The following is a 57,671-nucleotide window of genomic DNA, read 5'->3' as shown; positions in this document are numbered from 1 at the left end:
GGCATCCCCCCCGCAGGGCCTTCGACCAGCTTGCCGGCCGTGGCATTGGCAAAGGTGGCGTCGTACACCGCCTGCGGCGCGGCGGCGCTGCGATGGGTCGGGTACACCTCGACCCGGTAGCTGTCGGGGTATTTCTTGAGCATCGCCTGCACACCGGGGGTCAGTTTGTCGGCGTACTGGGCCATGTTCTGCGCGGTGATGGTCAGGGTCGGCTTGTCGCTGGCGAACGGGTCACCGCGCTTGCCGCCCGCTTTATAGGCCGGGTCGGCCTGGGTGTAGCCGCCGGTCCAGGCCGGAATGCTGCCGCTGGCATTGCCGGCGCGCTCGGCGCCCAGCGGGGTCAGGCTGGTCTTGAGCCGGGCGGCGTCCTCGGCCGACACGGCAGCCATGGCACCGTGGGCGAACAACAGGGCAGCGCTCAGGGCGCTGAGCATCGAGACGATCTTGTAGGTATGTTTCATCGGGCTGTCCTGGGTCAGAAGCTGCGGCTGACGGTGAAGGCGATGAAGTCGCGGTCTTTGAGCGACTGTTCAAAGGTGTAGTTGTTGCTGGCATCCAGAAAGGTGTTACGCGGGCCGTAGTAGTGGGTGTAGGTCAGGCCCAGGTTCCAGACGTTCAGGTAGTTGCCCTTGAGGCCGACGTTGATGTCGCCGCCCTGGTCGGTGCCAAACCCGGTGCCCAGCGCGCGCGAGGCACCGTGGGTGTAACTGGCGCCAAGCGGCACGGACAGGTCCAGGCCCGGGTAGAACTGCCGGTACATCGGCTCGTAGACCAGGCGCAGGCTGGCCGCGTCGCGGTCGGCATTGGGGTCGATGGCATCGCGGTTCTTGCTCACGCTGAGCACGCGGTTCCAGGCGATTTCACCGAGAAAGCTCGATTCGCGGGCAATGAAGCTCGGCTCCAGGCTGGCCAGCCACGACAGGTTGGCGTGCAGGGTCCGGCCGGTGGCGTACACCGGGTTATCGCTGTTGTCGAGCGCCTCGCCAGGGGCCAGCGAATGCTGGTTGGTCGAGGCCAGCGGCTGGTTCCAGCGCGTCGACACTTCACCGGCCACGTTGAAATTGCCCAGCGTGGTGGAGAAGCTGGCGCCCAGGGCCGAGATGTCCTCGGGGTAGACCCAGTAGAACTCACCCGCCTTGCCGGTAACCGGGTTGAGGCTGGCAAAGTCGGGGCGCACGTTGAGCTGCGGCGACTTGTCGTGGAAGCGGATGGCATACAGGCCCCAGTCAACGGTCTCGGTGCGCCAGCGCAGTTGCACCCCGCCTTGCCCCGAGTCTTTGGCGTCCTTGTCCTTGCCGTGGTAGAAGGCCAGCGGCTGGCCACCCGGCATGACCGGTGCGCCGACAAACAAGCGCTCGGCGCCGTCGCCAAAGAAGTCGTCGTTGGAAAAATAGCTGCCGGCGGCCGGCAGGCGGTTGGCTTCCCAACTGAACTGGTAATAGGCGCCGATCGACACGTCCGGGGTCAGTTGCAACTGGCCGGACAGCTGTTGCACCGGGCGGATCAATTCCTTGAACTGGGTGTTGGGCACCGACAGGCCCTTGACCACGTCGATCGGTGCCATGCCACCGGCAATGCCGTTCATGCCGTAGAACAGGCTCTCGCCCCACTGCATGGCGTAGCGGCCCACACGCCCGGACACCGGCAGGCCGCCGATTTCAGTCTTGCCGAACAGAAAGGCATCGAGCAACTCGCCCTTGCGCCCGTGCAAGGTGCGGGTGTCATCAGTGAACTGGTCATAGCGCACCGAGGTGCTGTTACTGCGGCTCGGGTCGTTGTTGTCAGTGCCACGGTTATAGGCGTCGTCGTACCAGGCTGCGCCGCTGACCCGTGCGCCGACGTTGTCATAGGTGATGTCCAGCTCCGAGAGCAGGTCCAGGCGGTTGGAGATCAGGCCCTTGCGGAAATTGCGGTCGCCGTCGTCCAGGTTCAGCGAGGTCTGGCCTTCGGTCAGCCGGCTGTCGGGGTCCTGGGTGCGCCAGGCGGCGCTGTATTTCAGGGTGTTATCCCAGCGCACCCGCAGGTCGGGGATACCCGTGTCGATTTCAAAGGCCTGGCTGTGCCCGGCGGCCAGGGCCAGCAGGGTCATGGCCAGGGGTTTGAGGGGCGGCAGTGTGCGCCTGTGTACAGGGTTGCCAGTCAACATCGGAAACACCTCTTTTATTGTTGTTGTGCGTGTGTACGGTCAGGCAGCGCTCAGGCGCCACCGCAGGATTCAGATGGGGCGAGCGGTGACCTCCAGCATCTGCTTGACCAGGCCGATGCGGTCAAACGACGGGTCGCGCTCGACCTCCTTGGCGCCGGCCAGCAGCGACATTTCACTGATGTACTTGCAGCGCTCGAAACGCCGGGCCATGAAGCGCTGCAATTGCGCCTCCAGCGTGCCGTCGGCGGTCAGCTCTTCGGCCAGCACCACGGCGTCTTCGATGGCCATGCCGGCACCCTGGCCCAGGTGCGGGGTGGTGGCGTGGGCGGCGTCGCCGATCACCAGCACCCGGTCGCGGTACCAGGGCTCGTCGATGAACACCGCTTCCAGCGGCTTGTAGACCACTTCGGCAGAATCGGTGATCTGCTCGCGCAGCTCGCCGATCAGGCCGCCGAAACCGGCCAGCCGCTCGCGCAGTTCAGTGGCCAGGTGGGCTTGTTCTTTCCAGGGATTGCCCGGCTCGTGGGAGGTGGTGAACAGGTACATCAGGTCGTCGGCCAGCGGCACCAGGCCCGCGTTGCCGGCCGGGCCCTGGTAGTTGGCCAGGTGATCGAGCCCGCCGCTGCGCTTGAAGTTGTAGCGCCACACCGACTGGCCGGTGAAATGTGGCTGGTAGGTGTCGCCAAACAGCAGGCTGCGCACTTTGGAGAACAAGCCGTCGGCACCGACCAACAGGTCGAAGCGCCCCTGGCGACCGTCGCTGAACAGCACGTCCACGCCCGCCTCGTCCTGCTGAAAACTGTCGATCGAGGTGCCCAGGTGCACCTGGGTGCCCAGCGCGATGGCGGTTTCGCTGAGCACCTTGTGCAGGGCGCGGCGCGAGATGCCGACATTGGCCGGGTACTCGGGGCCGGCCAGGCGCTGGCCGGGAATGCGCACCAGCTGCTGGCCGGTGGTGGAATAGATGGCGACGTCCTCAAAGGCGAAGGCCGCGTCCAGGTAGGCATCCAGCAGGCCCAGGCGGTGCATTTCGCGCACCACGTTGCTCTGCTGGATGATGCCGACGCCGTAGACCGTCCATTCGGTCTTGAGCTCGACCAGCTCGACGGCAATCCCTTTGCGGCGCAAGGCAATGGCGGCGCAAAGCCCACCGATTCCGCCGCCGACGATCAACACGTTATTCACGGTATTCATGGCATTCCTTATGTCTTGTTCTTGTAGTTGTGCACGGTGTGCGGGCCTTCCTGTGCCTGGGCACAGCTTCCCGGTGCCGTCGGGCTTTGACCAATCGTGTGTAGGGATGCGACCTATCGCCTGGCGCGATACCTCAGTCGTGCAACTGCGCCAGCGGCACTAGCAGCCAGCCGGCCTGCTCGTGGTGTTGCAAGGACACCAACGACTGCCCCCGGCACGGGCCGTAGACACACTCGCCGGTGTCGGGCCGAAAGCGGGCGTTATGGGCGTAACACACCACCCACTGGCCGTCGGCACTGAGAAACCGGTCCTTGCGGTACTCCAGAGGCGTGTGCAAATGCGGGCAGCGATTGCGATACACCCGCACAACGCCGGCATGGCGCAGCACAAACAGGCTGTCGGCACCCTGCCCTTGCGGGTCGAACCCGCGCGCCTGGCCCTCGGTGATTTCGTCGAGCCGGCACAGCGTGGCGCAGGCCATGGCTCAGCCCTTTTTCGGCGGCGGGCCGCTGGGGGCCCATTTTTCCCGGGCACTGAACAGGAACAACTGCGAGTTATCGGCCGACATCGGCGCCTGCCGGGCGGCCCATGCGTCGTCATGACGGTCCATGTCGGCGTCGTACTCGATGTGGCAGCCCAGCGGCGAGTTGAAATACCAGAACCAGTTCGAGCCCAGCATGTGCCGGCCCGGCCCCCAGAAGCTGGTCCAGCCCTGGCTCTGGAAACGCGTACCGGCCAGCAGCACTTCGGTGCCGCTGCCCATGTGGAAGGTGAAATGCTCGCAGCCCTGCATGTGCGGCGGAGTCTGGATCATGAACAGGCAGTGGTGGTCGTCCATGGCGGCGGTGCGCATGAACGGGCCCACGCCAATGAAACTGTCCGTCGTGACAAAGCCCAGCCGGTCACGGTAGAACGCCTCGCCCTTGGTCGCATCGGGGACGAAATACACCACATGCGACAAGGTGCGCGGCAAGGCCGGCATGTCGCCGTAGATGCCCAATTGATTGAGTGGGCGCTGCGGGGCGCTGCCCGGCGCGTTGGTCAGGTCGGCGGCGGCTTCGAAGGCACGCCGGCAGGTGACCTGAAAGGCAATGGCAAAGCCCAGGTCGTCGATGCAGTGCAACGCACCGTCGGCATCACGACGCACCTCGCGGTCACGACCCAGCTCATCGGCAATGGCCGCCAGGTCGGCGGCGCTGGCCACGCCATACACGGTTTCGCGCAGCGACGGGGTCGGGCCCAGGGCCGGCGGCAGGCTTGGGTCATCGCCGCGGCGGATGATGATCGCGGTGCCGTCGAGCGCTTCGAAGCGCCCGCCCTCGGCGTCCAGGTGAGTGGCCGCAAGGCCGTAGTCGCGCAGGCAACTGGCACAGGCCGGGATGTCGTCGACACCGAAGATCAGGGCGTCGAGGCCAAGAATGTTCATGGCGGGCTCTCCATTGGAATTGTTATGGGCGCCGGGCAAGGGCGCAGGTATCGGCCACGACGGCAAGGGGCCGTCCGGTTGCAGCGCAGTTGACGCCAGCACCGGGCGGCTGACCAATCGTGTGTAGGGATGTGAGGCATCGGCAATTGCGATACCTGCGCGGGTACCCATAAGGCCGGGCGTTTACCGCCCACAGCGGCAGAAGCGGGATTGACGCGGGATCGGACGCGGGCGAAGGTATCGCCAAAATAACTACAAGACCCTCGAGGTATCGCCGTGCGCTTCAACCACCTGGACCTGAACCTGCTGGTCGCGCTGGATGTACTGCTGGAAGAGCAGAACATCACCCGCGCCGCCGAACGCCTGCACATGACCCAGTCGGCTACCAGCGGTGTGCTGGGTCGCTTGCGGACCTTTTTTGAAGATGAACTGCTGGTGCAAGTGGGGCGCAAGATGCAGCCGACCCCCTATGCGCTGGAGCTGGCCACCCCGGTGCGCGAGGTGCTGTTGACCATTCGCTCATCCATCACCGCCAAGCCGGTGTTCGAGCCGGCCAGCAGCAAACGGCACTTTCGCCTGGTGACCTCCGACTACCTGATCAGTGTGCTGTTCGCCCGGGTCATCCAGAAGATCCACCAGGTGGCGCCGTCGATCACCTTCGAGATGCTCAGCCCCGGCGACGGCAGCGGCGAGCTGTTGATGCGCGGCGAAGTGGACATGATGATCGTGCCCGAGCGCTATGCCATCGACGGCCACCCTTCGCAGCTGTTGTTCGAAGAAGAGCATGTGTGCGTGGTCTGGCGCGACAACCCCGAGGTCGGCCAGACCCTGACCATGGAGCAGTACATGCAGATGGGCCATATCTCGGTGGGGTTCGGTCGCAACCGGCACCTGAGCATCGAGGACTGGTTCATGAGCCAGTACAACTTCCACCGGCGCCTGGAAGTGATCACCAATGATTTCAATACCCTGCCGCAATTGCTGGTCGGCACTCATCGCGTCGCCACCATGCACCGCCGCCTGGCCGAGCTGTATGCGCGCTACCTGCCGCTGCGCATCCTGCCGGCGCCGGTGAAGATTCCGGTGATGCGCGAATACATGCTCTGGCACCGCAGCATGGAAGGCGACCCCATGCACCGCTGGCTGCGCGAGCGCATCCGCGACTTCATGCACGATGTCGACCAGCCGGCCGAGGCGTTGCAAGCGACGGGCTGACGCGGTGCAGCCATCGCGTTTGGCGATACCTCGCATCCCCCGTCGCGATTGGCCGCACCCTGCCCTGCCTGCGTACCTTTCAGGGGTACGCGCCCAGCCTGTCTTTGGGCGCCGGACCTTTCGCCCGCACAAGGACAATAAAAAATGTTCCGCTATTTCCCTACCAATTACGTCTGGAACCTGTCGGTGGACCTGGCCATCGAAATGGGCGCCCGCATGGGCGAGATCGAGCAGATGTGCGCGCCCTTGCAAGAGGCCGCCAGACAGCCCGACGCCGACGGCACCCGGGCCTTTCGTGAAACCTGGGCACAGATGGCCGACAAACTGTGCGGCCTGGCCGAAGAAGACCAGGCGGCCGGCCGCTTGCTGTCGGCCGGTGAAAAATACAGCCGCGCGGCCACCTATTACCTGACTTGCGAACGCCTGCAGGCCCATGGCGCGCCGGGCCGTGAAGCGCTGTACCAGCGTTTTCTGCAGACCTTCGCACAGGGTATTGCCTTGGCGAGCGAGAATTGCGAGCGGGTCGAGATTCCTTACGAGGGCAAGCACCTGAGCGGTCTGTACGTACGCGCCGAAGGCGTGCAAGGGCCGGCGCCCTTGCTGGTGCAGGTCAACGGCCTGGACTCGACCAAGGAAATGAAATACCGCGTCGGCCTGCCGGCCTGGCTGGCCAGGCGCGGCGTGTCGTCCCTGATCATCGACCAGCCCGGCACCGGCGAAGCCCTGCGCCTGCAAGGCTTGACCGCCCGTTATGACAGCGAGCACTGGGCCAGCCGCGTAGTGGACTGGCTGGAAACCCGCGACGATGTCGATCCCGAGCGCATCGGCATGGAAGGCGTGTCACTGGGCGGCTATTACTGCCCGCGCGCCGTGGCCTTCGAGCCACGCTTTGCCTGTGGTGTGGTCTGGGGCGCCAACCATGACTGGCGCGACGTGCAGAAGCGCCGCCTGGAAAAGGAAGGTGATTTTCCGGTGCCACACTACTGGGCGCATGTGTGCTGGGTCTGGGGCGCCAGGGACGTCGATGAGTTCATGACCATTGCCGAGAATGTCCACCTCGACGGCGTGCTGGAGCGCATCAAGGTGCCGTTTCTGGTGACCCATGGCGAAAAAGACTCGCAGATTCCGCTCAAATGGGCGCACCGCACCTACGAGCAACTGGTCAACAGCCCACGGCGAGAGCTGAAGATCTTTACCGACCGCGAAGGCGGCGTGCAGCATTCGAGCTTCGACAACAGCATCAATGCCGGACACTTCATTGCCGACTGGGTGGCCGAGGCATTGGGCGGGCGCACAAAAGCCTGACCTGCACGGCAACGACCGATCATGGTGGTCGCTTAATCAGGAATTTCATCAAAACAACTTTTTGATGTTAATGGATAGTTGATTTATCTCAGTAGGAGCCCGCTTGCCGGCGACCGGCTGCGCAGCAGTCGTAAAATTGCAGCGTTTCGCAGATTTTTGCGAGCGCTGCGCACTCGGTCGCGGTGGTCCGGCATTCCGGCAGAGCGCGCTCCTACACACCGCCCCCATGTTCACTGCGCTACAGCGTGCCGCCTTGGCGCGCCGCCTTGGCGCGCTGCCCTCCCGCCATGATGCAAATGTCGCGAACAAGCGGCGAACGTCTGGCGTCGTTCTCGGTCACACCCCTTACAGGATGCCTTTATTCAGGCTCATGGCACGCTCAAAAGCGTGTCATCAGCAAGGGATCGTCGCAGTCCTCTTTTTTTACTGATTGAGCGTTCAACATAAATAAAGTAGGCTGTTTTCAGTTATCAGGGTCGATCACGGCCCTGGCCTTGGCGAACAACCCGCGTGCACCGATCACCACGGTGCAATGAACGAACCGCCCTGCGGCCCCACCCGGCCCGGAGGCGGACGCCAGTCAACCTATGCACTTGCGAGAATTTTATGGCCCGTTTTGAAACGCAAAAACTCTACATCCACGGCGGCTATGTCGACGCCAGCAGCACCGAGACCTTTGATGCCATCAACCCGGCCACCGGTGAAGTGCTGGCCAAGGTTCAGCGTGCCACGGCCGCCGATGTCGACCGTGCGGTCAAGAGCGCCGCAGAAGGCCAGAAAGTCTGGGGCGCCATGACCCCTGTCGAACGTTCGCGCATCCTGCGCCGTGCCGTGGACATCCTGCGCGAGCGCAACGATGAACTGGCGCAGCTCGAAACCCTGGACACCGGCAAGGCCTATTCGGAAACCCGTTACGTCGATGTGGTCACCGGCGCCGACGTGCTGGAGTACTACGCCGGCCTGGCGGTGGCCATCGAAGGCGAGCAGATCCCGCTGCGCGACAGCTCGTTCGTCTATACCCGCCGCGAGCCGCTGGGCATCACCGCCGGCATCGGTGCCTGGAACTACCCGATCCAGATCGCCCTGTGGAAGTCGGCCCCGGCCCTGGCCGCTGGTAACGCGATGATCTTCAAGCCCAGCGAAGTCACCTCGCTGACCACCCTCAAGCTGGCCGAGATCTTCACCGCCGCCGGACTGCCCGATGGTGTATTCAACGTCCTGACCGGCAGCGGCCGCGATGTCGGCAGCGCCCTGACCGAGCATCCGCAGATCGAGAAGATCTCGTTCACCGGCGGCACCAGCACCGGCAAGAAGGTCATGGCCAGCGCCTCGGGCTCAAGCCTCAAGGAAGTGACCATGGAGCTGGGCGGCAAGTCGCCGCTGATCATTTTCGAAGACGCCGACCTGGACAAGGCCGCCGACATCGCGATGATGGCCAACTTCTACAGCTCCGGCCAGGTGTGCACCAACGGCACCCGGGTGTTTATCCCCAACAGCCTCAAGGCCGCCTTTGAAGCCAAGGTGCTGGAGCGCGTCAAGCGCATCCGCATCGGCGACCCGACCGACGAAAACACCAACTTCGGGCCGATGGTCAGCTTCGACCATATGGAAAGCGTGCTGGGCTACATCGCCCAGGGCAAGCAACAAGGTGCCCGCCTGCTGTGCGGCGGCGATCGCCTGACCGAAGGCGCACTGGCCAAGGGCGCCTACATCGCCCCGACCGTGTTCACCGACTGCACCGACGACATGACCATCGTGCGCGAAGAAATCTTCGGCCCGGTCATGAGCATTCTTGGCTACGACAGCGAAGAAGAAGTCGTGCGCCGTGCCAACGACACCGACTACGGCCTGGCTGCCGGCATCGTCACCGAGAACCTGACCCGCGCGCACCGCGTGATCCATCAGCTCGAAGCTGGTATCTGCTGGATCAACACCTGGGGCGAATCGGCCGCGGCCATGCCGGTCGGCGGCTACAAGCAGTCGGGCGTGGGCCGTGAGAACGGCATTCTGTCGCTGGCGCAGTACACCCGGGTCAAGTCGATCCAGGTCGAGCTGGGTGACTACGCCTCGGTGTTCTGATAGAGGCGGCGCCTGCGCACATCGCAGGCGCCGCCTGGCGGCATTGCGCCTGAGCCGTGAAAGCGCGGCAACTATTTTTCGCGGCCCAGGCCGCTCCTACGGTCGTTGACGCGACCGTTCAGAGATGAGGACGCATTTCATGTCCCAAGAATTCGATTACATCATCATCGGTGCCGGCTCGGCCGGTAACACCCTGGCCGCCCGCCTGACCGAAGACGCCGGCGTCAGCGTGCTGCTGCTCGAAGCCGGTGGCCCTGACTACCGCCTGGATTTTCGTACCCAGATGCCAGCGGCCCTGGCCTTCCCGCTGCAAGGTCGGCGCTACAACTGGGCATACGAGACCGACCCGGAACCGCACATGAACAACCGCCGCATGGAGTGCGGTCGCGGCAAGGGCCTGGGTGGTTCGTCGCTGATCAATGGCATGTGCTATATCCGCGGCAACGCCATGGATTTCGACGGCTGGGCCAAGCTGCCCGGCCTTGAAGACTGGGCCTACCCGGACTGCCTGCCGTATTTCCGCAAGGCTGAAACCCGCGACATCGGCCCCGATGACTGGCACGGCGGCCAAGGCCCGGTCAGCGTGACCACGCCCAAGCCCAACAACAACCCGTTGTTCGCCGCCATGGTCGAAGCCGGCGTGCAAGCCGGTTACCCGCGCACCGAAGACTTGAACGGCTACCAGCAGGAAGGTTTCGGCCCGATGGACCGCACCGTCACGCCCAACGGACGCCGCGCCAGCACCGCGCGCGGTTATCTGGACACCGCCAAGCAGCGTGACACCCTGACAATCGTCACCCACGCCACTACCGACCGCATCCTGTTCGAGGGCAAGCGCGCCGTGGGTGTCAGCTACCTGGTGGGCAATGCCACCACGCCGACCCAGGCCCGGGCGCGCAAGGAAGTGCTGCTGTGCGCCGGCGCCATCGCCTCACCGCAGATCCTGCAACGTTCAGGCGTAGGTCCTGCCGAGCTGCTGAACAAGCACCATGTGCCGGTGGTGCATGACCTGCCGGGCGTAGGCGAGAACCTGCAGGACCACCTGGAAATGTACATTCAGTACGCCTGCACCCAGCCGGTGTCGCTGTACCCGTCACTGCTGTGGTGGAACCAGCCGGCCATCGGTGCCGAGTGGCTGTTCAACGGCACCGGCATCGGCGCCAGCAATCAGTTCGAGGCCGGCGGTTTCATCCGCTCGCGTCCCGAGTTCGAATGGCCGAACATCCAGTACCATTTCCTGCCGGTGGCCATCAATTACAACGGCACCAAGGGCGTCCAGGAACATGGCTTCCAGGCGCACGTCGGCTCCATGCGCTCGCCCAGCCGTGGCCGGGTGCAGATCAAGTCCAAGGACCCGCACGAGCACCCCAGCATCCTGTTCAACTATATGGCTTCGGAGCAGGACTGGCAGGAGTTTCGCGATGCGATCCGCATCACCCGCGAAATCATCGCGCAACCGGCGCTGGACCCGTACCGCGGCCGTGAAATCAGCCCAGGCCTGGACGTGAAGACCGACGAACAGCTCGATGCCTTCGTGCGCGACCATGCCGAAACCGCTTATCACCCGTCCTGCACCTGCAAGATGGGTACCGATCCGCTGGCGGTGGTCGACGGTCAGGGCCGCGTACACGGGCTGCAAGCGCTGCGCGTAGTCGATGCCTCGATCATGCCGGAGATTATCACCGGCAACCTCAACGCCACCACCATCATGATCGCCGAGAAGATCGCCGACCGTATCCGCAACCGCAGCCCGCTGGCGCGCAGCACGGCCAGGTACTTCAAGGCCAATGGCGCGCCGGTACGTCGCACCGCGATGCGCCCGACCGAGCACACTGAGGGTCTGGATGCACCGCAAGCGGCTCCGCTTCAAGCACCGCTGGAGCCTGTGGCGCACTGATAGTCTGCATTCGCGACCGTCGCTCCTACGGATTTTTCGCAGGAGCGACCCACGGTCGCGAATGGCCCGACCTCATCATGGCCTGGCCTGCCACATTCGCTCGACCGGCCCCTACGTGCATGAACCTGCGTGACCCATCCCCCTCTCCTCGCATCCAATCTCTCAGGCATTGACTCTCCCTGTTACTGGGGGCGGAACTGGACCGTGTCGAAGACCGCCTGTAGAACCTCACCAGCGCACAGCGCAATTGAGCCAGGGTGAAACACGGCTGTTGCTTGACGACATTGCCGGGCTTTCGACACAGATCACCCACTGCACCTTCAGCGACCAACAACGCCTGGCCGCCACCGCAGCCTATGCCAACCTGGTGGACGAGCGCATTGCCGAGCCGCGCGAAACCCATGCCGGCGATTCCAGCGCCTGGGTGTGCTCATCGAACGCCGCTTTCGGCCCTCGGTGCGTTACTGCGCAGTGGTGCGCGAATGCCTGGCGCAACTGGCCCAAGGCGTGGCGCCGATACCCGGATCAGGATTCAGAAAGCCGTCGAGGGCGTGTCGGTGATTGCCATCACCTATTACCTGCTCAGCCTGCTCAAGCTGATCTATCAGGGTGGCGAAGCCTTGGGCATGCAAGTGTCTGCGCAACTGGCCGTGCTGGCCTGCATCCCGGTGACCCTGGCCGTGGTATGGCACAGCCGGCGCAAGATCAGGGACACCGCCTGAACCGCCCCGGCCCAACCACAGGACCGGCAACAGACCCTAAGTCGCATTCGATAGCCGGTTCACGCTGGTGATACGCCCGTTCCAGATCATCTCGTAATGCGCGCTCTGGTGAATGGCGGTCACCGGGCGCGGGGTCATCAGCGCCCAGCACAGGTTGCCTGGCGAGCGCACCGAGCAATAACGCAGGCCCACGCCGCCCTGATGCTTGATGGCTGCACCCAATTGATGAGAGTGACTGTAATCGCCCGGCGCGTGAATCGGATGCGACAGCGACAAGGCGGCGGCATCGCACAGGCCGGCCTCGTTGAAATGACACACCAGGGCACGAAACACAAAGCGCTCGTAACTCAGCTCCGGCACCTTCGACCAATAATTCTGTTGATGATGATGCACTTCGGCCACGGCGGTTTCGACGGTGTCGGCCACGTACAGCACGCCAAAGCGACCATCGCTGAAGCGTGAACCGTCCGGGTTGACGTGGGTAAAGGGTGCGGCGGCATAGGAACAGCCGGGAATGCCGAAGGGAATCTCGCGCAGCGCAATCAGCTCGATACGCCCGACTTCATTGAGCAGGCGCGGGTTGGTCAGCGCCTGGATCTGATACAGCGCCTCGAACTCGGCCGCGTCGGCCACGTCGTTGAACAGGTCGATGGGCGGGAAGCGCGAATTGACCAGCCGGTGCGCCTGCACGGCCTGTTGCGGCCGCTCGGCCAGTTCGGCCGGGCTCACCATTGCGCACCCCGCAGGGCATCGATGCGCCGGAAGGTTTCGTACAACGAAATGAAGTCGCCCTGGGCCATGATCTCCAGCGGTGTACGACCATTGAAGAAATCATTGTGATTGGCCAGCGAGGCGAAGCCGTACACATTTTCAGGGTTATCGAAAATCGTGCGCAGCGCCGCATGGATATTGAGCACAAAGCTGATGCGGTGCATCTGATCCATGTCCAGACTCACCGACCAGCCGGCGTCGTCTTGCCGGGCACGGGTATAGGTGCTGCGCGAGATACGCAGGATGCGGCAGGCCTGGTCTGTCGAGGCCTGCCATTTATCGAGAATGCGCAAGGCGGCGCGCAGGCCGGTAACGCACTGGGTCTTGCTGAGGACGGCGGCTTGAGCCAAAGCGGTCATGATGCACCTCGAATAATCAATCTGTAGATTCAAATCTAGCACAAACAACTCTACAGACCAAAATCTGCAGGACGCGGCAAGCCCAGGTGCTCGCGCAAGGTATGGCCGGTGTAGCATTCGCGAAACAGACCGTGCCGGCGCAGGATCGGCAAGACACCCTCGACAAACGCATCAAGCCCTTCGGGAAAATGTGCCGGCATCAGGTTGAAACCATCGGCGGCCTCACCTTCAAACCAGGCGATGATCTCGTCGGCCACCTGCTGCGCGGTGCCGACCACAATGCGATGACCCCGTGCGCCGGCGGCCAGATGGCAGACCTGGCGCAGGGTCAGACCGTCCTTGTGGCTCATGTCCAGCAACAGTTGCGCCCGGCTTCTCATGTTCTGTGGCAGGGGCAGGTCCGGCAACGGCCGGTCCAGGTCCAGGCCGCGCACGTCATGCCCCAGTCGGTCACTGACCAGCGCCAGCGCCGCGTCCAGGTCATTCCATTGCTGCAAGCGTTCGAAGTGCGCCAGCGCCTCCTCCCGGGTACGGCCGATGATCGGCATGATGCCCGGCATCACCAGGCAATGCGCCGGGTCACGACCGTGCTCGACCACCTGGCGCTTGAGGTCTCGATAGAACTGCTGCGCACTGTGCAAATCCTGCTGGGCGGTGAACACCACCTCGGCAATGCGCGAGGCCAGGGCCATGCCCGGTCCCGATGAACCGGCCTGCACCAGGACCGGATGGCCCTGCGGGCTGCGAGTCAGGTTAAGCGGGCCGGCAATGTTGAAAAACCTGCCCTGATGATCAAGGCGGTGCATCTTCGCCGTGTCCAGGTAGACCCCCGTTTCAGCATCGCGCACATAGGCGTCGTCTTCGAAGCTGTCCCACAACCCGCGCACCACATCGACGAACTCCTCGGCCACGGCATAACGCAGCTTATGATCGGGATGGTTGCCCAAGGTGAAATTGGCCGCACTGTCGTAGCCGGTGGTCACCACATTCCAGCCGGCGCGACCACCGGACAGGTGATCGAGGGTGCCGAACTGACGCGCAATCGTGAAGGGTTCGCCGTAAGTGGTCGATGCCGTGGCAACCAGGCCGATACGCTCAGTGACCATGGCCAGTGCGCCGAGCAGGGTCAAGGGCTCGAAGCGCACAATCATCGACGGCGGTTCCTGGGGACCGGTGACAAGTTTGTCACCGAAGAACACCAGATCGAAACAGGCGCGCTCCGCGCTTTCGGTCAGGCGTCGGATCAAATTGAAATTCTCGCTGCCGCTTTGTGCACCCGGATAACGCCAGCCCGACGCATGATGACCGGCGGCCTGGATAAACAGGCCCAGACGCATGTGCTGTTGGATACGACTCATGACACCCACACTGGATTAAGTAGTTTTGTTACAAGATATAAATATTAGCTTATGAGCTTTATGTATTTTTAACATTTTGTTACCAGTCGTACACTTTCCCTCACCCAATAATGGGATCCAAAACGGGCGCTCCCGGCGCTAAGGACACTGACGATGCACGCATGGATAACGACTGATGAACAACGCTGCCCGAACGTATTTTGCCCCCCTGCCCACCGCTGGGTTATTGATTGCCGCCAGTGCCCTGAGCAGCCTGGTCCAGGCTGAAGACACGCTGGACACCGTGCTGGTGACCGGCCTTCGTGGCAACCAGCAGCGCACCCTCACCGACACCCCTGTCCCGATCGACGTCTACACCAGCGAGCAGCTCACCGCCACCGGCAAGAGCGGCCTCAAGGAAATCCTCGCCCGCCTGATCCCGTCCTTCAACGTGCCGACCTTCAACGGTGGCGGCACCGGGTTTGTGGTGCGCGGCATCAGCATGCGCGGGCTGGGTGGCGATCAAGTGCTGATCCTGGTCAATGGCAAGCGCCGGCACAACACCGCCATGATCAACAACAATGCACGGGTCGGTAATGCCTCTACCCCGGTCGACCTGGACCTGATTCCCACCGCCGCCGTGGAACGCATCGAGGTGTTGCGCGACGGCGCCGCCGCCCAGTACGGCTCGGACGCCATTGCCGGGGTCATCAATATCATCCTCAAGCGCAACGCCCAGGGCCTGACGGCTGAAACCTCGCTGGGCCAGAACTACAACGGCGACGGCACCACCGGTCATGAAGCGGCCAACCTGGGCACGACACTGGGTGATGGCGGTTTTTTCAACCTGTCGTTCGACGCCAAGGCACAGGAACCCTGGATCCGCGACTCGGCCGCCTCCGGCCAGCTCTACTTCAACCAGCCCGACGGCTCACCCGACCCACGCGAAGGCAATCGCCATGGCTGGGGCAACGAATACGGCCTGGGCCGCGACCGTACCACGAGCCTGGCCTACAACCTGGAAGTGCCGCTGCAAAACGATGTGAGCCTGTATTCGTTCTCGACCTTGAGTTATCGCAACAGCAACAAGGACCTGGGCCACCGCAAACCCACCGACATCACCAGTCTGGCCGGCGTGCCAGGGGCGCCGTATGGCGACGGCGGCCAGGCCCGACGCGAGATCGAGGAAGTCGACTACCAGGCCACCGCCGGGATCAAGGGCGAGCTGGCCGGCTGGGACTGGGATGTCAGCAGCAGCTATGGCCGCGACAAGGCGCGCCTGTACACCGACAACAACGTCAACATTTCCAACGGTCCGGACTTCAGCCAGCACCGCTTCCACCTGGCCAACGAAGTCTTCGACCAGTGGACCACCAACCTGGACGTCACCCGCGCCCTGGACATCGGCTGGAGCAGCCCGCTGCAAACCTCGGCCGGGCTCGAATACCGCCGCGAAACCTTCACCCTCGAAGCCGGTGAGCCCAATGCCTACAACCAGGGCAGCTACGTGATTCCCAGCGGGCCGTTCGCCGGCCGGGTACCCGACCCCGGGCTGTTTTCGGTGGCTGGTACCAGTCCGGATGATGCGGGTAGCAGCCAGCGTCAGAACGTCGCCGCTTACTTTGACCTGGGCCTGGACATCACCAACGACTGGTACGTGGGCGCAGCAGTACGCCATGAGAAGTACAACCAGGGCATCGGCGACACGACCAGCGGCAAACTGACCACCCGCTATGAGTTCCTGCCCGGTTATGCCGTGCGTGCCGGAGTCAGCAAGGGTTTTCGCGCGCCGTCGCTGGCGCAGAACCAGTTTTCGGCGACCAGCAGCATCACCCAGTTCGGCGTCGGCGGCGTAACCAGCGTGGCCCGTACCCGCCAGATGCGTCCCGACTCAGCCGAAGCCAAGGCGCTTGGGGCCACCTCGCTGCAACCTGAAACCTCGCTCAGCTACAGCCTGGGCCTGACGGCAGAGCCTGTGGAGCGCCTGCGGCTGACCGCCGACTGGTACCTGATCGACATCGACGACCGCATCCTGCAAACCGGCGTGCTCAGCGGCACGGCAGTGTCGAACATTCTCACCGCCAACGGCCTGCCGCCGAATCTGGCCGGCCAGTACTACGCCAACGCGGCCGACACCCGCACCCAGGGGGTCGACCTGGTAGCCGAGTACAGCCTGGCGTTGCAGCAATACGGGCAGGCGAAGTTCAGCCTGGCCTATAACCACAACCGCAACACCATTCGCGCGCTGGCCGCCAACCCCAGCCAATTGTCCAGCCTGGGCGCCGGCTACGTGTTGTTCGACCGTCAACAGCAGACCGACCTGACCCGCGCCACGCCCAAGGACAAGTGGATTGCCTCGACGCAATATCGGCTCGACCGCTGGAACGTCAACCTGGCCCTGACCCGCTACGGCCAGTACACCGAAGGCTCGAACATCCCGGAAAACGACCGCACCTACAGTGCCAAGTGGATCACCGACCTGGACGTGGCCTACGACGTCACCGACAACCTCACGGTGGCCCTGGGCGCCAATAACCTGTTCGATGTGTACCCGGACAAGAAAGGCATCAAGACCTGGGCCGGCACTTACGAATACGGCATGTTCTCGCCGTATGGATTTGCCGGTGGTTATTACTACGGCCGTGTGAGCGTAGCGTTTTGAACCGCTCGGTCAAAACCCTGCTGGCCGTGCTGGGGCTGGGCTTGACGCTGGCAGGCGCAGTGCAGGCGCAGACCACGCTGCGGGTGGGCAGCCAGAAAGGTGCGCTGAAGGTGCTGCTGGAGGCATCGGGGCAGTTGCAGGACCTGCCCTACGCCATCGACTTCGCCTCATTTGCCTCGGCGCCGCCGGTGGCCGAAGCCCTGCGCGCCGAGGCCATCGATGTCGGCGCGCTCGGCGAGGCGCCATTCATCTTTGCCGTGGCCGCCCAGGCACCGATCAAGACCGTGGCGGTGATCAAGTTGCAGGTAACCGCCACCATGGTGGCGCTGGTGGTCCGCCAGGATTCGCCGCTCAAGACGACAGCGGACCTCAAGGGCCAGCGCATCACGACCACTCGCGGCTCGATTGGCCATTTCCTGGCCCTGGCGGTGTTGCGCCAGGCCGGGCTGCACGGCACGGATGCGCAGTTCATCTTCCTGCAACCAGGCGAATCACGGGTGTTGCTGGCCAATGGCGGGGCCGACGTGTGGGCAACCTGGGACCCCTATACCAGCATGGCCCGCCTGCAGGATCAGACCCGGGTACTGGCCAGTGGCGAGAAACTGTTTGCCGGCAATGTGCTGATCGTCGCCAGCCAGCAGGCCATCGACGAAAAGACCGAGGCCGTGCGCGACCTGCTGGGCCGCATCGACCGCGCCTACCAGTGGGCCAACCACCATGTGGACGCCTACGCCGAACGACTGGCTGCCTCCACCGGTCTGCCCGTCGAGTTTCATCGCGTCTCGACCCTGGAGTCGCGCCCGCAACGCATCGCCATCGATGCGACGGTGATCGATCAACTGCAACACAGCGCCGACCTGTACCGCGATGAAGGAATCATCCGCCAGGGCATCGACGCCAGCGCGCACTACGACACCCGTTTCGATCATTGAACCCGGCACTGTTTCATCTTCAGGGTTCACTTTTACTGCCAGGAGGTACGGTAAATGCTCGCGACCATCGAAGCACGAGCCTTGAGCTCGGTGCATATCCAGCAACTGCTCGATCACGCCATCTATGGCATCCGCATCCCGGGCTTTGTCAGCGAGCAGAGCCTGGAGGCGGCGCGTCGACAGTTGTTCGACCATCCGCAGCGCGGTGCCCTGGGGCATGCGCGCGAGTTTACCCGGCTGGGCATCGCCTATGCCGAAATCAAGGACGACACGGTGCGCCAGGCCTATCACCAGGCGGCGCGAGGCAATATCGACCGGGTGCGGGATGCCTTTCGGCCTTACCTGTCGCCGCTTGACGATTTACGCCTCAGGCTTGACGAGGCGTGGCCGCGGGGTGCGCACCTGCTCGATGTCGACGGCCAGAAGTGCTTCACCGGCGTCACCCGCTACCAGGAGCCGGGCATCGACCTGTGCCCGCACATCGACAAGCTGGAATGGAACCTGCCGCCCCATTTGCAAGTGGCCTTGCAGGCGCAGTTGTCGGCCAACATCTACCTGCAAGTGCCGGCGCAGGGCGGCGAGCTGGAGGTGTGGAACACCCGCCCCAGCGAAGACCAGTACCAGCATCTGAAAAGCGCCCGCCACTACGGCATCGACCGCGACCGGCTGCCGCCGGCCGACTTCACCACCCGTCCCGAAGACGGCGACCTGATCATCATCAACCCGCGGTTCATTCACGCGGTCCGTCCCGTGCACCACACGCCGCGAATCACCCTGTCGAGTTTCATCGGTTATTTCGGCGAGCAATCCCCCCTGATCTACTGGAGTTGAGCATGAGCGCGACCTATAAAGCGGCATTTGAAACGGACCTTCAACAGGACTATCGCGGCAAGCATGCCTTGCTGCTGATCAGCGTCGGCCAGGATTATCACGAAGGCGGCAAGTTCCAGGCCACCATCGACCTGATCAACCGCCAGGGGTTTGCGTTCACCACCATTGCCGTGGCCGATATCCTGCAGCGCCATAACCTCAGCAACTACAGCTATGAAGAGGTGTACCGGGTCAGCAGCGAATCGGGCGACCAATGGCTGGCCCGCAACCAGGCGGCGATCAACTCACTGGCCAGCGTGACGCGCATCCTGCGCTGGGAACAATGCCTGCTCGACAGCGACTACCGGCCGTGGCTGGACCGGGTGCAGTTCGAGTACGAGAACAACCGCGACTACCGCGATGAGGTCAACGGCACCATCGGTCTGTTCCTCGATCGTCTGCACAAGCGCAACCCCGAGGCGGACCTGGAGGAAGCCCGTACCCGCTGCCTCAACTACCTGATCGAGGAATGCCCGATCATCATGCCGCTGTGGGCCTCGCAAGGCATCGACTTTGTGGTCTACCCGCAACCGATGACCCGCGCCATGGCGGCCACGCGCCAGCACTTCGTCGAGCCCCACTACCCCCATCAAGCCCAATGGCTATCGCTCAAATTCAAGAAACGCGCCGCCACGGTCGAGCCGCCGCTGCATGGTAACGCGCATCCGGTCTGGGCCAGGATTGCCTTCGCCATCTGATCACAGGTCCACAGGGGATGCGTCGGTCTTCAATGACCGGCGCATGGCCCAGGGCCGGCGGATCTGGACACAGGAGATTTTCATGACAGCTTCTCGCAAATGGTGGGCCCTGGGCGGTGTCAGCATCGCCAGCTTTCTGGGCTGCGTCGACTTCACCATCGTCAACACGGCCCTGCCGGCACTGCAAGAGCAGTTGCAGGTCCCGGTCGACGCTCTGCAATGGGTGATCAACGCGTTTCTGCTGGCGATGTCCAGCTTCATGGTGCTGGCCGGACGCCTGGCCGATCTGTACGGGCGCAAGCGCGTGCTGTCACTGGGGCTGGTGGTGTTCGGGCTGGCCTCCCTGGCGGCGGGCCTGGTCAGCCACCTTGAAGCGCTGGTGGTCGCCCGCGTGCTGCAAGGGCTGGCCTGCGCGGTGCTGTACACCGCGTCCGGGGCCATCGTGGCCCAGGCCTTCACCCCTGAAGAACAGGGCAAGGCCTTCGGTGTGCTGTTCGGGGTCAACGGTGTCGGTCTGGCGGCAGGCCCGGTCTTGGGTGGTGTGCTGACCCAGGCGTTTGGCTGGCCATGGATCTTTTTGATCAACGTGCCGTTCGTATTGCTGAGCCTGGCGGTGATCGCCTGCAATGTCAGCGAATCGCGCTCCGACGAGGCGCAACCCAGGCTCGACTGGGCCGGCACCCTGCTGTTGCTGATCGGCCTGCCGGCGCTGGTACTGGTGATTGTCCAGGGCAGTCACTGGGGCTGGCAGTCGACCACGACCCTCGGCACGCTAGTGCTGGCGGTGCTGGCACTGGGCGTATTTGTACACGTCGAACGGCGCGTGACCTCGCCCATCATCGACCTGCACCTGTTCGCCAACCGGCGATTCGTGGCGGCGGTGCTGGCCAGCTTTACCCTGGCGGTGTTCTATTGCGTGGCCTTTTTCGTGATGCCGCTGTACCTGGCACAGGTGCGCGGCACCGACAGCCAGGGCACCGGCCTGCTGCTGTTGCCCACCACCCTGGGCGTGGCGCTGCTGTCACCCTGGGTCGGCCGGCTGGTCGATCGCAAGGGGCCGGCCCTGCTGATCCAGACCGGGCTATTGCTGTTTGCCGGCAGCGCCCTGTTGCAGGCCGCGTTTTCGCCGGACACCGCCTGGGCCTATGTGCTGGCCGCATTCGCCCTGATGGGTCTGGGCTGGGCCTGCCTGCTGGGGCCCTCGACGGTGCTGGGCGTAACGGCGGTGCCCGAGCGGTTCGGCTCGGTGGCGGTCGGTTCGCTGATGACCCTGCACAACGTCGGTGGCGGCCTGGGCCTGGCCTTGGGCGTCGGGTTGCTGCGGCATTACACCGGCACGGCACAAAACGTTGGCAGCAGTGCCTTCCTGCAAGGCTACCAGGCCGTGATGATCGCCCTGACGGCCGTGCTGTTCGCCGCCTGGCTGGGGCAGCGCTGGCTGCTGCGTGAAGCACCGAGTGTTGCCAGGGCCTGACAGCCCGGATCATCCTCGTTCGCCGCTCTAAGCTCATTCCAAATAATTATTGGAATGAGCTTTTTTATAACCTCAATATTCGCCTACCGAGTGAACGGCCCAGCCAGACACCTGAAATGACCGCGCCCTCGTCGCGCAAACCTGCCCCCTCTACCAAGAAGAATCGTCATGGCTCATAAAGCGTTTGTTCGTCCTCTGCTCACTGTGCTGGCGGCTTCCCTGCTGACCTTCAATGTCCAGGCTGCGCCCCTGATCATCGGTTACCAGACCGGTATCGATCCCAGCAAGGTCGCACAGGCCGACGGTGCCTACGAAAAGGCCATTGGCGAGACAATCGACTGGCGCCGCTTCAACAGTGGCCCGGAAGTGGTGACCGCGCTGGCCTCGGGCGATGTGCAGATCGGCAACCTGGGCTCCAGCCCGCTGGCCGCTGCGGCCTCGCGCAAGGTGCCGATCGTGGCGTTCATCGTTTCGGCGCAGATCAATTCCGCCGAGGCCCTGGTGGTGCGTAACGGCAGCGGCATCGTCAACCCGCAGGACCTGGTCGGCAAGACCATCGCCACGCCCTTCGTGTCCACGTCGCACTACAGCCTGCTGGGCGCACTCAAGCAATGGGGCCTGGAAGGCAAGGTCAAGGTGGTCAACCTGCAACCGCTACAGATCGCCGCCGCCTGGAAGCGTGGCGACATCGATGGTGCCTTTGTCTGGTCGCCGGCGCTGGGCGAGATCCGCAAGACCGGCAAGGTGCTGACCGACGCCGCCGAAGTCGGCCGCTGGGGCGCGCCGACCTTCGAGGTCTGGGTCGCGCGCAAGGATTATGCCGAGAAGAACCCACAGGTCATCGCGCAATTCACCAAGGTTACCCTGGACGCATTCGCCGACTACGCCGCGCACAAGGCGCAGTGGACAGCCGATTCCGAGCAAGTGAAAAAGATCGCCAGGCTGACCGGCTCCAATGCCGAAGACGTGCCTGAACTGCTGGCCGGCTCGGAATACCCGGACGCCCAGGCACAACGCTCCAGCGCGCTGCTCGACGGCGGCACCGCCACCGCCATCCACAAGACTGCCAGCTTTCTCAAGGAGCAAGGCAAGGTCGAGACCGTGCTGGGCGACTACAGCCCGTACGTCAGCGCCCGGTACATCAAGCACTGAGCCCACAACAGGAGATCACCGCCGCCCTCGCGCGCCGCAAACAAGGGACCGTTGTAGGAGCGCGCTCTGCCCGCGACCGAGTGCGTTAGCGCTCGCAAAATCTCGGAAACGCCACAAATGCATGACTACTACCCCATCAGGGATTTATGAAACGCCACAATTTTACGACTGCTAACCCATCAGGGATTTATGAAACGCCGCAATTTTACGACTGCTACGCAGCCGGTCGCGGGCAGAGCGCGCTCCTACAAGGGGTGAACTTAATATCCAATTAAATCAGCTAGTTATTTTTGATGACAGGTCGCGTACTCAAGGCCGCTGCAGCAACATCATTCTGGAGACAAAGCCCATGGCCCTGTTGCAACTGGAGCGCGTCAGTGCTCATTACCCGGGCGCCGCCGAGCCGGTGCTGGCCGACATTTCATTGACCCTCGGTCCCCGGCAATTGCTGGTAGCCCTGGGGCCGTCGGGCAGTGGCAAGACGTCGCTGTTGAACCTGATCGCCGGCTTCGTCGCCCCTAGCAGCGGCCGCATCACCCTGGACGGCGTACCCGTGCATGGCCCGAGTGCCGAACGCGGCGTGGTGTTTCAGGACGACGCGCTGCTGCCCTGGCTGAACGTGCTCGACAATGCAGGCTTTGGCCTGCAACTGGCCGGCGTCGAACGACGCCTGCGCGAACAGACCGCCCGCGAGATGCTTGCCCTGGTGGACCTGGCCGGCTTCGAAGACCGGCAGATCTGGCAACTGTCCGGTGGCCAGCGCCAGCGTGTGGGCCTGGCCCGCGCCCTGGCCGCCAACCCGCGGGTGCTGCTGATGGACGAGCCGTTCGGTGCACTGGATGCCTTTACCCGCGAGCAGGTTCAGGAGTTGTTGCTGCAGGTCTGGCAACGCACCAGCAAGCCGGTGTTCCTGATCACCCACGACATCGAAGAGGCCGTGTTCCTGGCCACCGACCTGATCCTGCTGGCGCCCTCGCCCGGCCGGATCGACGAGCACCTCAAGCTGGACTTCGGCCAGCGCTACGCCGCCGGCGAATCGGCGCGGGCCATCAAGTCTGACCCTGCCTTCATTGCCACCCGCGAGCATGTGCTGCAGCGGGTGTTCTCGCAACGCAGCGCCGAGGCGCGCAAGGAGCCCGCATGAGCGACGCCCAGATCAGCCAGGCCGGCATTGGTCACCTGGACCGTCAGCCCCCACCGGCAACATGCCGCCCCAGGGTGCTCGGCACACGCACCATCAGCAGCCTGACCTTCATTGTGCTGCTGACGCTGTGGTGGGCCATCACCGCCACCGGGCTGATCGAGCCGCTGTTTCTGCCGCCACCCTCGGCGGTGCTGCAAAAAGCCTGGCTGCTGGTCACCGACGGCTACATGGAGTCGACCCTCTGGCAACACCTGGGCGCCAGCCTGCAACGCATTGGCCTGGCGCTGGTAGCGGCCATCCTGTGTGCCGTACCGGTGGGCATTGCCATCGGTCATAACCGCATTGCCCAAGGCATTCTCGACCCGTTGATCGAGTTCTACCGGCCCATCCCGCCGTTGGCCTACCTGCCGCTGATCGTGATCTGGTGCGGCATCGGCGAGCTGTCCAAGACCTTGCTGATCTACCTGGCGATCTTTGCGCCGATCGCCATTGCCACCGCCACCGGGGTGCGCAATGTCGACCAGGCGAAAATCCGCGCGGCCCAGTCGCTGGGAGCCACACGCCGCCAGTTGATCCGCCATGTCATCGTACCTGGCGCCTTGCCGGACATCCTGATCGGCATCCGCATCGGCCTGGGGGTCGGCTGGTCGACCCTGGTGGCCGCCGAACTGATTGCCGCCACCAGCGGCCTGGGCTTCATGGTCCAATCGGCGGCGCAGTTTCTGGTCACCGACGTGGTGGTGCTGGGCATCCTGGTCATCGCCCTGGTCGCCTTCGCCATGGAACTGGGCCTGCGCGCCCTGCAACGCAAACTGGTGCCCTGGCACGGCCGCTCACACTAAGAGATGACTCAATGAGCCTGCATATCACCCCTGTCAGTCCGGCGCTGGGCGCCCGCATCGAAGGCGTCGACCTCAGCCAGCCTCTGAGTGCTGCGCATCACGCGCAATTGCATCAGGCGCTGCTTGACCATCAGGTGCTGTTCTTTCGCAACCAGCCACTGACACCTGCGCAGCAGGCGCGGCTGGCGGCGCATTTCGGTGACCTGCACATTCATCCGATCTACCCCAACGTGCCCGGGCAGCCCGAAGTGCTGATTCTCGACACGGCGGTGACCGACCTGCGTGACAATGCACTGTGGCATTCGGACGTGAGTTTTCTTGAAACCCCGGCGTTGGGCGCAATACTCAGCGCCAGGCAGGTGCCGCCTTACGGCGGCGATACCCTGTGGGCCAGCAGCAGCGCCGCTTACGAAGCCCTGTCAGAGCCGCTCAAACGCCTGCTCGACGGCCTGAGCGCCACTCATGACCTAAACAAATCGTTCCCGGAATCACGCTTTGCCATTACCGAGCAGGACAAGGCTCGCTTCGAGGACGCCAAACGCCGCCACCCGCCGCGCAGCCATCCGGTGGTGCGCACCCATCCGGTGACCGGGCGCAAGGGCCTGTTTGTCAACGAGGGCTTCACCACACGCATCAACGAACTGCCGGACGCCGAAAGCGACGCCATTCTCAAGCTGCTGTTCAGCCACTCGACCCAACCACAATTCACGGTGCGCTGGCAGTGGCAACAGGACGATGTGGCGTTCTGGGATAACCGCATTACCCAGCATTTTGCCATCGACGACTACCGCCCGCAGCGACGCATCATGCACCGTGCCACTGTTCTGGGTGATGCGCCGTACTGAGCGTTGATCGCGTCCGGTTGCCCACTGTTTGCACAGTGGGCAACCGAATATCGACGGGCAAGCATGGAGCAGGGTTCATGCCTGTTCACGTTCAAACCCGTACTTACCGACCCGGCCAGGCTCTGTACGTAAAGTGGCTGCGCTCGGCCATGCGGCGTTAAAAAGCGACTCGCAATGCTCATTGACACGTGTCAACTGCGCTTGCTCGCCGCTTTTTGCCTTGCCTGACCTTCGCTCACCGACTTTTCGTACAGAGCCTAACCCGCCATGAAAGCTTATCCACATCCCTCTCCCGACATGAACTAAGCCCACTTGATCATCACGCTGGGTCAAAGGGTTTATTAACTCCGTTATTACGGGCATCGCACAAGCGGCCACCCCCTTGCTTATTCAAGCGCGCGCCCACTTCATGGTTATAACTAAAGTAGTAATTCATTAGTCCCTGTTCAAGCCTGACTATTCAAGAATGGCCTCCCATGAGGCAGGCCTTGCCTTTCAAGGATTTGGCAATCGCCTGACAACGTGTCACGCCTGCTGTTCGCCGCGCATGAAGTTACGCCACTCCCAAGGTATTAATGCCTTAATCGATTCATCGAACATCCGTATTTAATTGAATAAAAAAACCGACAAACGGTTGGCGACATGTCGACTTGCCATTAAGCCCCCGTATTTGTGGACCGTTACGCTTACCGCCTCGACCAGCAAACAGCCAATACGCATTCACTTGATTAAACACGCTGTGACGAAACGAAGTGACGTTGCTATACCCAAGCCATCCAGAAGTTATCGAACACCTCTTGTGGTCAGGGAATTCACACAAGCGTTCGCCAGGCTCATGCATGTCCTGCACGGTCGGGAATGCTGGATAAGGTTGCAGCCTGACCACAGGGGTACACGGGGAAAAGGCAGGAGTCGTCATGGACAACATCGTAGTCGCCGATAAAGCCACATCCGAGATTTCCGCCAGGGAATGGGGCAGTTTTCAACTGGCAAAGCCAGGCGTGGTGCAGATGCCCGTCGCGCCGTCGCAGATCGCCTCGGTCAACCGTAACGGCCAGGACCTGATCCTGACCCTCAAGTCCGGTGAAAAAGTCACGATCGGTAATTTTTTCGCCACCACCGCTGAAGGCGTACAGAGCGACATGGTCTTTGTCGGTGAAGACGGTGCCCTGTGGCAAGCCCAGTACAGCGCCGACGCCTTCAACGGCTTTACCTTTGCCGAAGTTGCCTCCATCGACACCCTGATTGCCGACGCCGGCCTTGTCGATGGCGCGACCCAGACCTTCGCCTTTGCCGGCCTTGGCCTGCTGGGGGCCGGTGGCGCGGCGGCAGCCGCTGGCGGCGCAGGCGGTGGTGGGGGCGGCGGTGGTGATGATCCTGTCGCCCCTGACGCACCCGGTAACCTGAGCCTGTCGCCTGACGGCCTGACACTCAATGGCACCGGTACACCCGGCGCCACGGTCAACGTGCGCAACCCCGACGGCACCGTGGTGGGCAGTACCGTAGTAGGCGCCGATGGCAACTTCTCGGTGCCGCTGGACACCGCGCAGAACAATGGCGAGCCGCTGGTGGTCGATCAGACCGATCCCAACGGCAATACCTCCGGTGGCACGCCGATTACCGCTCCGGACACCCGCGCGCCCCTGGCGCCGGCCAACCTGCAGTTGAGTAACGATGGCCTGACCCTGACCGGCATCGGTGAAGCCGGGGCCACCGTCACCGTACGCGATGCCAATGGCAATGTGCTGGGCACCGCCGTGGTCGGGGCCGATGGCACGTTCAGCGTAGCGCTTGGCAGTGCACAGCTTGACGGCCAGGCCCTGAGCGTCGATCAGGCCGATGCCGCCGGCAATGTCTCGCCAGAGGCAACCATCAACGCGGCAGACACCACCGCGCCTGCCGCCCCGGCCAATCTGCAGGTCGGCGCCAATGGCCTGACCCTGACCGGTACCGGCGAAGCCGGCGCCACCGTCACCGTGCGCGCTGCCAATGGCGCGCTGCTTGGCACCGCCATCGTCGCCGCGAACGGCACGTTCAGCGTAGTGCTGGGCAGTGCGCAACTGGACGGCCAGACCCTGAGCGTGGTGCAGACCGATACCGCCGGCAACGTGTCACCCAGCGCCTCGACCACCGCACCGGATGGCAACGACGCGCCGGGTGCGCCCACCAACCTGCAACTGAGCACCGATGGCCTGACCCTGACCGGTCGCGGCGAAGCCGGCGCCACGGTCACTGTGCGCGGTGCCAATGGCACCCTCCTGGGCACCGCCGTCGTGGCGGCCAACGGCACATTCAGCCTGACGCTGGGCAGCGCCCAACTGAACGGCGAAACCCTGAATGTGGTGCAAGGCAACAATGATGGCACCTCACCGGTGGCGTCCCTGACCGCCGCCGACGTCACCGCCCCCGCCGTACCGACCAACCTGCTGGTCAGCGCCGACGGCCTGACCCTGACCGGCCGTGGCGAAGCCGGCGCCACCGTGACCGTCCGCGCCGCCGATGGCAGCGTGCTGGGCAGTACCGTGGTTGCAGCCAATGGCACGTTCAGCCTGACCCTGGGCACCGCGCAGACCGATGGCCAGGTACTGTCCGTCAGCCAGGCCGATGCCGCCGGCAACCTCTCGCCTGCTGCCTCGGCAACCGCGCCCGATGGCGTGAATGCGCCATCGGCACCCGGTGACCTGCAATTGAATGCCGACGGGGTGACCTTGACCGGCACCGGTCAGCCCGGAGCCACCGTCACCGTACGCAACGCCGATGGCACCGTACTGGGCAGCGCCGTGGTCGCCGCCGACGGCACCTTCAGCCTGACCCTGGACAGCGCTCAACTCAACGGCGAAACGCTGTCGGTGGTCCAGACGGACGCATTCGGCAACAGCTCAGCCGCCACATCCCTGACCGCCGCGGACCTCACCGCCCCGTCAGCGCCGGCCAACCTGCTGGTCAGCAGCGATGGCCTGACCCTCACCGGCACCGGCGAAGCCGGCGCCACCGTGACCGTACGCGCCGCCGACGGCAGCGTGCTGGGCAGCGCTGTGGTCGCCGCCGATGGCACATTTACCGTCACTTTGGGCGCCGCGCAAACCGACGGGCAGGCCTTGTCGGTCAACCAGACCGATGCTGCCGGCAACCTCTCCCCCTCGACCTCCACGACAGCGCCTGATGGTGTCAACGCACCTTCTGCCCCCACCGGCCTGCAACTCAGCGCCGACGGCCTGACCCTGACGGGCAGCGGTGAAGCCGGCGCGACCCTTACCGTGCGTACGACCAATGGCGCCATCCTCGGCACCGCAGTAGTGGCCGCTGACGGCACCTTCAGCCTCACCCTGAACAGCGCCCAGTTGAATGGCGAAACCTTAAGTGCCGTGCAGAGCAATGCCGACGGCACCTCGCCTTCCGCCTCCCTGATCGCCGCTGACGTGACCGCCCCGTCAGCCCCGGCCAACCTGCTGGTCAGCAGCGATGGCCTGACCCTCACCGGCACCGGCGAAGCCGGCGCCACCCTGAGCGTACGCGATGCCAACGGTACGCTGCTGGGCAGTACGATAGTCGCGGCTGACGGCAGCTTCAGCCTGACCCTGGCCAGTGCGCAACTCGATGGCCAGACCCTGAGCGTGGTGCAGACCGATGCAGCAGGCAATGTCTCGCCCGTGGGCTCGACCATTGCCCCGGACGGGGTCGACGTTCCGGCGGCTCCCGGCGCCCTGCAACTGAGTGCCGATGGTCTGACCCTGACCGGTACCGGTGAAGCCGGCGCGACGGTCACCGTACGAGGGACCGACGGCGCGATGCTTGGCACGACCACTGTCGCGGCCGATGGCACCTTCAGCGTCACCTTGGGCCGCGCACAATTGAATGGCGAAATCCTGAACGTCGTACAAAGCGATGCCGACGGTACTTCGCCTTCAACCTCGCTGACCGCCGACGATGTCACCGCCCCGGCCGCGCCTGCCAATCTGCAAGTCAGCGTCAGTGGCCTGGCCCTGGATGGCACCGGTGAGGCCGGCGCAACCGTGACCGTACGCGCCGCCGATGGCCGCGTGCTGGGCACTGCCGTGGTGGCCGCCGATGGCACTTTCAGCGTCACCCTGGGCAGTGCACAGACCGATGGCCAGGTACTGTCCGTCAGCCAGGCCGATGCCGCCGGCAACCTCTCGCCTGTTGCCTTGGCAACCGCGCCCGATGGCGTGAATGCGCCATCGGCCCCCGGTGGCCTGCAATTGAGTGCCGATGGCCTGACGCTGAGCGGCACCGGTGAAGCCGGTGCAACAGTGAGCGTGCGCGGCCCGGACGGCGTTCTGCTGGGCACTGCCGTAGTGGCCGCCGATGGCACCTTCAGCGTGCCCCTGGACACTGCGCAACTCGATGGCCAGACCCTGAGCGTGGTGCAGGCCGATGCCGGCGGCACCTCGCCTTCGACTTCGCTGACCGTGGCCGATGTCACCGCACCGGCTGCGCCAGTCAGCCTGCTGCTCAGTGCCGATGGCCTGGCCCTGAGCGGCACCGGTGAGGCGGGTGCGACCGTCACCGTACGCGCCGCCGACGGCGGCATACTGGGCACGGTCGTGGTCGCCGCCGACGGTACGTTCAGCGTGCCCCTGGGCACTGCACAACTCAATGGCCAGACCCTGAGCGTGGTGCAGGCCGACGCCGGCGGCACCTCACCGTCCGTCCCGATCACAGCAGCCGACATCAGTGCGCCGCTGGCACCGGCCAGCCTGCAGGTCAGCGCCAATGGCCTGACCCTGAGCGGCACCGGTGAAGCCGGAGCGACCGTCACCGTGCGCGCCGCCGATGGCCGCGTACTCGGCACTGCCGTGGTGGCCACCAACGGCACTTTCAGTGTCACGCTCGACTCCGCTCAACTGGACGGCCAAGTGCTGTCCGTCAGCCAGACCGATGGGGCCGGAAACCTTTCGCCCGCCGCCTTGGCCAGTGCACCGGATGGCATCGATGTGCCGCTCGCCCCGACCGGCCTGCAACTGAGCACTGACGGCCTGACCCTGAGCGGGCTCGGTGAAGCCGGTGCCACCGTCACCGTACGCGATGCCAACGGCAATGTGCTGGGCAGCGCCATGGTCGCCGGTGACGGCCGCTTCAGTGTCACCCTGGACACTGCGCAACTCGATGGCCAGACCCTGAGCGTGGTGCAGGCCGATGTCGACGGCACCTCGCCATCGACCTCCTTGACCGTGCCCGATGTCAGCGCACCGCAAGCCCCGAGCGGCCTGCTGTTCAATGCCGACGGCAGTCAGCTCAGCGGCCAGGCCGAGGCCGGTTCGACCGTGCTGGTGCGCAGCGCCGACGGAACCTTGCTGGGCAGTGCGATAGCGGCGGCCGACGGCAGCTTCAGGGTGACGCTGGTCCCGGCATTGGCCGACGGTGAAGGGGTAAACGTCTCGGCGCGAGACCCGGCCGGCAATGTTTCGCCCATCAGCAGCCTTGCCGCCCCTGACCTTCCCGGCGACACCACGCCGCCTGCGGCGGCGACCGACCTGGCGCTCAATGCCAATGGCACCGTCTTGACCGGACGCGGTGAAGTCGGCGCCCAAGTGGCGGTCACCAATGCCGCCGGCACTTTGCTCGGCAGCGGCCTGGTCGGCGTCGACGGCACCTTCAGCATCACCCTCGACCCGGCTCAGGATGACGGCCAGACGCTGGGCGTGGTGCTCACCGATGCCGCCGGCAATGCCTCGCCCAATGCGACGGTGACCGCACCGGACCTGGGCCGGATCGACCCACCGGTCGATCTGGCCGTGTCTGCCGACGGCCTGTTCCTGACCGGCCGCGCCTTTGCCGGCCTGCGCATCTTCGTGCGCAGCGCCTCGGGGCTGATGCTGGGGTCTTCCACCGTCGAGGCCGACGGCACCTTCAGCGTGGCCCTGACGCCGGGCCAGGTCAACGGCGAACAACTGGACGTCACCGCAGCCGATGCGGCGGGCAACAGCGCGCCGAATGTGACCGTGATGGCACCGGACATGACCGCACCGGCCGCGGTGACCGCCCTGGTGGTCAGCCCTGACGGCAGTAGCGTGGCCGGCAAGGGCCAGGCCGGCGCCACCGTGACGGTGCGTGACGCCAACGGCAACACCCTGGCCAGCGGCGTGGTCGCGGCCAACGGCAGTTTTGTGCTCACGCTGAACCCGGCCGTGGCCGGGAACAGCATGCTGTCGCTCAGCCAGGTCGATGGCTCGGGCCTGGAGTCGCCGGTCAGCAACGTGACCGTACCGGATGCCAGCGGTCCTGTGCCGCCCGACTCGGCCATCCTTGACCCTACCGGCACGGCGGTCAGCGGTATCGGGGTGGCCGGCACCACCGTCGAAGTGCGTGATGCCAATGGCAACGTGCTGGGCAGCACCGTGGTGGCCGCCAATGGCAGCTTTACCGTGCCGCTGAGCGCGCCACAAGCCAACGGTGAAGTGATCGAGGTGGTGGTCATCGCTGTCGACGGACGCGAATCGATCCCGACCCTGCTCACCGCGCCGGACACCACGGCCCCGGTACAACCGGACAGCCTGGTCATCAATGCCGATGGTCTGGTGATCAGTGGCCGTGGCGAACCGGGGGCCACCGTCACCGTGCGTGATGCCGACGGCAACCTGCTCGGCTCCGGCACCGTGGGGGCCACTGGCAGTTTCTCGGTGCCGCTGGCCAGTGCCCAGAACCAGGGCCAGGTGCTGCAAGTGACCCTGAGCGATGCGCAAGGCAATACCTCCGTACCCGCCAGCCTGACCGCACCGGACCTGCAAGCGCCATTGCAACCGGCCAGTCTCGCCCTGGATGCCACGGGCACCGTGCTCAGCGGGACCGGCCGGGCCGGCTCGACCATTACCGTGACCGACCAAGACAATAACGTGCTGGGCACCGCCGTGGTCGGCGCCAACGGCCTGTTCAGCGTGACCCTGGCCAGCGTGCAGAATAACGGCCAGGTGCTTGAAGTGACGGCGGTATCGGCGACTGGCGAAAGCGCCACGCCCGTGGATTTCGCCGTACCGGACACCCTGGCACCGCAACCGGTCACCGACCTTTCGCTTAATGCCAACCGCACGCAACTGAGCGGTGAAGGTGAAGCCGGCGCACGGGTGACCGTACGCAATGCCAGCGGCACCGTACTGGGCACGGCGCTGGTGGCTGCCGATGGCTCGTTCAACGTCGCCCTGTCGCCGGCGCCGGACGCCAGCGAAGTCCTGCAAGTGGTGCAGGCCGATGCCGCCGGGAATCTATCGGACCCGGTCAATACCGTACCGATGGACACCATCGCGCCCGATCCGCTGAGCAACCTGGCGATTTCTGCCAACGGCAGCGTGGTCAGCGGCAATGGCGAAATTGGCGCCCGGGTGCTGGTCTTCGATCCAGCGGGCATGCAGATCGGCAACGGCCTGGTGGGCCTCAATGGCCGCTTCGAAATCACCCTGACCACCGCACAAGACAATGGTCAGGCCCTGACCCTGACGCAAACCGATGCGGCCAACAATACCTCGCCGGTCGCCAACCTCGATGCGCCGGACATTCAGCCACCGTCAGCGCCGGCCAATCTGTTGCTGGCCGGGAACGGCCTGACCCTGACCGGCAGCGGCGAGGCCGGTGCGACGATCAGCGTACGCGATGCGACCGGCACTGAAATCGGCACGGCCACGGTGGCCGCCAATGGCACCTTCAGCCTGACGCTGACCAGCGCCCAGCTCAATGGCCAGAACCTGAGCGTGCTCCAGACCGACAGCGGCAATAACGCCTCGTCGGCCACCGCACTGATCGCTGCGGACAGCACCGCCCCGCTGGCAGCGACCAACCTGGTGATCAGTGCCAATGGCGCGACCCTGACCGGCACCGGTGAAGCTGGCACCACGGTCAAGGTGACCGGTGTCGGCGGCGTGGCGCTCGGCGCTGCCGTGGTCGCGGCCAATGGCAGTTTCACGGTGACTCTGGTGCCGGCGCAGATTGACGGGCAACAGCTCAGCGTCACGTTGACCGACGGCGGCCCTAATGTGTCACCGGCCCAGACCGTTGCCGCCCCCACCCTGGGCGTACTGCCCCAGCCTGACAACCTGGCCATCGATGCCGACGGCCTGACCCTGACCGGTACGGCGCAAGCCGGCACCACCGTGCAGGTGTATGCCGCCGACGGCAGCTCGCTGGGCAGCAGCGTGGTGCTGCCGGATGGCACCTTCAGCGTGGTGCTGGGCAGCACGCAGCTCAACGGTCAAATCCTGGAGCTGGTGATCCGCGATGACAGCGGTCGCAGCTCGCTGCCTTTGCAATACAACGCGCCGGACAGCACCCCGCCGGCGGCGGTCGCCAACCTGGCGATCAGCCCGGATGGCCTGACCGTATCCGGCACGGGCGAGGCCGGTTCGATGGTCACGGTGACCCGTAACGGCACCCCGCTGGGCACGGTCACGGTCGGCAGTGACGGTGTGTTTACCCTGCCACTGAACAGCGTCGCCCTGACCGGCGACAGCTTGAGCGTGGTGGCCCGCGATGCGGTCGGCAATGCAGCACCCGCCGTGCTGCTGGCCGGCCCGGACGCCAACAGCGTGGCCAGCCCCACCGGCCTGCTGCTGTCGGCCGATGGCCTGACCCTGACCGGCCTGGCAGCCGTCGGCAGCGTGGTCCGGGTCAGCGGCAGCGGTGGCGCCCTGCTCGGCACCTCGACCGTGGTCGGTGCCGACGGCACATTCAGCGTGAGCCTGGCCCAGGCACAGACCAATGGCCAGACCCTGTACGCCACCGCCAGTGCCGGCGGCCAGAATTCGGTGCCAGCCTTGTTGCTGGCGGCCGATACCACCGCGCCCGACGCCCCCACCAACCTGGTGATCAATGCCGATGGCAGTTTCCTGACCGGTCGTGCCGAAGCCGGCGCCAGCCTCACGGTGCGCGGCCCGGATGGCAGCGTGCTGGGCACGGCCACGGCCAGCAGCACCGGCACCTTTATCGTTACCCTCAGCCCGGCACCGTTGAACGCACAATTGCTGTCGGTCACCCAGACCGACGGTGGCACTAACACCTCGCCTTCGGCCACCGTCAATGCCCCTGACCTGCAAGCCCCTGCCGCCCCGACCGAGCTGGCGATCAACGCCGCCGGCACCGTGGTCAGCGGCAAGGGTGAAGCCGGCGCCACCGTGCAGGTTCGCGATGCCAACGGTGCGCTGCTGGCCAGCGGCATGGTCGATGGCAGCGGCCACTTCCAGGTCAGCCTGGCGCAACCGCAACTGACCGGTGCCGCCTTGCAGGTGCAGTTGACCGATGCGGCCAGCCAAAGCTCACCGGCCACCAGCCTGCCGACGGTGGACCGTACCCCGCCAGCGCCGGTCAGCGACCTGAGCCTGAGCGCCGATGCCACCACCCTGGCCGGCAGGGGTGAGGCCGGCGCGACCGTGCAGGTGCGCGACGCCAACGGCACCGTGCTGGGCAGCACGACCGTGGCCGCCAATGGCACCTTCAGTGTCACCCTCGCTCCGGCCCCGACCAATGGCCAGAACCTGGAAGTCGTCCAGGTCGATGCCGCCGGCAATACCTCCTCCGAGGTCAACCTCAACGCCCCGGACATCAGCCCGCCCGCCGCCCTGGCCAATGTCGTCATCAATGCCGACGGCCTGACCGTGACCGGCAACGGCGAACCAGGCGCCACGGTGTTTGTGCGTAACGTCGGCGGCACGGTACTGGGCAGTGCCCTGGTCGGCGCCAATGGCGGGTTCAGCGTGACCCTGAGCGGCGCGCAGTTGAACGCCCAGTTGCTGACCGTCAATCAGGAAGACCCACCCGGCAACGAAGGCCCGTCGGTCAACGTCACGGCACCTGACATCACGCCACCGGCCACCCCGGACCAACTGCTGCTCAACGCCACCGGCCTGCAGGTGACCGGTCGCGGCGAAGCCGGCAGCACGATCACCGTCAGCGACGCCAACGGCCGGCTGCTCGGCACCGGCACGGTGGGCGCCAATGGCCTGTTCCAATTGACCCTGAGCGAAGCGCAACTCAACGCCCAGACCCTGAGCGTCAACGCTCGCGACACCGCCGGCAATACCTCAGGCAGCGCCAGCCTGCTGGCCGCCGACCTGACGCCACCGGCGGCCGTCACGGCGCTGGCCGTGGCCGCCAATGGCGCTACGCTGACCGGGCTGGGCGAAGCCGGCGCCGAGGTCACCGTGACCAACGCCAGCGGCACCGTGCTGGGCACCGCGTTCGTGGCCGCCAATGGCACTTTCAGCGTGACCCTGAGCCCGGCGGCCAGTACTGGCAGCGTGCTAGCCGTGATCCAGAGCGACGAGGCCGGCAATGATTCGCCCGGCGCCAGTGTCACCGCGCCCGGCAACCTGGCACCCGATACCCCGAGCAACCTGAGCCTGAGCGCCGATGGTCTGAGCCTGAGCGGCACCGGCACCGCTGGCTCTACCGTGGTCGTGCTCAGCCTGAACGGCCAGGTGCTGGGCACCACACTGGTGGCCGCCAACGGCAGTTTCAGCGTCGACCTGCTCAACGCGCAGCTCAATGGCGAGACCCTGAGCGTCTCGGCCACCAACAGTGGCGGCTACAGTTCACTGCCGACACAACTGCTGGCGGCAGACGTCAAGGCACCGGATGCACTGACCGATTATCGGTTGTCGACCGATGGCCTGACCGTCACCGGACGCGGCGAAGCCGGGGCCACCGTGACGGTCAGCGCCGCCAATGGCGCCGACCTGGGCACGGCCGTGGTGGCCGCCAACGGCACCTTCAGCGCCACCCTGTCGCAGCCGCAACTCAATGGCCAGGTTCTGAACCTGACCCAGACCGATGTGGCGCAGAACGAGTCAGTGGCGGTCAGCCTGATCGCTGCCGACCGCATCGCACCGCTGATCGCCACCGGCCTGGCGCTGGACAGCACCGGAACCCGGTTGTCCGGCCTGGGTGAGGCCGGCGTCACTGTCACCGTGACCAACAGTGCCGGCACTGTGCTGGGCACCGGCATAGTACGTGTCGACGGTACCTTTCAGGTCACCCTCGATACGCCACAGCTCAACGGCCAGCCCCTGGCCATCAGCCTGGCAGACGCCGCCGGCAACGTATCGCCCGTGGCCGGCCTGGTCGCGGCAGACCGCACCGCCCCCATGACCCTGACTGACCTGGTGTTTGCCGGTGACGGTGTGACCATCACCGGGCGCGGCGAAGCCGGGGCCACCGTGCGGGTCGGCAACAGCCTCGACAGCGTGGTGATCAGCCCGACCGGCGCCTTTACCCTGGTGCTTGGCACCGCGCTGCTCAACGGCCAGACAATCAGCCTGACCCAGGTCGACGGCAGCGGCAATGTCTCGCCTGCCGCCAGTCTGCTCGCACCGGACAGCACCGCCCCGCTGGCCCTGCAAAATGTCCTGGCCGACCCGACCGGCACACGGGTGACCGGCAGCGGTGAGGCCGGCGCTACCGTAATTGTGCGCAATGCCGGTGGTGTCGAACTGGGCCGGGCCATGGTGATGGCCGACGGCTCGTTCAGCGTGGCCTTGAGCCCTGCGCAAATCAATGCCCAGGCCCTGAACGTCCAGCAGATCGACCTGGCCGGCAACCTGAGCCCGACCAGCACCGTACCCGCCCCGGACCTGACGCCACCAGCGCTGGCCACAGGCGCAATCAATGCCGCCGGCAGCCAGATCAGCGGGATCGCCGAAGCCGGCGCGACCGTGCGGGTCAGCCGTGCCGACGGCACCCTGGTGGGCACGGTAACCGCCAATCCTGATGGCACCTTTGCACTGCTGCTCAATCCCCCGTTGGTCAACAAAGAAGCGCTGCACGTGGTGGTGATCGACACGGCGCAAAACCTGTCGCCGGTGCTCAGCCTCACCGCACCGGACCTCACCCCGCCAGCAGCGGTCGCCAACCTGCAGGTCAACGCCCAGGGCAACCAGCTCACCGGCACGGGTGAAGCCGGCGCCACGGTCACGGTCCTCAGTGGCAACATCAGCCTGGGCACGGTGATGGTTGCCAGCGACGGCACATTCACAGTAGCCCTGAACACCCCGCAACTGAACGGCCAGGTCCTGACCGTGCAACAGACCGATGCGGCCGGTAACCCATCGCCGTCGGTCACCACCCCGGCACCCGACACCACCGCGCCCAACGCACCGGGCGCCTTTGCGCTGATCAACGCTGGCCTGACCCTGAACGGCACAGGTGAGGCCGGCGCCAGCGTGACCGTGCGCAATGCCGACCAGACCGTACTGGGCGTCGGTACTGTGGCCAGCAACGGCACGTTCAGCATCGACCTCAGTGCACCGCAGCTCGATGGCGAACGGCTGAGCATTCGCCAGACCGATACGGCGGGTAATGCCTCGGCCAATGCCACCTTCACAGCCCCTGATATCACCGCGCCCGACGCCGTCGCCAACCTGGCGCTGAGCCTCAATGGTCTGGTGCTGACCGGCACCGGTGAAGCCGGCGCCACGGTGCAGGTCTCGGTGGCCGGCACCGCGCTGGGCGCCCCTGTGCTGGTCGGCAGCGAGGGTACGTTCAGCGTCAACCTGGGCACCCCTCAACTCAACGGTGAAGTGCTCAGTGTCGTACAGACGGATATCAGCGGCTCCAACCAGCCTTCACCGGCGGTGACCCTGAACGCGCCAGACATTACCGCGCCAGACCTGGCGATCGTCGGCCTGCCGACCGCCAGCACCCTCAGCGTCAACGCTGAAATCGGCAGTACCGTCACCGTCCGGGCCGCCGATGGCAGCCTGCTGGGCACCGCCGTAATCACCCTGCCCGGCACAACGGTCATCGCCCTCAATACCCCGCAGATCACCGGTGCGCCCTTGACCGTGGTGGCCAGCGATCTCCTCGGCAACGCCACCACCCTGATCGTCGATTCGCTCGACACCACCCCTCCGCCATTGCCCAGCAACGTGGCGCTCAACTCGACCTACACCGAGCTTTCAGGCCTGGGCGAGGCAGGCGCCACCGTGACCGTGACCCGCGGTGGCACAGCCATCGGCACCGCCGTGGTTGCCGCCGACGGTACCTTCACCGTTACCTTCGACACACCGGTGGTGGCCTTGCAACTGCTCACCATTACCCAGGCCGACACCGCGCCGACGCCCAATGTGTCGTTGCCGGTCACGCTGGCCGTACCGCTGTTGCCACCTCCAGAGGCGCCGATCAACGTGGTGCTGTCGGCCGACGGCAATACCGTGACCGGCCAGGGCACGGCCGGGTTGACGGTCAATGTCAACGCGGCGGACGGCGCATTGCTGGGCAGCACGACGGTGTTGCCGGACAACAGCTTCAGCGTCACCCTGAACCAGACGCAGACCAACGGTGAGCAGATAAAAGTCACGACCTCCGCGCTGATCGGAGGCGACTCCAGTCCGGTGTTCGTCACCGCACCCGATACCACTGCACCGGATCCACTGGCCAACGTGGCGCTCAACCTGGCCGGTACGGTCGTGAGCGGTAACGGTGAGGCGGGTGCCACGGTCATCATCAGCAATGCGGCCGGCGTGGAGCTGGGCCGGGCCACGGTGGCCGCCAATGGCGGTTTCAGCGTGACCCTGAGCAGCGCCCAGACCAATGGCCAGGTGCTGGACGCCGTGCAACGTGATGCAGCCAATAACACCTCGACCGAGGCCAAGGTCTTTGCTGCAGACACTACCGCCCCGCTGCTGGCCAGCAATCTGGCCGTCACCACGGGCGGTACGGTGGTCACGGGCAACGGTGAGGCCGGTACGACGATCAGCGTGCGTAATGCCGCCGGCACTGAAATCGGCACCGGGCTGGTTTCGGCCGCAGGGACGTTCAGTGTCACCCTGACCGGCCCGGCCCTGCTCAATGGCGAACGGGTACAGGTCACCCTGAGCGATGCCGCGCTCAACGTCTCGCCCATTGCCAGCGTCAATGCCCCGGACACCACACCACCGGCGGCACCCGGCAACCTGGCGATTGTCGGCAGCGGCCTGCAACTGACCGGGACCGGCGAAGCCGGGGCCACGGTGTACGTCACCAGCCCGCTGGGTGTGGCGCTGGGCAATGCGCTGGTCGCCAGCGATGGCAGCTTTACCGTGCAACTGGCCAGCGCCCAGCTCAACGGTCAGGTGCTCAGCGTGCGTCAGGCCGATGCGGCAGGCAATGCCTCGCCGGTGGTGACCACGATCGCAGGCGATACCGTCGCCCCGCTGCTGGCCACCAACCTGGTGGTGGCCGCAGGCGGTGCCAGCCTCAGCGGCAGTGGCGAAGCCGGGACGACCGTCGAAGTGCGCAGTGCCGGCAATGGGCTGCTCGGCAGCGGCACGGTCGGCAGCAACGGCCTGTTCACCGTGGTGCTGAGCCCGGTGCAGACCGATGGCGAGGTGCTGAGCGTACGCCTCACCGATGCCGCGCAGAATGTATCGCTGCCGGCCAGCGTCACCGCACCGGACACCACGGCTCCAGCCGCCCCGGCTACAGCGGTGATCAATGCCACCGGCAGCCTGATCAGCGGCACCGGCATCGCCGGCGATCGCATTGCGGTCGACACGGCCGGCGGCACCCGCCTGGGCACCGCGCTGGTGGCCGCCAACGGCACCTGGTCACTGATCCTGAGCCCCGCACAGATCGACAGCCAGGTGCTGAGCGTCACCCAGCTGGATGCGGCCAACAACGCCTCCCCGGCCGTGACCGTGACCGCCCCGGACCTGACGCCGCCACCGGCGGCCACCGCGCTGCTGTTGTCGGTCGACGGCCTGACCCTGACCGGCAGCGCCGAGGCCGGCGCCACCGTGACGGTGAAAAATGCCGTGGGCGCCACCCTGGGCACCACCACCGCGCAAGCCAACGGCAGCTTCAGCGTGGGACTCTCCGGCGCGCAGATCAACGGTGAAACCCTGACCGTCGGTGTGGCTGACGCCCGTGGCAACCCAGGGCCGAACGTGACCCTGGTGGCGGTCGATGTCGATGCCGGCCGGCCGGTGGTGGCCAGCGACAACCTGACCACCGCCACGGTCAACCTGGCGGCGGTGAGCACCACCCGTACCTACACCGACTCGTTCCCGACCCTGGTGGGCCTGGGCTTTAGTCACACCTTCAACTTCACGGTCGACAGCGGCACCACGGCCGACCCTGTGCTGACCCTGACCAGCGGGGGCGTACTGGACCTGGGCACCCGCGCCACCTTCACCCTGCAAGTGCAGGACAGCAACGGGGCCTGGGTGACCCTGGGCACCGCGGGCAACGGTTCGCTGATCAACCTGGACGTGCTGTCCTCCACCGGTGTACGTGTGGACATCAGCACCCTGCTGGCCGGCACCTACCGGCTGACCGTGGCCAGCAACAGCCTGACGGCGGTCACCAATATCAACAGCACCCTGGTGCTGGATATCAACAGCCTGAGCCAGTTCAACGGCGCGGCGGGGGCCGCCGTCACCGGCAACGTGATCAGCGATGTCGGGACCGATGGCACCCGCGACATCACAGGTCCCGACAACGGCGCGGTGGTGCGCATGCAGACCGGCACCAGCAACGGCAGCCCGGTCTACACCAGTGCCGGCACCGGGCTGGTCGTCCAGGGCCTGTATGGCACGCTGACCATCGATGCCCAGGGCAACTACAGCTACCGGGCCAGCGGCAGCGCCAGCAGCGTGGGCAAGGTGGATGTCTTCACTTACCAGTTGCTGCACGCCAACGGCCTGTCCGACACCGCCACGCTGTACGTGCGCATCGACAGCCCACAGGCCACCGAGACCTGGAGCAACACCAACCTGGCGGCCCCTGCACTGTTGCTTGATGCCAGCAATGATGTCGCCAGCACCGACATCACCCTGGCCAACCGGGTGGTTACCAACACCTCCACCCTCGGCACAGTATCGGCCGGGCTGCTCAGCCTGAGCGCTTCGGGCACTGAAGACTTCACTCTCAGCGGCGCCGGCACGGTCAACGACCTGACGCTGACGTTGACCTCCAGTGGCTTGCTGTCGCTGCTGAGCGCGGTGAACGTGACCCTGCTCAAACAGAGCGCCACCAACGCCAACCAATACGACGTGGTGAAAACCTGGTCCGGGACCAACGCACTGATCAATCTGGGCGGCGGCGTCTATGGTGCATCGATCGACGATCAGCCACCGGGCAACTACCGGGTCAGCCTGAGCTACACCGGCGTGTCGGTGGGCCTGAGCATCACCGTCGGGCTGATCAACAGCACCACCCTGCCCAATCAGTTCGTGGTCAACAGCTCCACGCCGGTAGCCGGCAACCTGCTCACTGACACCGCCGGGGGCGGCGCTGACGTGCTGGGCTCGGCACTGACCGTGCTCAGTGTGCTGGCGGCCGCCAACACCTATGTGCAACCGGGCTACAACGGCACCAGCATCACCGGCACCTACGGCACCTTGCTGGTGCAGGCCAACGGCGACTACACCTACACGCTCAAACCCGGCCTGACCGGTGCCGTGATCGGTCAGGAGGAAGTGTTCACCTACCGCCTGACCCACCCCAACGGCAGCACCGACACCGCCACACTCACTATCGACCTGGACCAGGCCAGTACGGCCAGCTCACGCATGGCGCTGGCCAGCGCCGACAATGACGATGCCTTGAACAGCCTGGCGGCCAGCACCGGCACCGCCGGCAAAGACACCCTGGACGGCTCGCAGGGCGGCGCGGTCAGCCTGCACGGCGGCGCCGGCAACGATAAGTTGATCATCAGCGACCTGGACTTCGTGGCCGTCGATGGCGGCACCGGCACCGATACCCTGCTATGGGCCGGTGGCGACGCCAGCATCAACCTGGGCAATCTGCATGACCGGCTGAGCAACATCGAGGTCATCGACCTCAACACCACCAGCTCGGTCAACCTGACCCTGAACCTGGCCGACCTGGTGGCCGTGACCGAGGCCGACAACAGCACGCTGTTGATCAAGGGCAGCACCCAGGACAGCGTGCACCTGGGCGGAACATGGGCAGTTGATGGCACACAGCTGGCAGATGGTCTTCACTACACCCAGTACACACCGCAGGAGGACCCGACCCATCACCTTTGGGTGCAGAACGGTATCCAGGTGGTGTGACGCAGGACACGGCGCGCTGCGGGGGCGGCGCGCCGGTATCAACCAGTAAGGGATTATTGTGAAGTCAGCCTATGCCTGCATTACCCGACACGCGCCCGTCGCCCTGTTGGCGATGGCCACGCTGCTCAACAGCCACCCGGCCTACGCCGCACAACCTTCGGTCACCACCAGCCGCCTGGAACCTGGCACCGGCCAGGCAGATCCACCGCCTCAAGGCCGGGACTCGCCACCGGCAGACACCGTCCAGGAGGTGTCCAGTCTCTATCAGCAAGGCGAAGGCATCATGGCCACGCTGCTCAACCGCCACCGGGCGCGCGGCGCCGAACCGCCGACCGATCCGGCCTTGACCGAAGTGAGTCCCACCCGCCTGCAAAAACCGCGGCTGGATCCGGGCGCCATCCCGGCGCCGGCCGCCACGCGCCTGTCCAGTCAGCCGGCTGACAGCGTTCAGGCGCAGGATTCCCGGCCGGCTCAGGCGCCGCCGCAGCCACACGCCAGCCGAATGGACAGCGCCCGGCAACACGACCCGGGTGCCGTGACGGTCGTGCCGCAACCATCAGCGCCGAGGTTCGACAGCGCACGGCAACAGGCATCACCCCCTGTGGCGGCTGCACCAGCGCCGTCAATGCCAACACCGGCACCACGGCCTGGCGCAGGCCAGAACCAGCCTTCCTACCGTGCAGCGCCAGCCGCAGCGCCACCACCGGTGCCACGCGCGGCCAGCGTTCCCACCGGCCAGCGCCTGTCGCTGGACGAAGCCGTGCGCCAGGCCGTCGGCTGGCACCCCGACATCGCCCAGGCGGTGTCCACGCTGTACCAGCAAGGCGAAGGCATCAATGTGGCTGAGGCGGGCTATTACCCGCAGATCACCGGCGGCATCCGTGGCGGCATGGACACCGGCTACGGCAGCGACCGCAATTCCCAGGCCATGAGCATTTCGCTCAAGCAGATGCTGTACGACTTCGGCAAGGTCGATAACGCCGTCGAGGCCGCCCGTGCCCGTGTGGCGCGTAGCCAGGCGCAGATTCTGCTGAGCATCGACCAGATCGCCCGCGACACCGCCTACGCCTGGGTCGAGGTGCAGCGCTACCGCCACCTGAGCGAAATCGCCCGCAAACAGATCCAGGGCGTAGGCGATATCGTCGAACTGGCCCGCCAGCGCAGCGACATGGGCGCCAGCACCCGCTCGGACCTGGTGCAGGCACAATCCCGGGCCGAGGGTGCGATGGCCAGCCTGGAAGACTACAAGGCGCAATACGCCCGCTGGCAGGCGACCTTGAGCAACCTGATGGGCCGCACCACCACCGCCGAGGTGGCCGATGAATTCCCACAGGAATCGATGACCGCCTGCTCACGCTCGCAGCCGGCCACCGACATTCTGCCCGCCGTGCTGGTCGCCCAGGCCCAGCGCACCCAGGCCGAGGCCGAGCTGGCCGGGGCCCGGGCCGATGCCTACCCGACGCTGTCGCTGGAACCGACAGTCAACCATTACCTGGACAGCGGCTACAACGACAACAACCCGGCCATCGACCGCACCCAGGCCGGCATCTACCTGAACTTCGAGGTGCCGATCTACCAGGGCGGCGCCACCAGCGCCCGCAGCCGCGCCGCCGGGCACGCCCTGAGCGCCGCCGATGCCGCCCAGGACGCCGCCCTGCTGCAAGCCAGCCAGGGCCTGGCCGAGGCACGGGCGCAAACCTCCAGCCTGGCCCTGCGCCTCAATGCCTTGCAGCGACGCCAGGGCAGCATCAGCGAAGCGCGCGAGCTGTATGGTCGCCAGTACCTGGACCTGGGCACCCGGCCGCTGCTCGACCTGCTTAATGCCGAGCAGGAAATCCACCAGTCGCGCTTTGAACTGGCCGGCACCCAGGCGGACCTGCGCCGCCTGCAGATCGACTGCCTGTACAACAGCGGCGGCCTGCGTCGCGCCTTCGACCTGGAAGCGCGCACGGTGCAGGGCGTGAGGATTCTGCCATGAACGATGCCGTGATCATCACCACTCCCGACCCCGGCCAGGCCGAGCAGCCGCCCGACTATTCGCAATGGATGGAAGCCATCCTGCTGGTGGCCCGTCATTACCGCATGGACGTCTCGGAAGAAACCGTGCGCATTGCCGCCCAGCGCCCCGACCGTGATGTCGAGGACGTGGTGCGCCAGATGGCGCGCCAGGCCGGGCTGACGATCAAGTTCGGCGGGCGCCGGTCCCACGACCTGGGCCGCTGGCGCACGCCGCTGGTGGTCGAGTTGCAGGACGGCCAGATCGGCGTGGTGCAAAGCCTGAGCGAGGGCGAAGTCGGCATCGCGCTGTCTGGCGATCAGGGCCTGCAACAGCGTATGCCCTTGCAGGCGCTGGGCGAGCGGCTGCGACGCACGGTAATCATGCGCCCGGCCCGGCCGCTGTCGGACGTGCGCACCGATGACTATGTGCAGCCCTTCGATGAGCACTGGTTCCGGCGCATCGTGCTACGCGACCTCAAGCCCTACGGCCATGTGATGATCGCCTCGCTGGTGGCCAACCTGCTGGCGATGGCCGGCGTGCTGTTTTCCATGCAGGTCTACGACCGGGTGATCCCCGCCGAATCATTGCCCACGCTCTACGTGCTGTTTGCCGGCGTGCTGCTGGCGGTGCTGTTCGACTTCACCTTGCGCATCATGCGCCTGCGCATCACCGACCTGCTGGGCAAGCGCGCCGACCTGCGCGTCTCGGACCTGGTCTACGGTCATGCACTGCGCCTGCGCAACTCGGTGCGGCCGCGCTCCACCGGCTCGTTCATCGCCCAGTTGCGCGAGCTGGAACAGGTGCGCGACATGATCACCTCCAGCACCGCCACGGCACTGGCCGACCTGCCGTTTTTCTTTCTGTTTTTGTTCGTGTTCTGGCTGATCGGCGGGTCGCTGGTCCTCATCCCGCTGGCGGCGCTGGTGTGCATGCTGCTGCCGGGCCTGTTGTACCAGCGCCGGCTGGCGCGGCTGGCCAATGCCAACATGCGCGAGTCGGCGCTGCGCAATGCCATGCTGGTGGAAAGCATCCAGGGCATGGACGACATCAAGGCCCTGCAAGCCGAACAGCGCTTTCAGGAGCAGTGGAACCGCCTCAACGCCACCACCGCCGACACCGGCCTGCAACTGCGCAGCCTGACCAACGGCCTGGTGACCTGGACGCAAAGCGTGCAAGGCGCGGTGTTTGCCATTGTCATCGTGTTCGGCGCGCCCATGGTGATCGCCGGTGACCTGACCACCGGCAGCCTGGTGGCCGCCTCGATGCTGGCCTCGCGGATGATGGCGCCGATGGCCCAGCTCAATCATGTGCTGACCCGCTGGCAGCAGGCCAAGGTCGCGCTCAAGGGCCTCAACCACCTGATGCAGCTGCCGGTCGATCATCCGGAAAACAGCAAGCGGGTGCACCTGCCGGTGATTCGCGGCGACTTTCATATCAGGGACTCGGCGCTGCGCTACGACCCGATGGCGCCGGTGGCGCTGCACATCAACGAGCTGCGCATCCGCCCTGGCGAGCGCATTGCCGTGCTGGGCCGCAACGGTGCAGGCAAATCCACCCTGCTGCAGGCGCTGGCCGGGGCGATGGACCTGGCCACCGGTGAACTGAGCATTGATGGCATTGCCATGAGCCACCTTGACCCGGCCGACCTGCGCCGTGACGTCGGGCTGTTGCAACAGCATGCACGGCTGTTTCACGGCACTCTGCGCGACAACCTGGTGCTGGGCGCCGGACGTGCCAGCGACCAGGAGCTGCTGGCGGCGCTGTCGATCAGCGGCGCCCTGGAATTCATCCGGCACCTGCCCAAGGGCCTGGACCACCTGATTCTGGAGGGCGGGCTGGGCCTGTCCGGCGGCCAGCGCCAAAGCCTGCTGCTGTCGCGCTTGCTGCTGCGCCAGCCCAATGTGCTGCTGCTCGACGAACCCACCGCCTCGCTGGACGACGTCACCGAAAAACGCCTGCTCGATGACCTGCTGCTGTGGTGCGAAGGCCGCACGCTGGTCATGGCCACCCACCGGCTCAGCGTGCTGCAGCGGGTCGAGCGCATCATCGTGGTCGACAACGGCCGCATCGTCATCGACGCGCCACGGGAAGCGGCCCTGGCGCAACTCAGACAACCCAGCGGGGTGCGCCCATGAGCCGTGAAGTCGCATTTCACCTGCCGTCGGCGCCCTCCTCTTACCTGGACGGTGCCGACGAAGCCGACGTGCTGCGCGCCACCCGCGTGGTGTGGATCTGCGCGCTGATGCTGGGCTGCTTTCTGCTCTGGGCGGCGTTTTTCCAGGTGGTCGAGGTGTCCAGTGGCACCGGCAAGGTAGTGCCCAGCTCGCGCGAGCAGGTCATCCAGTCGCTCGAAGGCGGGATCATCACCGAAATGAATGTCAGCGAGGGTTCACGGGTCGAGCGCGGCGATATCCTGGCGCAACTGGACCCGATCAAGACCCAGTCCAATGTCGGCGAAAGCGAAGCCAAGTACCGCGCCGCGCTGGCCAGCGTCAGTCGCTTGCAGGCTGAAGTCAGCGGCAAGCCACTGGTGTTTGCCGAGTCGCTCAAGGCCTGGCCGGAGCTGACCCGCGCCGAGACCGAGCTGTACCAGACCCGCCAGCGCGGGCTCAAGGAAACCCTGGCCGGCATCGAGCAATCGTTGAAACTGGTGCGCAGCGAGCTGACCATCACCGAGAACCTGGCCAAGGCCGGTGCCTCCAGCCGGGTCGAGGTGATCCGCCTGAATCGCCAGCGCTCGGAACTGGAACTCAAGGCCAGTGAAGCGCGCTCGGACTACATGGTCCAGGCCCGCCAGGACCTGGCCAAGGCCAGCGCCGAGGCCGACTCGCTGGCCGAAGTGGTGCGGGGTCGCGCCGACTCCTTGACCCGCCTGACGCTGCGCTCGCCGGTGCGTGGCATCGTCAAGGACATCGAGGTGACCACCATTGGCGGGGTGATACCGCCCAACGGCAAGCTGATGCAGATCGTGCCGCAAGACGACCAGTTGCTGATCGAGGCGCGCATCGCGCCCCGGGACATTGCCTTTATCCACCCCGACCAGGTGGCCAAGGTGAAGATCACCGCCTACGACTATTCGATCTACGGCAGCCTGGACGGCAAGGTGGTGACCATCTCGCCGGACACGATCCAGGACGAGTTCAAGCCGGAGGTCTTCTATTACCGGGTGTTCATCCGAACCGGCGCCGACGTGCTGTACAACAAGGCCGGCAAGCCGTTTGCCATCGTCCCCGGCATGGTGGCCACCGTGGACATCCGCACCGGAGAGAAAACCATCCTCGATTACCTGATCAAGCCGCTGAACAGGGCCAAGGAGGCCCTGCGCGAACGATGATGGCGGCTGTGAGCGCTGCCTGTCAGTGCATCGTGGCGACCGAGACACCGACCGGGGCCGGTACCGGCCTGCCAGTGCCCTGCTGGCTGGCGTAACGCTGCCACTCACGGCTGATCTCGGCGTACGGCATGAAGATGCTGACCTGCTCCTGCACCGGCAGGTCGGCGCGCTTGAGCTTTTGCAGGTCATCCTGCTCCAGGAAAGCAACGTTGATGCCGACCACGGTGCCGTCGGCGGCGTACACCGGTCCCCCGGACATGCCCTGCACGGTCGGGCCATCATGGGTGCCGTACATCACGCCCCCGTCCTTGGCGTCCAGGCGCACCATGGCACTCAGCGCACGGCCCTGGCCCTGGCTTTTCATGTACATGGAGTTGTAGCCGACCGCCGTGAGCGTTTCGCCGGGGCGGTACTGGCGCCACATGGGCGCGCGCTGACCGGCCTTGTGACGGAAGAACTGCACGTCGCCTCGCCCCTGGAAGACCGCCCCTGGTACATAGGGAAGATGCTTGACCGTTACGGCATATTCATCGTTCCACTGCACGGCGCTGGCCATCATCAGTAACGCCAGAGGACCTCCGGCATGAACGAGAAACGCTTGGTCTTGAACAGGATCCTTTACATACGCGGTGGACATTCCATTGCACCCGCTGATCAGCACACAGGCTGCCAGAAGTGACTTGAGGGGGGTCATGCGGCTCACATTGGGGAGGGGTTGAAAGGTGGTGCGAATATGTCATTGAGCCATCACCAAGGCAATATGCCATTAGTGTCAGTCGACGGACGGTGGGTTTTTGTCGCCATTTTTTCGGCGCCTGAAAAAATGCTGCCGGGTACATGGAATGACCTGGCACAGGTTGACTACGCAACCTTGCGAACCGGAAATGGACGGTCTGTTCAAGACACAGCAGGGGCTATGCAGATCGCTCGCCCCTGCTGCATCGGCACCCAAGGGATTTACCGGGGCGTGTTCAGCTTGATCACATCACCGGAAACAGTCGTGGTGTAGCCGTTGAGGACCCATGCCCAGAACCACTTTTCCTGCACCTGGGTATTGATCAGCGCATCGCCACCCTTGGCTTTGATTGCCGCATTCTGCGCACGTACAAATCGGGAGTTCTGCTGGATAGGGATCAGGTTGAACAGCATCAGACCTGTCGCACTGGCCTCGCTGTGGCCGATGACGGTGTACTCGCTGCTGTCGTAATGCTCAGTCTTCATGGGGGTGCCGGTGCAACCCGCCAGGACCAGACCACAGGCTGCAACCACAACGGCTTTGCTCAAAAACTTCACGATAAAACTCCATGCAATAACGCCCGGATCCAATTATCGGGCGGGCGGCAGTCTACCTGTAAGGCGGGTGCGTGTGAAATTTTACGCCGGCGCCCCCTCCGCCGGCTGTTAATGCCCGGGTTCATCAGTGCCCCCGGCAAATGGGCTGTTGCAGGCCTGGAGAGTTGGGCATACCTTGTCAAAAACCTATACAGAGGCACTGTTGATGTACAAGAAACCCACGTGGCCGCTGACGCTCTACTTTGACGGCGCCTGCCCGTTGTGTGCTCGGGAAATCAGGATCCTGCGGGCAAGGGCAGCGCCCGATCGTCTGCAATTCGTCGATATCAGCGCTGACGCGTTCGAGGCCGGATCGGCAGGACTGACGCATGCGCAGATGGCGTCGCTGTTGCACGCCAGGTTTGATGATGGCACCTGGGTCACCGGCCTGGACGCCACGCTCTGGAGCTGGCGGGCAGCGGGCCTGGGTGCCTGGGCAGCACCGTTGTCGTGGCGCCTGACCCGGCCGCTGCTGGACCTCGGCTATCGGCTTTTCTGCCGCTGGCGCCCGCACCTGACCTGGCTGCCTCATCCTGACGGCAGTGCCCGCTGTCAGGATGAGCACTGCGCCGTTTCGCCAACCGGCACTGCCCCGCACGATCGGTCAGCGCCTGACAAGCGCTAGGGTCTGTTGCCGTGTCCTTAACCGGCCTGCTTCAACCACTCGATCACCTGCGCATGCAACTGCGGATCGCCGCACGCCACAATGGCGCCGCCATGTTGCGCAGTGCCACCGTCCCAGGCGGTCATCACGCCACCGGCGCCTTCGATGATCGGGATCAGGGCCTGGACGTCATAGGGCTTGAGGCTGGCCTCAATGATGACGTCGACAAATCCCGACGCCAGCATGCAGTAGGCGTAGCAGTCGCCGCCCCAGCGCATCAGGCGGGTCTGGCCGGCCACGCGATCAAAGGCTTCGCGCTGGCCGGGTTCGGTGAACATGTCAGGCGTAGTGGCCATCAGAATGGCCGAAGACAGGCTGTCGCAGCGACGGGTTTTCAACGGCACGCCGTTGCACCAGGCGCCTTCGGGGGTGCCGATGTAACGCTCGCCGGTAAACGGCTGGTTCATCATGCCGAGCACCGGGCGCTGGCCGTCGTTGAGTGCGATCAGCGTGCCCCACAGCGGCAGGCCGGTGATGAAGGCACGTGTGCCGTCGATGGGGTCCAGCACCCAGGTCAGCCCGCTGCGGCCGGTAACGTCCTCTTCTTCCTCACCCAGAATGCCGTCCTCGGGGTACTGGGCCAGGATATGCTCGCGCATCACCCGCTCGGCGGCCTTGTCGGCCACGGTGACCGGGTCGAAATGCGCGCCGCCCTTGTCTTCCACCGTCATCTGCGCCCGGAAATAAGGCTGGATGGCCGTGCCCGAGGCATCCGCCAGGCGGTGGGCAAAGGCCAGGTACTCTTGCAAGGTGTCGTTGCTCAGGGTCATGAGGGTTTCCTGTTCTGGAGGCGCGTGATGCAGGCGCACGTGGCGTGCAGGCGCGGATCATACCGCACCTGCTGTCCTGGGCGAGGCAACCTGACGATCCTCTCTGAGTCGCATTGCAAGACCAATCAGTTTCTCTTGTGCGAATATTCTGAACATTGAGTGACAGGCTTGTTTGATTTATTTGGCTGCTTAATATTGCTGCCAGTACATTCAGCCTCCAGCCCATCGCCATGAAATCCTTCAAGACCCTCAGAGTTCGAGTGCGAGACAAGCATGCAGCACAACTGCGCAAGGCCTCTCGTGCCGTGAATTTCGTGTGGAATTACGTGAATGAGTTGAGCAGCCGGGCGATTCGCGAGCGCGGGCGTTTTCTATCCAGATTCGATATGCATCCGTATGTCAAAGGCTCCAGCAAAGTGCTTGGGCTTCACAGCCATACCATCCAGAGCGTAACGGATGAATATGTGAACCGTCGCAAACAGTTCAAAAAGCGTCGGCTCCACTGGCGTTGCTCGGAGGGTCCCCGGCGCAGCCTGGGTTGGGTGCCCTTCAAGACCGGTGCTGCCGTCTGGAGAAACGGTCAGATCCTCTTCAACAAGCAGCACTTCCAGGTCTGGGACAGCTACGGCCTGGCAGGTTACTCATTCAGATCAGGAAGCTTTAATGAAGATACCCGTGGACGTTGGTATTTCAACGTCACGGTCGAGATCGAATGCACGCTATCACCGGGTCAAGACACCCTGGGTATCGACCTGGGCCTGAAAACCACCGCCACATGCAGCGACGGCGAAAAGCTTGAAAGTGGCCAATTCTATCGGGATCTGGAGGCGGCTTTGGGCATTGCCCAACGTGCCGGCAAAAAGGCGCGAGTGAAAGCACTTCATGCAAAGATTGCAAATCGGCGCAAGGACGCCTTGCACAAATTCAGCAGCGCTCTGGTTGCGCGTTGCGGATTGATTGTTGTGGGCGATGTAAGCTCACTGAAACTCGTGAAAACCCGCATGGCCAAGTCGGTGCTCGACGCCAGCTGGGGTCAACTGAAAACGATGCTGGCCTATAAATGCGATCACGCAGGTATCATTTTCAGGGTTGTCAGCGAGAGAAACACCACCCAGACCTGCTCGACCTGCAAGCAATTGCCAGCGTCGAGGCCGAGAGGTATCGCAGGGCTTGGAATAAGGGAATGGACTTGTTGTGAGTGCGGTGCCACTCACGACCGCGACATCAATGCCGCCAGGAACATTCTCGCGCTCGGGCATGAGCGTCCATCTGTGGGAATCCCTGTCTTCAAAGACAGGTAAGATGCCAACCCGCCGTGTAACCTCAGGGAAATCGTAAGTTCTCCGTCCAGGCAATCACGTCTCTGACAAATCAATATGCCGGTTAAGCATTTCTAACTTGTGGAGGTGTCTGCACTGTGGCATTGAGGCTGAGTAAACGCCTTTGCCTGCCTGAAAAGGGTCCTTGTCCAGCCCGCTCACACGCCTGCGATTGAGGCATGTCCTTTCCCGCCCCTGCGCGCGCCTTTAAATTTTTCCTATTTATCAGCCCTCTCCCTGTTAGGGCTATAATGCGCGCGCCTTTATTCTGATTATGACGTCCTTATGAAAACCCTGTTTTTCGCTGTACTGCTGTCGCTGTCACTGGGCAACTTTGCCTTCGCCGCGCCGCCCGCAACCTTTGCCGACGCCAAAGTGGTCGCCAAGGAAAAGATTTACATGGACCAGGCCAACAGTGCCCAAGGCGAGTTGTATTGCGGCTGCCAGTGGAACTGGGTCGGTAAATCGGGCGGCCAGGTCGATGCCAAATCCTGTGGTTATAAAACCCGCAAACAGGAAAACCGCGCCGAGCGCACCGAGTGGGAACACATCGTGCCGGCCTGGACCTTCGGGCATCAGCGCCAGTGCTGGGCCAACGGCGGACGCGAGCATTGTATTGATGACGACCCGGTGTTCCGCAGCATGGAAGCCAACCTGTTCAATCTTTACCCGGCGGTGGGTGAAGTGAATGGCGACCGCAGCAACTACAACTACGGCATGGTCTCTGGTGTGGCGCCGCAATATGGTCAATGCAAGACCAAGGTGGACTTTGAACAGCGCGTGGCCGAACCGCGTGATGAAGTCAAAGGCCTGGTGGCGCGGACCACGTTCTATATGTTCGATCGCTATAACCTGAGCATGTCGCGTCAGCAGCAACAGGTCTTGATGGCCTGGAACAAACAGCACCCGGTCAGTGCTTGGGAAAAGGAGCGCAATAACCGCATCACCGCGATCATGGGCCACACCAACCCATTCGTGACCGGTGCGCGCACCTGGACCCTGGATTACAAGCCGGTCGGCGATGGCCTGGTCAGCCCGATCCCGGCACGGGCGCAAGCAGCCACCGCGCCTGCAGCAGCGACCACCGCCTCGGCCGGCTCGATCATCGGCAACCGCACCAGCCAGATCTACCACCTGCCCAGCGGCTGCCCGAGCTATGACAAGGTGTCGGCCAAGAACCAGGTCGCGTTCGAATCCGAGTCCCAGGCAGTAGCCGCCGGGTACAGAAAGGCCGGAAACTGCAAGTAAGCCTGGACGCAATCTTCGCAGGAGCGGCTTTAGCCGCGAAAGGCAGCACCTTCGCCGTCCGGCCGCTCCTGCCCATCTATCGGGGGCCGTTACGTCCCCATCAACGCCCTCACCCGCCCTGCCAGCGCCTCGGCGGTAAAAGGCTTGGTCAGTACCAGCCTGCCTGGACCCAGTTGCGCATCGCCAAGCGCTGCACTTTCGGCGTAGCCGGTAATGAACAGGGTCTTGAGGCCAGCACGAATCTCCAGGCCGGCGTCGGCCATCTGCCGGCCGTTCATGCCACCGGGCAGGCCCACGTCGGTCACCAGCAGGTCGATGCGCACATCCGAGCGCAGCACCTTGAGCCCGGCCATGCTGTCGCCGGCCTCGATCACGGTGTAACCCAGATCGCCCAGTACATCGGCCAGCAGCATGCGCACCGTGGGTTCGTCGTCGACCACCAGAATGGTTTCGCCGCCTCCGGCAAGTGCCGCCGGTATCGGCTCAATGTCGCCTTCGCTGTCTGTCGCCGTACCGAAATAGCGCGGTAAATAGAGGCACACCGTAGTCCCTTGGCCGACGGTCGAGGCAATGCGCACCTGCCCGCCAGACTGCTTGGCAAAGCCATAGATCATCGACAGTCCAAGCCCGGTGCCCTGGCCGATCGGCTTGGTGGTGAAAAACGGATCGAAGGCCTTGGCCATGATGTCCGGGGTCATCCCGGTGCCGGTATCGGTCACGCACAGACACAGGTACTGGCCTTCAGGCAGATCGTAGACCTGGGCGGCGGCAGCGTCCATGCAGTGGTTGGCGGTCCTGATGGTGATGCTGCCACCGTCCGGCATCGCGTCGCGGGCGTTGAGGCACAGGTTCAGCAAGGCGTTTTCCAATTGACTGGCATCGACCAGGGTCGGCCACAGCGTGGGCGCCCCCAGGGCTTCGACGTGGATACCGGGGCCGACCGTGCGTTGAATCATCTCGACCATGCCGGCGACCAGTGCATTGACATGGGTGGGCCTGGGGTCGAGGGTCTGGCGCCGGGAAAACGCCAGCAGCCGGTGGGTCAGGGACGCGGCGCGGCGGGCCGCCCCCTGGGCGGCGCCGATGTATTTGCCAATGTCGGTCAGGCGGCCCTGGGTGATGCGCATGTCGATCAGTTCCAGGGACCCCGAAATGCCGGCCAGCAGGTTATTGAAGTCATGCGCCAGTCCCCCGGTCAGTTGTCCAACCGCCTCCATTTTCTGCGACTGACGCAGTTTTTCTTCGGCCTGCATCAATTCGGCCGTGCGCTCGGCCACACGGTGCTCCAGCGTGTCATTCATGGCCCGCAGGGCGGCGGTGGCGCGGTCACGCTCGGCTTCGACGGTACGACGCTCCTGCACATCGATCAACACCCCTGGAAAGCTCAGGCCCGTGCCGTCCTCGGCCAGGTCGACCCGCCCGTTGGCCTCGATCCAGTAATAATTGCCATCGGCACGCCGTACCCGGTACTGGTGGGCATAGGCGCCACCGCGCCGGATCACCTCATGGATGGCGGTAATCAAGCCGTCCTGGTCATCCGGGTGCACGGTGGTGATCACCTGCACCAGGCTCAACCCCGTGCGCCCCAGTGCCGGGTCCAGGCCAAAGGCGTCGGCAAAACCTTCATCGACCGTGAAGCGGTCAGTGAGCAGATCCCAGTGCCAGGTACCGATGATTGCTCCTGCCGCCAGCGCCAGTTGCACCCGCTGCACGTTTTCACGCGCCAGCGACTCGCTGACGCGCAAGCGCTCCTGGGCATTGCGGCGCTCGGTCACGTCGCTGAAAAAGATGCCGATCGTGCGTTCGGCCGGATCGCCGACCCGCACGGCCCGCACGTCAAACCAGCGCTCGAAGGCCTCGGCATAGTTCTCGAAGTTGGCCGGCTCGCCGGTCTTGGCCACATGCCCGTAGGCCTTGAACCAGAACGGCTCCAGGTCCGGCGCAAATTCGGTGACCCACTTGCCGCGCAGGTTGACCCCGGCCTGTTGCTCGAACGCGGCATTGACCTCGACAAAGCGGTAGTCGATCGGCTGATCATCGGCGTCGAACTTGACCTGGACAATCGCAAACGCCGCCTCGATGGTCTCCAGAATGGTGCGGTACAGCGCCTCGCTTTTTAGCAGGGCCTTTTCCGCACGCCGCACCCGGGTCAGGTCGAGCATCGCGCCGATCATGCGCACGGCCTGACCTTGCGCGTTACGGATCACATGGCCACGGTCAAGCACCTCGGCCCAGGAGCCGTCGGCGCGATGAAAACGATATTCGTCGGACCAGGCATCGCCCTGACCGTCGATCAAGGCATGGATCGAGTCGTGGATACGCGCTCTGTCATCGGGATGAATCTGCGCAATCCACCAGTCGCCGGTCATGTCCTGCGCGGTCAGGCGATGGCCATAGGCGTCTCGCAGGGCGTCGTTCCACTGCACATGATTGGCCTGCAGGTCCCAATCCCAGATCGCGTCATTGGTGGCCTTGGCCGCCAGCCGATAGCGCTCCTGGGTTTCTTCGATCGCAAGCCCCGCCACTGGCGTGTAGTGCGGCGTGGCCAGGGTCAAGGCATGGGATGTCGGCACCTGCGGTGCGGCGTCGAGGCCGACGGTCTCAAGCAGACTGTGCAGGCGCATGATCTCGGCCTCCAGCGCCTCCCGGGAAAGGTGTTTCAGCACGGCCCCCACCTACACATGTTTGTCACCACTGACGGACTCTCTGAGATCTTATTAATGGCGCATGGCCAGACCGGGAGCAGGATACTCCCGGCGATCAGGCCCGCCAAAATAATCTCTTTCATCCGTTTGCGTATCGAAAAAGTGCCTTGTACAGAGGCCATCGCGCAACAAGTAGCACGCCGGCCCGATAAAACCGATGGCCGGTCTTATCGATTGATGAAAACGACCCCCGACCTTGCCCGCTCGTCCACGGTCAGCTCAAAGATATCCGGTCGCGAGTAATGCCCGACCACGTCAAAGTCATACCGCGCCCTGACCAGCTCACCGGTATCGATCTCGGCGGTCAGCAAGCCGCCCGCGCCCTTCAACGGTCCCGCCAGCACATCGCCCAATGGGCCGACGATCATGCTGCCACCGTTGATCAGCGGACGGTCAGCCTCCCAGCCGGGCACCTCGGTACCGGACTCGGCGGGCGACGGCTGCACCTGGCAGGCACTGATGACAAAGCAGCGGCCTTCATGGGCGATATGGCGCATCGAACTGTGCCACACATCGCGCTCATCCACGGTCGGCGCGCACCAGATCTCGACCCCCTTGGCGTACATCGCGGTGCGCAGCAACGGCATGTGGTTTTCCCAGCAGATCGCCGCGCCGATGCGGCCGGCCGGCACATCGAACACCGGCAGGGTCGAGCCATCGCCCTGCCCCCAGATCAGCCGCTCGGTGCCGGTGGGCATCAGCTTGCGGTGCTTGCCGATCAGGCCCTGGGCCGGGTCGAAGAACAATGCGGTACAGAACAGCGAGCTGCCCGCACGCTCGATGACCCCGACCACCAGATGCGCCCCTGTGCGCTGCGCGAGTCCTGCCAGCGCATGGACTTCGTCGCCGTCCAGGGCAATCGCATTATCGAAATAACGTGCATAGGCCTCACGCCCCTCGGGCAAGCGATAGCCCAGGCGCGTGCCGAAATCCTCACCCTTGGGGTAGCCGCCCAGAATCGCTTCGGGCAACACCACCAGCGTGGCGCCCGAGGCCAGGATGGCCTCTTCATAAGACAGGATCAGTGCCAGGGTCTGGGCCTTGCCACCGGGCAGAGAGCCGATCTGAAGGGCTGCAACGGTTGAACGCGCCATAGTGAAGTCCGTGCCGAATGAATGTCAGCCGATTCTAGAACGCTCGGTCGTCATTGATGAATAGCACGAGGCTTTGACCGGCTCCTGCCGCCCCTGGAGGGGCTTTATCAGTCTTTTTTCTTTTCCTTGACCAGCTCGTCGTAGTCGGAATTGATCGCGAAAGTCTGCGCCAACCAGGTCTCATCAGGCTTGTACAACTGCATGCGCAGCCCGGCCGGCCCTTCCCGCATGCCCACCAGATACACCAGGGTCACATACCGGGTGCCGACGGTGCGCTCCTCGATGAGTTCATGAAACTTGTACTCCCCACCGAAAGCCTTGCTCATGTACTGGACCATCTGTTGCCTGTCTTCAGGGTCCATGTCCTTCTTGACGCCCATCGTATCGATAGCCTTGTCGAACTGCCTGGCCTGGATCTGTTCGAACAGCCGCTGCGGGACACCGCTGTAATCGTCGGCGCCAGCGGTCGTGCTCAACAGCGCCAGCGTCATACCCGCCATGAGTGCTTTCATGCCTTTTCCCTTCTGTGTACGAATGCGAACGGCCGGTGCCATGCCGAGGGTGATCAACATGCCTGTGACTGAAAAAGCCGCCGCAAGTTCGCAGGCGCGGCTTGAACCGCGAAGTGTACGCATGACACGGCCCCAGGCCACCCTCTCCCTGCGGCCTGTCGGCAGACCCTCCTGGCGAATATTTCCCCGATCATGCTGTCCCTTGCAGTTCACAACCAATGGAGCACAGCAGTCATGGGCCTGGATATTTGTGCCTACAGCAAACTGGTGGAAGCGCCTGACGCCAGGCGTGATCAGGACGGTGAACTCGAAGACTGGGAGCACTACCGCCAATTTCGCGAGAGCGATGACTTTCCGGGCCGGCTTGAAGGTCTCAAGCCTGACGTTGCCTATCAGGTGGGTGGCGAAACCCTTGAGTTTCGCGCCGGCAGCTACACCGGCTACTGCGCCTGGCGCAACCAGTTGGCGCAGATGGCAGGTTATCCCCTGACCCGCTATGAAGGCCCTGACGGCGAGACCGAGGGGTATGACGCCGGCGCCTGGGTTTCCAGCCAAGGACCTTTCTTCGAGCAGATCAATTTCACCGACAGCGACGGGACTCTGGGGCCGAGCGCCAGCGCCAGGCTG

General features: G+C 64.6%; 36 protein-coding genes and 1 pseudogene (2 of these 37 only partly in view). 23 read left to right on the top strand and 14 right to left on the bottom strand.

Annotated elements, in window-relative coordinates; translation table 11 throughout:
- From DGA31_RS16350 to DGA31_RS16330, 5 genes are all read right to left on the bottom strand, one after another.
- Positions 1-461: the beginning of a DUF1329 domain-containing protein gene (locus DGA31_RS16350; RefSeq protein ID WP_109513263.1), read on the bottom strand. Its footprint begins 907 nt before the window's first position; 461 of the gene's 1,368 nt are visible here — the first part of the coding sequence; the start codon lies at positions 459-461; its stop codon lies off the left edge, out of view.
- 14 nt (positions 462-475) lie between these two features.
- Positions 476-2,146, bottom strand: a complete 1,671-nt coding sequence (locus DGA31_RS16345; protein WP_056836465.1) for a DUF1302 domain-containing protein — start codon at positions 2,144-2,146, stop codon at positions 476-478.
- 69 nt (positions 2,147-2,215) lie between these two features.
- A complete protein-coding gene (locus DGA31_RS16340; RefSeq protein WP_109513262.1) occupies positions 2,216-3,340 on the bottom strand; it encodes an FAD-dependent oxidoreductase in 1,125 nt (374 codons plus the stop codon).
- A gap of 133 nt (positions 3,341-3,473) precedes the next feature.
- Complete coding sequence (locus DGA31_RS16335; RefSeq protein WP_056836461.1) at positions 3,474-3,821, bottom strand: Rieske (2Fe-2S) protein; 348 nt, start codon at positions 3,819-3,821, stop codon at positions 3,474-3,476.
- Positions 3,822-3,824: 3 nt separating this feature from the next.
- Positions 3,825-4,766, bottom strand: coding sequence for a VOC family protein (locus DGA31_RS16330; RefSeq protein ID WP_109513261.1), 942 nt, complete (start codon positions 4,764-4,766; stop codon positions 3,825-3,827).
- Positions 4,767-5,042: 276 nt separating this feature from the next.
- On the opposite strand from DGA31_RS16330, the gene DGA31_RS16325 reads away from it, so the two are divergent.
- The 6 genes and pseudogenes from DGA31_RS16325 to DGA31_RS16300 all read left to right on the top strand — a co-directional run bounded on the left by DGA31_RS16325 (position 5,043) and on the right by DGA31_RS16300 (position 11,984).
- Positions 5,043-5,981 (top strand): LysR family transcriptional regulator, encoded by a 939-nt coding sequence (locus DGA31_RS16325; protein ID WP_056836458.1) that lies wholly within the window; start codon positions 5,043-5,045, stop codon positions 5,979-5,981.
- A 144-nt stretch (positions 5,982-6,125) separates the two neighbouring features.
- Positions 6,126-7,286 (top strand): alpha/beta hydrolase family protein, encoded by a 1,161-nt coding sequence (locus DGA31_RS16320; protein WP_109513260.1) that lies wholly within the window; start codon positions 6,126-6,128, stop codon positions 7,284-7,286.
- A gap of 606 nt (positions 7,287-7,892) precedes the next feature.
- Positions 7,893-9,365 carry a betaine-aldehyde dehydrogenase gene (gene betB / locus DGA31_RS16315; RefSeq protein WP_056836453.1) on the top strand — a complete coding sequence of 491 codons (1,473 nt, stop codon included), beginning with the start codon at positions 7,893-7,895 and terminating at the stop codon, positions 9,363-9,365.
- 139 nt (positions 9,366-9,504) lie between these two features.
- Positions 9,505-11,262 (top strand): choline dehydrogenase, encoded by a 1,758-nt coding sequence (gene betA, locus DGA31_RS16310; RefSeq protein WP_109513259.1) that lies wholly within the window; start codon positions 9,505-9,507, stop codon positions 11,260-11,262.
- Positions 11,263-11,431: 169 nt separating this feature from the next.
- Positions 11,432-11,668 (top strand): annotated as a pseudogene (locus tag DGA31_RS30785) (DUF3422 family protein); the annotation flags it as partial.
- 76 nt (positions 11,669-11,744) lie between these two features.
- Positions 11,745-11,984, top strand: a complete 240-nt coding sequence (locus DGA31_RS16300; protein ID WP_161959193.1) for a DUF3422 family protein — start codon at positions 11,745-11,747, stop codon at positions 11,982-11,984.
- A gap of 36 nt (positions 11,985-12,020) precedes the next feature.
- Here the strand turns inward: DGA31_RS16300 and DGA31_RS16295 are convergent, their stop codons facing one another.
- The 3 genes from DGA31_RS16295 to DGA31_RS16285 are packed head-to-tail and all read right to left on the bottom strand — an operon-like array spanning position 12,021 to position 14,472.
- Entirely contained in the window at positions 12,021-12,716 is a 696-nt protein-coding gene (locus DGA31_RS16295; RefSeq protein ID WP_109513257.1) for an RES family NAD+ phosphorylase, read from the bottom strand.
- Positions 12,710-13,114, bottom strand: a complete 405-nt coding sequence (locus tag DGA31_RS16290; RefSeq protein WP_056836447.1) for an antitoxin Xre-like helix-turn-helix domain-containing protein — start codon at positions 13,112-13,114, stop codon at positions 12,710-12,712. The genes DGA31_RS16295 and DGA31_RS16290 overlap by 7 nt, the downstream gene beginning before the upstream one ends.
- A gap of 50 nt (positions 13,115-13,164) precedes the next feature.
- Positions 13,165-14,472 (bottom strand): LLM class flavin-dependent oxidoreductase, encoded by a 1,308-nt coding sequence (locus DGA31_RS16285; RefSeq protein ID WP_109513256.1) that lies wholly within the window; start codon positions 14,470-14,472, stop codon positions 13,165-13,167.
- Positions 14,473-14,647: 175 nt separating this feature from the next.
- Here DGA31_RS16285 and DGA31_RS16280 point away from each other — a divergent pair, with 175 nt between their 5' ends.
- The 13 genes from DGA31_RS16280 (at position 14,648) to DGA31_RS16215 (ending at position 47,400) form a co-directional block, all read left to right on the top strand.
- Positions 14,648-17,113 carry a TonB-dependent receptor plug domain-containing protein gene (locus tag DGA31_RS16280; protein ID WP_109513255.1) on the top strand — a complete coding sequence of 822 codons (2,466 nt, stop codon included), beginning with the start codon at positions 14,648-14,650 and terminating at the stop codon, positions 17,111-17,113.
- On the top strand, positions 17,110-18,045 hold the full coding sequence (locus DGA31_RS16275; protein ID WP_241509604.1) for an ABC transporter substrate-binding protein: 936 nt from the start codon (positions 17,110-17,112) through the stop codon (positions 18,043-18,045). Before DGA31_RS16280 ends, DGA31_RS16275 begins: the two co-directional genes overlap by 4 nt.
- 54 nt (positions 18,046-18,099) lie before the next feature.
- Positions 18,100-18,876 (top strand): 2OG-Fe(II)-dependent halogenase WelO5 family protein, encoded by a 777-nt coding sequence (locus DGA31_RS16270; protein ID WP_056836439.1) that lies wholly within the window; start codon positions 18,100-18,102, stop codon positions 18,874-18,876.
- Positions 18,877-18,878: 2 nt separating this feature from the next.
- On the top strand, positions 18,879-19,613 hold the full coding sequence (locus tag DGA31_RS16265) for a tRNA-dependent cyclodipeptide synthase (RefSeq protein WP_109513254.1): 735 nt from the start codon (positions 18,879-18,881) through the stop codon (positions 19,611-19,613).
- Positions 19,614-19,695: 82 nt separating this feature from the next.
- A complete protein-coding gene (locus tag DGA31_RS16260; protein ID WP_109513318.1) occupies positions 19,696-21,087 on the top strand; it encodes an MFS transporter in 1,392 nt (463 codons plus the stop codon).
- 168 nt (positions 21,088-21,255) lie between these two features.
- A complete protein-coding gene (gene tauA, locus DGA31_RS16255; RefSeq protein WP_109513253.1) occupies positions 21,256-22,239 on the top strand; it encodes a taurine ABC transporter substrate-binding protein in 984 nt (327 codons plus the stop codon).
- A gap of 349 nt (positions 22,240-22,588) precedes the next feature.
- Positions 22,589-23,383 (top strand): taurine ABC transporter ATP-binding subunit, encoded by a 795-nt coding sequence (gene tauB / locus DGA31_RS16250; RefSeq protein WP_109513252.1) that lies wholly within the window; start codon positions 22,589-22,591, stop codon positions 23,381-23,383.
- 11 nt (positions 23,384-23,394) lie between these two features.
- Positions 23,395-24,225 carry a taurine ABC transporter permease TauC gene (gene tauC / locus DGA31_RS16245; protein WP_421957975.1) on the top strand — a complete coding sequence of 277 codons (831 nt, stop codon included), beginning with the start codon at positions 23,395-23,397 and terminating at the stop codon, positions 24,223-24,225.
- Positions 24,226-24,236: 11 nt separating this feature from the next.
- Entirely contained in the window at positions 24,237-25,070 is an 834-nt protein-coding gene (gene tauD / locus DGA31_RS16240; RefSeq protein ID WP_109513250.1) for a taurine dioxygenase, read from the top strand.
- A 917-nt stretch (positions 25,071-25,987) separates the two neighbouring features.
- Entirely contained in the window at positions 25,988-42,067 is a 16,080-nt protein-coding gene (locus DGA31_RS16230) for a BapA/Bap/LapF family large adhesin (protein WP_109513249.1), read from the top strand.
- 625 nt (positions 42,068-42,692) lie between these two features.
- A complete protein-coding gene (locus DGA31_RS16225; protein WP_082481395.1) occupies positions 42,693-44,045 on the top strand; it encodes a TolC family outer membrane protein in 1,353 nt (450 codons plus the stop codon).
- Positions 44,042-46,201, top strand: a complete 2,160-nt coding sequence (locus DGA31_RS16220) for a type I secretion system permease/ATPase (protein ID WP_056836428.1) — start codon at positions 44,042-44,044, stop codon at positions 46,199-46,201. The genes DGA31_RS16225 and DGA31_RS16220 overlap by 4 nt, the downstream gene beginning before the upstream one ends.
- Entirely contained in the window at positions 46,198-47,400 is a 1,203-nt protein-coding gene (locus DGA31_RS16215) for a beta-barrel domain-containing protein (RefSeq protein ID WP_056836426.1), read from the top strand. The genes DGA31_RS16220 and DGA31_RS16215 overlap by 4 nt, the downstream gene beginning before the upstream one ends.
- A gap of 22 nt (positions 47,401-47,422) precedes the next feature.
- Here DGA31_RS16215 and DGA31_RS16210 read toward each other — a convergent pair whose 3' ends face one another.
- Positions 47,423-47,959 carry a trypsin-like peptidase domain-containing protein gene (locus DGA31_RS16210; RefSeq protein WP_241509600.1) on the bottom strand — a complete coding sequence of 179 codons (537 nt, stop codon included), beginning with the start codon at positions 47,957-47,959 and terminating at the stop codon, positions 47,423-47,425.
- A gap of 398 nt (positions 47,960-48,357) precedes the next feature.
- A complete protein-coding gene (locus DGA31_RS16205) occupies positions 48,358-48,693 on the bottom strand; it encodes a hypothetical protein (RefSeq protein ID WP_056836422.1) in 336 nt (111 codons plus the stop codon).
- Between the two features lie 205 nt (positions 48,694-48,898).
- Here DGA31_RS16205 and DGA31_RS16200 point away from each other — a divergent pair, with 205 nt between their 5' ends.
- The gene (locus DGA31_RS16200; RefSeq protein WP_109513247.1) at positions 48,899-49,357 is read left to right on the top strand and encodes a thiol-disulfide oxidoreductase DCC family protein; all 459 of its coding nucleotides are present in this window, start codon (positions 48,899-48,901) and stop codon (positions 49,355-49,357) included.
- Positions 49,358-49,374: 17 nt separating this feature from the next.
- On the opposite strand, the gene hisN is transcribed toward DGA31_RS16200, so the two are convergent.
- Positions 49,375-50,166: a histidinol-phosphatase gene (gene hisN / locus DGA31_RS16195; protein WP_109513246.1), complete on the bottom strand. Its 792-nt coding sequence runs from the start codon at positions 50,164-50,166 to the stop codon at positions 49,375-49,377.
- Positions 50,167-50,396: 230 nt separating this feature from the next.
- Between hisN and DGA31_RS16190 the strand changes: the two genes are divergently transcribed.
- Both DGA31_RS16190 and DGA31_RS16185 read left to right on the top strand, forming a co-directional pair.
- Positions 50,397-51,467 (top strand): RNA-guided endonuclease InsQ/TnpB family protein, encoded by a 1,071-nt coding sequence (locus tag DGA31_RS16190; protein ID WP_109513245.1) that lies wholly within the window; start codon positions 50,397-50,399, stop codon positions 51,465-51,467.
- Between the two features lie 303 nt (positions 51,468-51,770).
- Positions 51,771-52,733 carry an endonuclease gene (locus DGA31_RS16185; protein WP_109513244.1) on the top strand — a complete coding sequence of 321 codons (963 nt, stop codon included), beginning with the start codon at positions 51,771-51,773 and terminating at the stop codon, positions 52,731-52,733.
- An 89-nt stretch (positions 52,734-52,822) separates the two neighbouring features.
- Here DGA31_RS16185 and DGA31_RS16180 read toward each other — a convergent pair whose 3' ends face one another.
- From DGA31_RS16180 to DGA31_RS16170, 3 genes are all read right to left on the bottom strand, one after another.
- Complete coding sequence (locus DGA31_RS16180; RefSeq protein ID WP_109513243.1) at positions 52,823-55,357, bottom strand: PAS domain-containing protein; 2,535 nt, start codon at positions 55,355-55,357, stop codon at positions 52,823-52,825.
- A 248-nt stretch (positions 55,358-55,605) separates the two neighbouring features.
- Entirely contained in the window at positions 55,606-56,532 is a 927-nt protein-coding gene (locus DGA31_RS16175) for a carbon-nitrogen hydrolase family protein (protein ID WP_109513242.1), read from the bottom strand.
- 107 nt (positions 56,533-56,639) lie between these two features.
- The gene (locus DGA31_RS16170; protein ID WP_152035045.1) at positions 56,640-57,044 is read right to left on the bottom strand and encodes a hypothetical protein; all 405 of its coding nucleotides are present in this window, start codon (positions 57,042-57,044) and stop codon (positions 56,640-56,642) included.
- 234 nt (positions 57,045-57,278) lie between these two features.
- Here DGA31_RS16170 and DGA31_RS16165 point away from each other — a divergent pair, with 234 nt between their 5' ends.
- Positions 57,279-57,671 carry the 5' portion of a hypothetical protein gene (locus DGA31_RS16165; RefSeq protein WP_109513240.1) on the top strand. Its footprint extends 126 nt past the window's final position, so the window shows 393 of its 519 coding nt (coding positions 1-393); its start codon is at positions 57,279-57,281; the stop codon falls past the right edge of the window.

The organism is Pseudomonas ovata (assembly GCF_003131185.1).
GTDB classification, from domain to species: domain Bacteria; phylum Pseudomonadota; class Gammaproteobacteria; order Pseudomonadales; family Pseudomonadaceae; genus Aquipseudomonas; species Aquipseudomonas ovata.
This window is presented reverse-complemented; position numbering and strand designations above follow the sequence as displayed.

Bases quoted from the DNA above. Each gene is read 5' to 3' on its own strand.
- DGA31_RS16285 (WP_109513256.1), bottom strand. From the start codon at position 14,472: ATGAGTCGTATCCAACAGCACATGCGTCTGGGCCTGTTTATCCAGGCC.
- DGA31_RS16180 (WP_109513243.1), bottom strand. From the start codon at position 55,357: ATGCGCCTGCACAGTCTGCTTGAGACCGTCGGCCTCGACGCCGCACCG.
- DGA31_RS16270 (WP_056836439.1), top strand. From the start codon at position 18,100: ATGCTCGCGACCATCGAAGCACGAGCCTTGAGCTCGGTGCATATCCAG.
- DGA31_RS16170 (WP_152035045.1), bottom strand. From the start codon at position 57,044: ATGAAAGCACTCATGGCGGGTATGACGCTGGCGCTGTTGAGCACGACC.
- DGA31_RS16290 (WP_056836447.1), bottom strand. From the start codon at position 13,114: ATGACCGCTTTGGCTCAAGCCGCCGTCCTCAGCAAGACCCAGTGCGTT.
- DGA31_RS16295 (WP_109513257.1), bottom strand. From the start codon at position 12,716: ATGGTGAGCCCGGCCGAACTGGCCGAGCGGCCGCAACAGGCCGTGCAG.
- betB (WP_056836453.1), top strand. From the start codon at position 7,893: ATGGCCCGTTTTGAAACGCAAAAACTCTACATCCACGGCGGCTATGTC.
- DGA31_RS16335 (WP_056836461.1), bottom strand. From the start codon at position 3,821: ATGGCCTGCGCCACGCTGTGCCGGCTCGACGAAATCACCGAGGGCCAG.
- tauA (WP_109513253.1), top strand. From the start codon at position 21,256: ATGGCTCATAAAGCGTTTGTTCGTCCTCTGCTCACTGTGCTGGCGGCT.
- DGA31_RS16225 (WP_082481395.1), top strand. From the start codon at position 42,693: ATGCCAACACCGGCACCACGGCCTGGCGCAGGCCAGAACCAGCCTTCC.
- DGA31_RS16215 (WP_056836426.1), top strand. From the start codon at position 46,198: ATGAGCCGTGAAGTCGCATTTCACCTGCCGTCGGCGCCCTCCTCTTAC.
- DGA31_RS16185 (WP_109513244.1), top strand. From the start codon at position 51,771: ATGAAAACCCTGTTTTTCGCTGTACTGCTGTCGCTGTCACTGGGCAAC.
- hisN (WP_109513246.1), bottom strand. From the start codon at position 50,166: ATGACCCTGAGCAACGACACCTTGCAAGAGTACCTGGCCTTTGCCCAC.
- tauD (WP_109513250.1), top strand. From the start codon at position 24,237: ATGAGCCTGCATATCACCCCTGTCAGTCCGGCGCTGGGCGCCCGCATC.
- DGA31_RS16320 (WP_109513260.1), top strand. From the start codon at position 6,126: ATGTTCCGCTATTTCCCTACCAATTACGTCTGGAACCTGTCGGTGGAC.
- DGA31_RS16220 (WP_056836428.1), top strand. From the start codon at position 44,042: ATGAACGATGCCGTGATCATCACCACTCCCGACCCCGGCCAGGCCGAG.
- DGA31_RS16200 (WP_109513247.1), top strand. From the start codon at position 48,899: ATGTACAAGAAACCCACGTGGCCGCTGACGCTCTACTTTGACGGCGCC.
- DGA31_RS16260 (WP_109513318.1), top strand. From the start codon at position 19,696: ATGACAGCTTCTCGCAAATGGTGGGCCCTGGGCGGTGTCAGCATCGCC.
- DGA31_RS16340 (WP_109513262.1), bottom strand. From the start codon at position 3,340: ATGAATACCGTGAATAACGTGTTGATCGTCGGCGGCGGAATCGGTGGG.
- DGA31_RS16230 (WP_109513249.1), top strand. From the start codon at position 25,988: ATGGACAACATCGTAGTCGCCGATAAAGCCACATCCGAGATTTCCGCC.
- DGA31_RS16280 (WP_109513255.1), top strand. From the start codon at position 14,648: ATGAACAACGCTGCCCGAACGTATTTTGCCCCCCTGCCCACCGCTGGG.
- betA (WP_109513259.1), top strand. From the start codon at position 9,505: ATGTCCCAAGAATTCGATTACATCATCATCGGTGCCGGCTCGGCCGGT.
- DGA31_RS16175 (WP_109513242.1), bottom strand. From the start codon at position 56,532: ATGGCGCGTTCAACCGTTGCAGCCCTTCAGATCGGCTCTCTGCCCGGT.
- tauB (WP_109513252.1), top strand. From the start codon at position 22,589: ATGGCCCTGTTGCAACTGGAGCGCGTCAGTGCTCATTACCCGGGCGCC.
- DGA31_RS16330 (WP_109513261.1), bottom strand. From the start codon at position 4,766: ATGAACATTCTTGGCCTCGACGCCCTGATCTTCGGTGTCGACGACATC.
- DGA31_RS16210 (WP_241509600.1), bottom strand. From the start codon at position 47,959: ATGATGGCCAGCGCCGTGCAGTGGAACGATGAATATGCCGTAACGGTC.
- DGA31_RS16345 (WP_056836465.1), bottom strand. From the start codon at position 2,146: ATGTTGACTGGCAACCCTGTACACAGGCGCACACTGCCGCCCCTCAAA.
- DGA31_RS16190 (WP_109513245.1), top strand. From the start codon at position 50,397: ATGAAATCCTTCAAGACCCTCAGAGTTCGAGTGCGAGACAAGCATGCA.
- DGA31_RS16265 (WP_109513254.1), top strand. From the start codon at position 18,879: ATGAGCGCGACCTATAAAGCGGCATTTGAAACGGACCTTCAACAGGAC.
- DGA31_RS16300 (WP_161959193.1), top strand. From the start codon at position 11,745: ATGCCTGGCGCAACTGGCCCAAGGCGTGGCGCCGATACCCGGATCAGG.